The organism is Dorea sp. AF36-15AT (assembly GCF_003477705.1).
In the GTDB taxonomy this organism is placed as follows: Bacteria; Bacillota; Clostridia; order Lachnospirales; family Lachnospiraceae; genus Claveliimonas; species Claveliimonas ammoniilytica.
In genome coordinates, this window is sequence record NZ_QUDV01000008.1 from 87,978 (window position 1) to 141,952 (window position 53,975).

71 protein-coding genes, 1 tRNA gene and 1 pseudogene (1 of these 73 only partly in view) are annotated in these 53,975 nt (G+C 47.9%); 21 read left to right on the forward strand and 52 right to left on the reverse strand.

The window, feature by feature from the left end:
- From DWZ93_RS11720 to DWZ93_RS11745, 6 genes are all read left to right on the forward strand, one after another.
- A partial coding sequence (locus tag DWZ93_RS11720; protein ID WP_158574316.1) for a VaFE repeat-containing surface-anchored protein occupies positions 1-2,783 on the forward strand: 2,783 nt, incomplete at its 5' end.
- Positions 2,784-2,863: 80 nt separating this feature from the next.
- Complete coding sequence (locus tag DWZ93_RS11725; RefSeq protein WP_118384400.1) at positions 2,864-3,505, forward strand: hypothetical protein; 642 nt, start codon at positions 2,864-2,866, stop codon at positions 3,503-3,505.
- Between the two features lie 14 nt (positions 3,506-3,519).
- The gene (locus DWZ93_RS11730; RefSeq protein ID WP_158567153.1) at positions 3,520-4,338 is read left to right on the forward strand and encodes a class B sortase; all 819 of its coding nucleotides are present in this window, start codon (positions 3,520-3,522) and stop codon (positions 4,336-4,338) included.
- Between the two features lie 176 nt (positions 4,339-4,514).
- On the forward strand, positions 4,515-5,540 hold the full coding sequence (locus DWZ93_RS11735) for an ArdC family protein (protein WP_158574317.1): 1,026 nt from the start codon (positions 4,515-4,517) through the stop codon (positions 5,538-5,540).
- A gap of 111 nt (positions 5,541-5,651) precedes the next feature.
- Entirely contained in the window at positions 5,652-5,987 is a 336-nt protein-coding gene (locus DWZ93_RS11740) for a hypothetical protein (protein WP_055168077.1), read from the forward strand.
- 24 nt (positions 5,988-6,011) lie between these two features.
- Positions 6,012-6,794 carry a hypothetical protein gene (locus tag DWZ93_RS11745; protein WP_118453041.1) on the forward strand — a complete coding sequence of 261 codons (783 nt, stop codon included), beginning with the start codon at positions 6,012-6,014 and terminating at the stop codon, positions 6,792-6,794.
- Positions 6,795-6,857: 63 nt separating this feature from the next.
- On the opposite strand, the gene DWZ93_RS14745 is transcribed toward DWZ93_RS11745, so the two are convergent.
- The 6 genes from DWZ93_RS14745 to DWZ93_RS11775 all read right to left on the reverse strand — a co-directional run bounded on the left by DWZ93_RS14745 (position 6,858) and on the right by DWZ93_RS11775 (position 10,049).
- Positions 6,858-7,061 (reverse strand): hypothetical protein, encoded by a 204-nt coding sequence (locus DWZ93_RS14745; RefSeq protein ID WP_118199882.1) that lies wholly within the window; start codon positions 7,059-7,061, stop codon positions 6,858-6,860.
- Between the two features lie 155 nt (positions 7,062-7,216).
- A complete protein-coding gene (locus DWZ93_RS11755) occupies positions 7,217-8,623 on the reverse strand; it encodes a hypothetical protein (protein ID WP_118453043.1) in 1,407 nt (468 codons plus the stop codon).
- A gap of 45 nt (positions 8,624-8,668) precedes the next feature.
- On the reverse strand, positions 8,669-9,250 hold the full coding sequence (locus DWZ93_RS11760; RefSeq protein ID WP_118453044.1) for a hypothetical protein: 582 nt from the start codon (positions 9,248-9,250) through the stop codon (positions 8,669-8,671).
- 3 nt (positions 9,251-9,253) lie between these two features.
- Positions 9,254-9,442 (reverse strand): hypothetical protein, encoded by a 189-nt coding sequence (locus DWZ93_RS11765; RefSeq protein WP_117786573.1) that lies wholly within the window; start codon positions 9,440-9,442, stop codon positions 9,254-9,256.
- Between the two features lie 78 nt (positions 9,443-9,520).
- The gene (locus tag DWZ93_RS11770; RefSeq protein WP_118453045.1) at positions 9,521-9,736 is read right to left on the reverse strand and encodes a hypothetical protein; all 216 of its coding nucleotides are present in this window, start codon (positions 9,734-9,736) and stop codon (positions 9,521-9,523) included.
- Complete coding sequence (locus tag DWZ93_RS11775; RefSeq protein WP_055158146.1) at positions 9,729-10,049, reverse strand: helix-turn-helix domain-containing protein; 321 nt, start codon at positions 10,047-10,049, stop codon at positions 9,729-9,731. Before DWZ93_RS11775 ends, DWZ93_RS11770 begins: the two co-directional genes overlap by 8 nt.
- 190 nt (positions 10,050-10,239) lie before the next feature.
- On the opposite strand from DWZ93_RS11775, the gene DWZ93_RS11780 reads away from it, so the two are divergent.
- A complete protein-coding gene (locus DWZ93_RS11780) occupies positions 10,240-11,571 on the forward strand; it encodes a hypothetical protein (RefSeq protein WP_118453046.1) in 1,332 nt (443 codons plus the stop codon).
- Between the two features lie 15 nt (positions 11,572-11,586).
- On the forward strand, positions 11,587-12,033 hold the full coding sequence (locus DWZ93_RS11785) for a hypothetical protein (RefSeq protein WP_055158144.1): 447 nt from the start codon (positions 11,587-11,589) through the stop codon (positions 12,031-12,033).
- A 164-nt stretch (positions 12,034-12,197) separates the two neighbouring features.
- Here DWZ93_RS11785 and DWZ93_RS11790 read toward each other — a convergent pair whose 3' ends face one another.
- The 26 genes from DWZ93_RS11790 to DWZ93_RS11930 all read right to left on the reverse strand — a co-directional run bounded on the left by DWZ93_RS11790 (position 12,198) and on the right by DWZ93_RS11930 (position 25,016).
- Entirely contained in the window at positions 12,198-13,463 is a 1,266-nt protein-coding gene (locus DWZ93_RS11790; RefSeq protein ID WP_118453047.1) for a relaxase/mobilization nuclease domain-containing protein, read from the reverse strand.
- 159 nt (positions 13,464-13,622) lie between these two features.
- Positions 13,623-13,895, reverse strand: a complete 273-nt coding sequence (locus tag DWZ93_RS11795) for a hypothetical protein (RefSeq protein WP_118199869.1) — start codon at positions 13,893-13,895, stop codon at positions 13,623-13,625.
- 14 nt (positions 13,896-13,909) lie between these two features.
- Positions 13,910-14,200, reverse strand: a complete 291-nt coding sequence (locus DWZ93_RS11800) for a hypothetical protein (RefSeq protein ID WP_118453048.1) — start codon at positions 14,198-14,200, stop codon at positions 13,910-13,912.
- Positions 14,193-14,945 (reverse strand): NUMOD1 domain-containing DNA-binding protein, encoded by a 753-nt coding sequence (locus tag DWZ93_RS11805; RefSeq protein WP_118453049.1) that lies wholly within the window; start codon positions 14,943-14,945, stop codon positions 14,193-14,195. Before DWZ93_RS11805 ends, DWZ93_RS11800 begins: the two co-directional genes overlap by 8 nt.
- 13 nt (positions 14,946-14,958) lie before the next feature.
- Positions 14,959-15,402 (reverse strand): helix-turn-helix domain-containing protein, encoded by a 444-nt coding sequence (locus DWZ93_RS11810; protein ID WP_118453050.1) that lies wholly within the window; start codon positions 15,400-15,402, stop codon positions 14,959-14,961.
- Positions 15,399-15,797 (reverse strand): plasmid mobilization protein, encoded by a 399-nt coding sequence (locus DWZ93_RS11815; protein WP_147364671.1) that lies wholly within the window; start codon positions 15,795-15,797, stop codon positions 15,399-15,401. Before DWZ93_RS11815 ends, DWZ93_RS11810 begins: the two co-directional genes overlap by 4 nt.
- A 562-nt stretch (positions 15,798-16,359) precedes the next feature.
- Positions 16,360-16,689: an integration host factor, actinobacterial type gene (mihF, locus tag DWZ93_RS11820; RefSeq protein WP_055158130.1), complete on the reverse strand. Its 330-nt coding sequence runs from the start codon at positions 16,687-16,689 to the stop codon at positions 16,360-16,362.
- 9 nt (positions 16,690-16,698) lie between these two features.
- Positions 16,699-16,971, reverse strand: a complete 273-nt coding sequence (locus DWZ93_RS11825; RefSeq protein WP_055158128.1) for a hypothetical protein — start codon at positions 16,969-16,971, stop codon at positions 16,699-16,701.
- 51 nt (positions 16,972-17,022) lie between these two features.
- Positions 17,023-17,223, reverse strand: coding sequence for a hypothetical protein (locus DWZ93_RS11830; RefSeq protein WP_055158126.1), 201 nt, complete (start codon positions 17,221-17,223; stop codon positions 17,023-17,025).
- 18 nt (positions 17,224-17,241) lie between these two features.
- Positions 17,242-17,478, reverse strand: coding sequence for a hypothetical protein (locus DWZ93_RS11835; RefSeq protein WP_055158124.1), 237 nt, complete (start codon positions 17,476-17,478; stop codon positions 17,242-17,244).
- Positions 17,471-18,043 carry a ParA family protein gene (locus DWZ93_RS11840; protein ID WP_055168044.1) on the reverse strand — a complete coding sequence of 191 codons (573 nt, stop codon included), beginning with the start codon at positions 18,041-18,043 and terminating at the stop codon, positions 17,471-17,473. The genes DWZ93_RS11835 and DWZ93_RS11840 overlap by 8 nt, the downstream gene beginning before the upstream one ends.
- A gap of 33 nt (positions 18,044-18,076) precedes the next feature.
- A complete protein-coding gene (locus tag DWZ93_RS11845; RefSeq protein ID WP_055168042.1) occupies positions 18,077-18,286 on the reverse strand; it encodes a hypothetical protein in 210 nt (69 codons plus the stop codon).
- A 10-nt stretch (positions 18,287-18,296) separates the two neighbouring features.
- Positions 18,297-18,701, reverse strand: a complete 405-nt coding sequence (locus DWZ93_RS11850; protein WP_118453052.1) for a single-stranded DNA-binding protein — start codon at positions 18,699-18,701, stop codon at positions 18,297-18,299.
- Positions 18,702-18,904: 203 nt separating this feature from the next.
- A complete protein-coding gene (locus tag DWZ93_RS11855; RefSeq protein WP_118453053.1) occupies positions 18,905-19,384 on the reverse strand; it encodes a 3'-5' exonuclease in 480 nt (159 codons plus the stop codon).
- Positions 19,385-19,464: 80 nt separating this feature from the next.
- Positions 19,465-19,686, reverse strand: a complete 222-nt coding sequence (locus tag DWZ93_RS11860) for a hypothetical protein (protein WP_055168026.1) — start codon at positions 19,684-19,686, stop codon at positions 19,465-19,467.
- 395 nt (positions 19,687-20,081) lie between these two features.
- Positions 20,082-20,561, reverse strand: coding sequence for a hypothetical protein (locus tag DWZ93_RS11870; protein ID WP_118453054.1), 480 nt, complete (start codon positions 20,559-20,561; stop codon positions 20,082-20,084).
- Between the two features lie 13 nt (positions 20,562-20,574).
- Positions 20,575-20,859, reverse strand: a complete 285-nt coding sequence (locus tag DWZ93_RS11875) for a hypothetical protein (RefSeq protein ID WP_055262384.1) — start codon at positions 20,857-20,859, stop codon at positions 20,575-20,577.
- A gap of 2 nt (positions 20,860-20,861) precedes the next feature.
- A complete protein-coding gene (locus DWZ93_RS11880; protein WP_118199937.1) occupies positions 20,862-21,098 on the reverse strand; it encodes a hypothetical protein in 237 nt (78 codons plus the stop codon).
- Positions 21,099-21,103: 5 nt separating this feature from the next.
- The gene (locus tag DWZ93_RS11885; RefSeq protein WP_118453055.1) at positions 21,104-21,322 is read right to left on the reverse strand and encodes a hypothetical protein; all 219 of its coding nucleotides are present in this window, start codon (positions 21,320-21,322) and stop codon (positions 21,104-21,106) included.
- A gap of 191 nt (positions 21,323-21,513) precedes the next feature.
- On the reverse strand, positions 21,514-21,687 hold the full coding sequence (locus DWZ93_RS14750; RefSeq protein ID WP_158567091.1) for a hypothetical protein: 174 nt from the start codon (positions 21,685-21,687) through the stop codon (positions 21,514-21,516).
- A gap of 179 nt (positions 21,688-21,866) precedes the next feature.
- Positions 21,867-22,148, reverse strand: a complete 282-nt coding sequence (locus DWZ93_RS11900; protein WP_117774015.1) for a hypothetical protein — start codon at positions 22,146-22,148, stop codon at positions 21,867-21,869.
- A 174-nt stretch (positions 22,149-22,322) separates the two neighbouring features.
- Positions 22,323-22,670 (reverse strand): hypothetical protein, encoded by a 348-nt coding sequence (locus DWZ93_RS11905; protein ID WP_147364672.1) that lies wholly within the window; start codon positions 22,668-22,670, stop codon positions 22,323-22,325.
- A gap of 516 nt (positions 22,671-23,186) precedes the next feature.
- The gene (locus DWZ93_RS11915; protein ID WP_147364673.1) at positions 23,187-23,618 is read right to left on the reverse strand and encodes a hypothetical protein; all 432 of its coding nucleotides are present in this window, start codon (positions 23,616-23,618) and stop codon (positions 23,187-23,189) included.
- A gap of 226 nt (positions 23,619-23,844) precedes the next feature.
- On the reverse strand, positions 23,845-24,081 hold the full coding sequence (locus tag DWZ93_RS11920) for a hypothetical protein (RefSeq protein WP_118199919.1): 237 nt from the start codon (positions 24,079-24,081) through the stop codon (positions 23,845-23,847).
- Between the two features lie 146 nt (positions 24,082-24,227).
- A complete protein-coding gene (locus tag DWZ93_RS11925; protein ID WP_118199920.1) occupies positions 24,228-24,569 on the reverse strand; it encodes a hypothetical protein in 342 nt (113 codons plus the stop codon).
- A 171-nt stretch (positions 24,570-24,740) separates the two neighbouring features.
- Complete coding sequence (locus DWZ93_RS11930; RefSeq protein WP_147364674.1) at positions 24,741-25,016, reverse strand: hypothetical protein; 276 nt, start codon at positions 25,014-25,016, stop codon at positions 24,741-24,743.
- A gap of 138 nt (positions 25,017-25,154) precedes the next feature.
- Between DWZ93_RS11930 and DWZ93_RS11935 the strand changes: the two genes are divergently transcribed.
- From DWZ93_RS11935 to DWZ93_RS11970, 8 genes are all read left to right on the forward strand, one after another.
- Positions 25,155-25,535, forward strand: a complete 381-nt coding sequence (locus DWZ93_RS11935) for a hypothetical protein (RefSeq protein ID WP_118453060.1) — start codon at positions 25,155-25,157, stop codon at positions 25,533-25,535.
- A gap of 253 nt (positions 25,536-25,788) precedes the next feature.
- Positions 25,789-26,142, forward strand: coding sequence for a hypothetical protein (locus DWZ93_RS11940; protein WP_117786590.1), 354 nt, complete (start codon positions 25,789-25,791; stop codon positions 26,140-26,142).
- Complete coding sequence (locus DWZ93_RS11945; protein ID WP_118453062.1) at positions 26,139-27,290, forward strand: phage replisome organizer N-terminal domain-containing protein; 1,152 nt, start codon at positions 26,139-26,141, stop codon at positions 27,288-27,290. The genes DWZ93_RS11940 and DWZ93_RS11945 overlap by 4 nt, the downstream gene beginning before the upstream one ends.
- A gap of 131 nt (positions 27,291-27,421) precedes the next feature.
- Positions 27,422-28,276, forward strand: coding sequence for an ATP-binding protein (locus DWZ93_RS11950; RefSeq protein WP_118453063.1), 855 nt, complete (start codon positions 27,422-27,424; stop codon positions 28,274-28,276).
- Positions 28,277-28,441: 165 nt separating this feature from the next.
- Complete coding sequence (locus DWZ93_RS11955; RefSeq protein ID WP_117527800.1) at positions 28,442-28,888, forward strand: sigma-70 family RNA polymerase sigma factor; 447 nt, start codon at positions 28,442-28,444, stop codon at positions 28,886-28,888.
- Positions 28,869-29,090: a helix-turn-helix domain-containing protein gene (locus DWZ93_RS11960; protein WP_055158116.1), complete on the forward strand. Its 222-nt coding sequence runs from the start codon at positions 28,869-28,871 to the stop codon at positions 29,088-29,090. Before DWZ93_RS11955 ends, DWZ93_RS11960 begins: the two co-directional genes overlap by 20 nt.
- Positions 29,091-29,219: 129 nt before the next feature.
- The gene (locus DWZ93_RS11965) at positions 29,220-29,408 is read left to right on the forward strand and encodes a helix-turn-helix domain-containing protein (protein ID WP_055158115.1); all 189 of its coding nucleotides are present in this window, start codon (positions 29,220-29,222) and stop codon (positions 29,406-29,408) included.
- A 21-nt stretch (positions 29,409-29,429) separates the two neighbouring features.
- Positions 29,430-30,938 carry a site-specific integrase gene (locus DWZ93_RS11970; RefSeq protein WP_118453064.1) on the forward strand — a complete coding sequence of 503 codons (1,509 nt, stop codon included), beginning with the start codon at positions 29,430-29,432 and terminating at the stop codon, positions 30,936-30,938.
- 210 nt (positions 30,939-31,148) lie between these two features.
- On the opposite strand, the gene DWZ93_RS11975 is transcribed toward DWZ93_RS11970, so the two are convergent.
- From DWZ93_RS11975 to cysK, 7 genes are all read right to left on the reverse strand, one after another.
- Positions 31,149-31,222, reverse strand: a tRNA-Arg gene (locus tag DWZ93_RS11975).
- A gap of 191 nt (positions 31,223-31,413) precedes the next feature.
- Positions 31,414-32,388, reverse strand: coding sequence for a DUF3878 family protein (locus DWZ93_RS11980; protein WP_118453065.1), 975 nt, complete (start codon positions 32,386-32,388; stop codon positions 31,414-31,416).
- Between the two features lie 92 nt (positions 32,389-32,480).
- Positions 32,481-33,785 (reverse strand): O-acetylhomoserine aminocarboxypropyltransferase/cysteine synthase family protein, encoded by a 1,305-nt coding sequence (locus DWZ93_RS11985; protein ID WP_118453066.1) that lies wholly within the window; start codon positions 33,783-33,785, stop codon positions 32,481-32,483.
- A 153-nt stretch (positions 33,786-33,938) separates the two neighbouring features.
- Entirely contained in the window at positions 33,939-34,862 is a 924-nt protein-coding gene (locus DWZ93_RS11990; RefSeq protein WP_118453067.1) for a LysR family transcriptional regulator, read from the reverse strand.
- Positions 34,863-34,884: 22 nt separating this feature from the next.
- Positions 34,885-36,069: an ATP-binding protein gene (locus tag DWZ93_RS11995; RefSeq protein ID WP_118453068.1), complete on the reverse strand. Its 1,185-nt coding sequence runs from the start codon at positions 36,067-36,069 to the stop codon at positions 34,885-34,887.
- A 57-nt stretch (positions 36,070-36,126) separates the two neighbouring features.
- Complete coding sequence (locus DWZ93_RS12000) at positions 36,127-36,570, reverse strand: RrF2 family transcriptional regulator (RefSeq protein ID WP_118453069.1); 444 nt, start codon at positions 36,568-36,570, stop codon at positions 36,127-36,129.
- A 16-nt stretch (positions 36,571-36,586) separates the two neighbouring features.
- A complete protein-coding gene (gene cysK, locus DWZ93_RS12005) occupies positions 36,587-37,519 on the reverse strand; it encodes a cysteine synthase A (RefSeq protein ID WP_118453070.1) in 933 nt (310 codons plus the stop codon).
- A gap of 156 nt (positions 37,520-37,675) precedes the next feature.
- Here cysK and DWZ93_RS12010 point away from each other — a divergent pair, with 156 nt between their 5' ends.
- A complete protein-coding gene (locus DWZ93_RS12010; protein ID WP_118453071.1) occupies positions 37,676-38,083 on the forward strand; it encodes an RrF2 family transcriptional regulator in 408 nt (135 codons plus the stop codon).
- 53 nt (positions 38,084-38,136) lie between these two features.
- Here DWZ93_RS12010 and DWZ93_RS12015 read toward each other — a convergent pair whose 3' ends face one another.
- The 13 genes and pseudogenes from DWZ93_RS12015 to rpmH all read right to left on the reverse strand — a co-directional run bounded on the left by DWZ93_RS12015 (position 38,137) and on the right by rpmH (position 49,946).
- Positions 38,137-39,012, reverse strand: a complete 876-nt coding sequence (locus DWZ93_RS12015; protein ID WP_118453072.1) for a DUF3881 family protein — start codon at positions 39,010-39,012, stop codon at positions 38,137-38,139.
- 17 nt (positions 39,013-39,029) lie between these two features.
- Positions 39,030-40,316: a serine--tRNA ligase gene (gene serS, locus DWZ93_RS12020; RefSeq protein WP_118384465.1), complete on the reverse strand. Its 1,287-nt coding sequence runs from the start codon at positions 40,314-40,316 to the stop codon at positions 39,030-39,032.
- A gap of 150 nt (positions 40,317-40,466) precedes the next feature.
- A pseudogene (locus DWZ93_RS12025) lies at positions 40,467-40,973 on the reverse strand (DUF4446 family protein); the annotation flags it as partial.
- A 3-nt stretch (positions 40,974-40,976) separates the two neighbouring features.
- Entirely contained in the window at positions 40,977-41,882 is a 906-nt protein-coding gene (locus DWZ93_RS12030) for a ParB/RepB/Spo0J family partition protein (protein WP_118453074.1), read from the reverse strand.
- Between the two features lie 19 nt (positions 41,883-41,901).
- The gene (locus tag DWZ93_RS12035) at positions 41,902-42,660 is read right to left on the reverse strand and encodes a ParA family protein (protein WP_118384462.1); all 759 of its coding nucleotides are present in this window, start codon (positions 42,658-42,660) and stop codon (positions 41,902-41,904) included.
- 403 nt (positions 42,661-43,063) lie between these two features.
- Positions 43,064-43,783: a 16S rRNA (guanine(527)-N(7))-methyltransferase RsmG gene (gene rsmG, locus DWZ93_RS12040; protein ID WP_118453075.1), complete on the reverse strand. Its 720-nt coding sequence runs from the start codon at positions 43,781-43,783 to the stop codon at positions 43,064-43,066.
- Between the two features lie 3 nt (positions 43,784-43,786).
- The gene (gene mnmG / locus DWZ93_RS12045) at positions 43,787-45,694 is read right to left on the reverse strand and encodes a tRNA uridine-5-carboxymethylaminomethyl(34) synthesis enzyme MnmG (RefSeq protein ID WP_118453076.1); all 1,908 of its coding nucleotides are present in this window, start codon (positions 45,692-45,694) and stop codon (positions 43,787-43,789) included.
- Positions 45,660-47,072 (reverse strand): tRNA uridine-5-carboxymethylaminomethyl(34) synthesis GTPase MnmE, encoded by a 1,413-nt coding sequence (gene mnmE / locus DWZ93_RS12050; protein ID WP_330421780.1) that lies wholly within the window; start codon positions 47,070-47,072, stop codon positions 45,660-45,662. Before mnmE ends, mnmG begins: the two co-directional genes overlap by 35 nt.
- Before the next feature lie 72 nt (positions 47,073-47,144).
- A complete protein-coding gene (jag, locus tag DWZ93_RS12055; RefSeq protein ID WP_118453078.1) occupies positions 47,145-48,059 on the reverse strand; it encodes an RNA-binding cell elongation regulator Jag/EloR in 915 nt (304 codons plus the stop codon).
- Positions 48,060-48,083: 24 nt separating this feature from the next.
- On the reverse strand, positions 48,084-49,151 hold the full coding sequence (yidC, locus tag DWZ93_RS12060) for a YidC/Oxa1 family membrane protein insertase (RefSeq protein ID WP_118384458.1): 1,068 nt from the start codon (positions 49,149-49,151) through the stop codon (positions 48,084-48,086).
- Positions 49,152-49,153: 2 nt separating this feature from the next.
- Entirely contained in the window at positions 49,154-49,408 is a 255-nt protein-coding gene (gene yidD / locus DWZ93_RS12065) for a membrane protein insertion efficiency factor YidD (RefSeq protein WP_118384457.1), read from the reverse strand.
- Between the two features lie 15 nt (positions 49,409-49,423).
- Positions 49,424-49,762: a ribonuclease P protein component gene (rnpA, locus tag DWZ93_RS12070; protein ID WP_118384456.1), complete on the reverse strand. Its 339-nt coding sequence runs from the start codon at positions 49,760-49,762 to the stop codon at positions 49,424-49,426.
- A gap of 49 nt (positions 49,763-49,811) precedes the next feature.
- On the reverse strand, positions 49,812-49,946 hold the full coding sequence (gene rpmH / locus DWZ93_RS12075) for a 50S ribosomal protein L34 (RefSeq protein ID WP_118384455.1): 135 nt from the start codon (positions 49,944-49,946) through the stop codon (positions 49,812-49,814).
- Positions 49,947-50,171: 225 nt separating this feature from the next.
- On the opposite strand from rpmH, the gene dnaA reads away from it, so the two are divergent.
- The 4 genes from dnaA to recF all read left to right on the forward strand — a co-directional run.
- Entirely contained in the window at positions 50,172-51,548 is a 1,377-nt protein-coding gene (gene dnaA, locus DWZ93_RS12080; RefSeq protein WP_118384454.1) for a chromosomal replication initiator protein DnaA, read from the forward strand.
- 267 nt (positions 51,549-51,815) lie between these two features.
- Positions 51,816-52,922, forward strand: a complete 1,107-nt coding sequence (gene dnaN, locus DWZ93_RS12085) for a DNA polymerase III subunit beta (protein ID WP_118384453.1) — start codon at positions 51,816-51,818, stop codon at positions 52,920-52,922.
- 13 nt (positions 52,923-52,935) lie between these two features.
- A complete protein-coding gene (locus DWZ93_RS12090) occupies positions 52,936-53,145 on the forward strand; it encodes an RNA-binding S4 domain-containing protein (protein ID WP_118384452.1) in 210 nt (69 codons plus the stop codon).
- A protein-coding gene (gene recF, locus DWZ93_RS12095; RefSeq protein ID WP_118453088.1) for a DNA replication/repair protein RecF crosses the window boundary here: on the forward strand, positions 53,135-53,975 show its 5' portion. Its footprint extends 245 nt past the window's final position; 841 of the gene's 1,086 nt are visible here — the first part of the coding sequence; the start codon lies at positions 53,135-53,137; the stop codon falls past the right edge of the window. Before DWZ93_RS12090 ends, recF begins: the two co-directional genes overlap by 11 nt.

A 53,975-nucleotide genomic window follows, 5' to 3' on the forward strand; every position in this document is an offset into this window, starting at 1 on the left:
CCGAGTTCATTCCCGATGATACCTACGGCACCGTCGATGTAACTTTCGCCTTCGACGCGTCTGACCTCAGGGCCAAGGACAAGGTGGTCGCTTTCGAGTCCCTGTCCCTGAACGGCAAGGAACTCGCGAGCCATGCCGATATCGAGGACAAGTCCCAGACCGTCACCATCACGAAGCCCGCGCTTTCCACCACTGCCGTGGACGGCTTGGATGCGGACAAGAACCTTATCGGTGAGGGCGATGTTACTATCGTCGATACCGTGAAGTACAAGAACGTGACCCCCGGCAAGACCTACAAGGTTTCCGGCACCCTCTACGAGAAGGTCACCGACAAGGACGGCAAGGTCGCGAAGAAGCAGCTCCTCGATGCCGACGGCAACCCTGTCACAGCCGAGACCGAGTTCATTCCCGATGATACCTACGGCACCGTCGATGTAACTTTCGCCTTCGACGCGTCTGACCTCAGGGCCAAGGACAAGGTGGTCGCTTTCGAGTCCCTGTCCCTGAACGGCAAGGAACTCGCGAGCCATGCCGATATCGAGGACAAGTCCCAGACCGTCACCATCACGAAGCCCACGCTTTCCACCACTGCCGTGGACGGCTTGGATGCGGACAAGAACCTTATCGGTGAGGGCGATGTTACTATCGTCGATACCGTGAAGTACAAGAACGTCACTCCCGGCAAGACCTACAAGGTTTCCGGCACCCTCTACGAGAAGGTCACCGACAAGGACGGCAAGGTCGCCAAGAAGCAGCTCCTCGATGCCGACGGCAACCCTGTCACAGCCGAGACCGAGTTCATTCCCGAAACCGCTTTCGGTGATGTGGACGTTACCTTCACCTTCGACGCGTCTGACCTCAAGGCCAAGGACAAGGTGGTCGCTTTCGAGTCCCTGTCCCTGAACGGCAAGGAACTCGCGAGCCATGCCGATATCGAGGACAAGTCCCAGACCGTCACCATCACGAAGCCCGAAGTCGGCACCACCGCCAAGGACGGTTTCGACGGCAATCAGACCGTCGTTTCCGATACCGAGGTTTCAGTGGTCGATACCGTGAAGTACAAGAACGTGACCCCCGGCAAGACCTACAAGGTTTCCGGCACCCTCTACGAGAAGGTCACCGACAAGGACGGCAAGGTCGCGAAGAAGCAGCTCCTCGATGCCGACGGCAAACCCGTCACCGCCGAGACCGAGTTCGTTCCCGAGGACACCTACGGCACCGTCGATGTGACCTTCACCTTCGATGGGTCGCTCCTGAAAGACAACACGCCGGTGGTCGCTTTCGAGTCCCTGTCCTACAAGGGCAAGGAGATTGCTTCCCATAGTGATATCGAGGATGAAGGCCAGACGGTCACCATGCACACCTCCGAGATTGGCACCACAGCCACGGACAAGCTCGATGGTGACAAGACCGTAATCGCCGATGCGGAGTCCACCGTCACCGACGAGGTTTCCTACGACCATGTGCTTACCGGCAAGGCTTACACCATGGCCGGTATCCTGATGGATGCAAAGACCGGCCTTCCCGTGCTGACCGGCGAAGGCGCGAAGAAGTATACTGAGGATGACCTCACCAAGTTCACCTCCGGCCTGATGAACGTGCTTGGCTTCCAGTCGAACGCCTACTCCATCAAGGTCAATGGCAAGGACTGGGGCAACGGTGCCACCATCGTGAAGAACGCGGACGGTTCCTACACCTATGATGCTTCCGAGCGCACCGAGAACGCGGACGGCACTTGTACTGTCAAGACCGACACCCAGACTCTCACCGAGCAGGAGGACGGCACTTGGAAGCTCACCGGTCAGGAGGGTAACGGCACAGGCTCCGTCCGTAATATCGAGGAGACCTACAAGGCCGATGAGGTCGAGGTTACCGATAATGGTATCGACTGGTCGAACGCAAAGAAGCTCCCGACCGCTTCCATCGACCTTGCCAAGGTCAAGGCATATGCCGAGGAAAACAAAGACCTCCTCTCCTGCCTTGTCTACAAGACAGCGGAGTTCACCCCTGAGAAGGAGTCCGGTTCCATCGACATGGACTTCACCTTCAACTCCAACGACGTTATCGACCGCCTGTCCGGCGAGACCAAGAACCTCGTGGTCTTCGAGGTCATGTTCAAGGGCAGCATCGAGAACGCTTCCGATGAGACTCCCGTTTCCATCGTCGCGAGCGAATGCGATAAGGACAACGAGGGACAGACGGTGAAACTCGCTCCGAGTGCCATCGGTACCACCGCGACCGACAAGTCCGACGGTGACCATGAACTGATGGCTGGCAAGGATGCCGTCATCACTGACGAGGTGAAGTACGAGGGTCTTATCCCCGGCAAGGAGTACACGCTCCATGCAACGCTCATGGATAAGAAGACCGGCGAGCCTTTGAAGGTTGCCGACAAGGGCGTGACCGCCGAACTCAAGTTCACGCCGAACAGTGAGAGCGGCACGGTCTCCATCAACCTCGGCGAGTTCGATGCAACCTCCCTCGACGGTCATACACTGGTTGTCTTCGAGGAGCTGACCAAACAGAGCGATATCGACGGCAAGGCCACGGACGTTACCGTGGCGGAGCACAAGGATATCAACGACGAGGGACAGTCCGTGACCGTCACCTCGACCCCGGCAGGCTCCACCTACGGAAAGACCGGCGTTGACATGACGAACATCGCCATCGCCATCGGCATCCTCCTGATTGCCGCAGGCTGCGCGACCGCTTACGGCATCAAGAGCCGCAAGACCACCAAGGACGATGCAGACGAGAGTGCAGAGGATAACACCGAAGCCTAGTGCCCGTAACGCCTGAAACCGGCAGGGTGCCAGCTCTTCGGCACCCTGCCTTCCTTTTAATTTGAAAGGGGGATACACCCATGAAGGACGATAAAGAGAACGATATCGAGATGAACGACGGAGATTCCACCGAATCACCTGCGGATGGGAACAACATGCACGCGAACCCGGAAAGCGAGAAGAAGCCGCATAACCGGAAGGTCATTGCCGCCATCTGCGGCCTTGCTCTCGTCGCGCTCATCGGCGGCGGTGCCTATTATGGCATCGGCCACCAAACCGATGCAGATTCCAAGGCCGAATCCGTGCAGGCGAATGATTCCAAGGAAAGCGGTTCCGACGCGTCTGCGAAGGACGGCTCTAAGAGCAAAGAGAAGTCTCACACCCACGACTGGTCTATCACCTACAAGACCGTCCACCATGACGCTGTGACGCACACGGAGCACGTGGCACCCGTCTACCAGAACCTGACCACCTACCATACCGTTTGCAATGAGTGCAAGCAGGTCATCGACGGCAAGGCCGATGACCACATCAAGCAGACCGGTCACTCCGGCTACTCCACCAACGTCCCCATCACCGATGAGGTCATGGTGAGCGAGGGCTATGATAAACAGGTCACCGACACCCCGGCTTACGATGAGACGGTCATCGACAAGCTGGTCTGCACCACCTGCGGAGCGACGAAGGATGCCCCGCAGGCCACATCGGATGCCGCCAAGTAATTCAGATGGCCAGATTGGGAAATCATAACCGGAAATCCCGTGCGGCTTTTGCGGCAGCGGCGGTCTTCTTGGCCGTCGCTGCCATCCTTTTCGGCGTGCTGCTTCATTTCTATCGGGATGCAAGTCCCTCACCGTCACCAAACGGCACGCCGCAGGAAACCGCCACGGAAAGCGCAGGTGGTCGGGAATCCGAGTTCCCTACTGTTGATTGGGATTACTGGAAGAGCGTGAACGGGGATGTTATCGGATGGATAACCGTGCCGGGGACGGATATCAACCATCCCATCCTGCAAGCTCACGCATCCGACCCGGATTACTACCTGCATCACGATATCTACCGGAACTACAATCCCTTGGGTGCGCTCTATCTCGACGCAGAATGCGAGAAGGAGGGCTTTCAAAGTCCGAATGCCGTCATCCTCGGACACAGCCTGACCCTCGGGAACGCGGTCACCTGTTTCGGCAACGTCCAACGGTATAGCGATAAATCCTTCGCTTCTGAGCATCAGACGGTACTCATCCAAACCCCAAACACCAAGATGCGCTACACCGTGCGCTTCGCGAATATCGTGAAGGGATGGGAGCCGACCAAACGGACGGTCTTTGCCGGTGATTCGGATTTTCGGAACTGGTACGATTCTTCGCGAGAATCTGCCGCCATGGTACTCGATACCAATTCCGAACCGAATCAGGTCATCTCCCTCGTCTCCTGCTCCTATAACTTCTGGAAGCAGAATGAGCGGACGGTCGTGACCACCAGTATCGACCAAAAACAGGCGCAAACGGAAACTGTTTCGACCGAATCCCGTCAGACTGGCTCTGGTGCCGAATAAGGACAGGTTTCAATCTGTTCGCACTCACGCTACAAACCTACCGCCAAGACCCCGCAGATTCGATTCTGTGGGGTCGTTTTCTTAGAGCATGTCGGAAAAGCGGCGGCTATCGTATAATTTTAATGAGCTTTCCCGGAAAGGAGACCATGATGAAATCTAAGCAGAAGCAGACTCCTATGGAGATTATTGATAACCAGCGTCAGGCGGTCGTTGAGAAAATCATCGAGGACATGAAGCGCGACGGGCTTCGTTGGGCAGAACCGTACCTGCCCTCCCTAACACCGCACAACCCCGTCTCCGGCACCGTGTATCAGGGCGGAAACCGCGTGCATCTTGGCTTCATCGGGTTCATGCGCGGCTACACGGACAACCGGTGGGCTACCTTCAACCAGATAAAGGATGCCGGTTGGCATGTGAAAAAAGGTGCCAAGTCCGCGCTCATCGAGAAATGGAAGCAGTTCGCCTTCTACAAGGAAAACGAGGATACCGGCGAGAAGGAGCTTGCCGGACGCTACCCGAAGCTCGTGGGCTACTGGAACGTCTTCAATGCGGAGGATATCGAGGGCATCCCGCCGGAGAACGCTCCCGTCCATCTGAACGACCGAACGGCAACCATCGCACAGAACCTTGAGGAGTCTTCCAGATGCCCCGTCATCGAGAGCAGCGGCTACCTCGGAAGTGCCGCCTACTCTCCGGCTACCGACCGCATCCTCATCGCCCCGCGAGAGACCTTTCGCTCAGATGAAGCGTTCACCCGCGTCCTGCTGCATGAGATGACCCACTCCACCGGACACCCATCCGCCCTCGCCCGTGAACTCGACACCCGGTTCGGAAGCCCCTCCTATGCTGAGGAAGAGCTGGTCGCGGAGCTTGGAAGCCTGTTCCTTTCCGCAGACCTCGGTATCCAGAGCACCGATTTGGAGGGCGAGTTCTACGAGAACCACGTCTCCTATCTGCAATCTTGGATGAACGCCTTGGAAAACGACCCATCCTACCTCTTCAAAGCCGCATCGAAGGCAGACCATGCAGACACCTTCATCATGGAGCGCTACGAGGAGGAGCTTGGAAAGAACATCGAGATTGACGCACCGGAACTGGAAGAGGAGGTATCGCTCGCCGGGGAGAGTCATGACATGGCAAGCACATCCGAACACCAGTCGGAAAGCGAGATGCCAGAAAATGTTCTCTCCACCGTTCTGTAACATGCGTTTGCCAAAAAGAACGTGTGTTCAATTCCTATATTGCCGTAATACCGGCATTATAGTATAATGGTAACATATGATAACAGCCATCTGGCAGAAAGGACGATAGGTATGGCAGAAATGGAAAAGAGACCTTGGCGCTTCACCATCGAGTTCGATGATGAGAAGGCAAAAAGGAATGGTTACAACGTAGATGACCTCTACGATTGCGTGGGAAAGTATGCGGAGCAGATGGGCAACGTGCGCATCGGTCTTGGTACTTGGCAGGCAAAGAACCGCAAGGTGCAGTTCGGGGCGCAGTGCCCTGTTTGCGCGACTCTATCCAAACAGCCTTGGGTGATGCAGAACATTAAGTCATGGCGCACCTATGAGGATATGAATGAACCGGAGGGTGAAGACTACCTACAGGTAATCCGGGATATCAGTCCGGAACGTATTTACGACTAACCGCATTTACACTTAGGATTCCAAATGGAACTTGATAGGAAAGCATTTCACTTCGACCTAGACAACGAGTCTGTTGAACGATTCTATACTGGTAAAAAGAATCCATGGTCAGACATTCAAGACTTTCTGGAATCCCATTGCTTTGAAAAGCCACAATATTCTGGATATGAATCGGCTGAAAATATCGTCATGTCCTATCAACGTGCTTATGGCACCATAGATGAGATGATGAATGAGTTTCCTTGGTTCCAAAAATGCTTGAAAGCGGCCACCTTCACGGAAATCGGTGAAAGCTACGATGTGAAGGAGTTTCTTGAAAGCGGAATGCAGTTATCCCCTTCCTCTCGCCCCGACACCCGTAAGGAGCTTCACTTTGATTTGGGAACGGCTGCGCTCAGCGAAAATTACAGCTCCATTAGGCCGAACGCTTGGCGCGGCGCTTGGACGCTTATCCAAATCTTCATGGAACGCAACGGATTCATCCATACCCAGTATTCCGGATACGAGTCTCTAGCGATGATGCCGATTGACAAGGCGATGGCCGTCATGGAGAAATTGCAACAGCGATACCCTTGGTTCAAGGATTCCCTTCTCGCCGCGTCGCTCACCGAGGTCGGCGAGCGCCACGATGCTCTCTCCTATATCAAGGGTTCCAGTGGTATCATCGTTCCGGTTCCCGCCCATTCGTTTGAGCGTGAGGAGCCGGATTTCTTCGGTTCCGAAATCGGTGATATGAAAGGTGCAACCACAGAACTATCGAAACAGAACGGGTTGGAACCACCGAAAAACCTGAATAACGAGCATTAGAAAAAAGCCCCGGCCATTGGTCGGGGCTTTTCATCTATATGGACTCTCTAACTGTTAGTCTTGTCATCCTGCACGATACGGTCTAGGCTCTTTCCAGCCGATAGCCGCTAGACCTCCATGGCCGGTACATTCTTCAAGCGCGACGGTCTTTTTGCTCACATGAGTCTGATACCTTACATCATCCGCCGGTTCCGTTCCAGCATAAGAGCATACTTCGCTCTCATGGAAATAGACATAGCTGCGATAGGCAAGCGAACTCGGATGCATCCGATGACCCTGCTCTCCGGGTTTTGGTTCATATCCCCACTCGCGCCATTGCTTACGCGTCTTGAATCGTGCGCCAAGCTCAGGGTGATTCTTTACTGGTAGCCCGGTCTCTTCATTGCAGTAATCGTGAGGTATATCCGTAAACATGAAATCCCCTATTTCCGAGCACCGCAGGAACAAGTGTAGTATGCCGCAGAATCTGTAATCGTAACCGTTTCCTCCCATGCCGCAGAATCTGTAATCGTAACCGTTTCCTCCCATGCCGCAGAATCTGTTACGGTATTGTATACCGTATGATATGCGCCACATGCTTTATTGCCTGCCATAAGTGCATTATACGCATGAGCTTGTTCATTGCCCGTGATATCTGCTCCGCAGCCGTTGCAAATTGAGCGCTCTTCCGTATGGGTCACTGCGGGATGGTACACTTTCTCCGTATGGGTCACTGCGGGATGGTACACCTTCTCCGTATGAGTCACCGCAGGATGGTAGATATCATACTTATGAACATGCGCCGGGGTGTCATCCTTTTTCGATGAACTGCCTGAATTGGTGTTTGAGCCGGAGTTGCTGCTGTTGCCGCCACTCGGCTTGCTATCGGATTTTCCTTCGTCTTTCTTGGAAGATGAATTGCTCTTGTTTCCAGAATTATCGGAGCTGCCTGTGGTCTTCCCATTATCCTTCTTGGAGCCGTTGGATGAGCCTGAATCGCTCTTCTTGCTGTCGGAAGTTTCCGGGGTCTTCGCGTCGGACTTCTCTTCCTTGGCCGTCTCCTGCGCCTTTTCGCTCTCCTTCTCGACGGCATCGGCATCGGCGTTCGGGTTCTTCTTGATGTTGTCCTCGAACTTCTTCACGACCTCAGCGCCCTTGTCTCCGGTCAGGGTGGAATCGCCCTTCTTCACGGCTTCCGCAACGTCCTTGGCAATGGCGGTCAGGTCATCTTTCGTTACCTTGTCCGCATCCACCTTATCGAAAGTCACGCCTGTGGCAACTGTCTTGTCGGCTTTTCCGGCGGTAACCTTCTTCGATGGCACCTTATAGATGGAGCCGTCGGCGTTCACCGGTGAGATGAATGTGACGGTATAGGTACCGGACTCACCGACCTTCACGGTCACCTGCTTGTTCGCGGCGATAGCGGTGTAGAAGTCTACTTTCCCGTCCGCATCCTCGATATGGGCGATGACGGGCGTGGAGGTGTCCGCATCCCAGCCGTCGGCCTTCACCTCAAGGGTAAGTACCATGTCCTGCTTCTCATCGTCCTTTGACTGGGACACCGCAGGGGCATTGGAATCTCCCGTCCAACTGGCATGTGAGATGGCGTAAGCCCCGCCGCCGATGAGAAGCGCCGCACAGAGGATTCCCGCACCAGCCGCGCAGACCTGCTTACGGGAGAACTCGCGCCCGAAGAGCACGAGCGGCTTCTTAGCGTTCTCCTCCTCCGTCGAATCCACGACCTTCGGGATTTCGGCGGTCTTGTCCGCCGGGACACCCTCAGTCTCGATGCTGTTGTTGTTAAACATATTGCTGTCATTCTTCATTTCTGTCAGTCCTTTCTGTCTCATAAGAAGTTTTCTTGCTCTCTATCTATCCATATTACCGGTAGGTCTCTACACCAACATGCCCCATAGGACATGCACGAGGATGATGAGAACAAGGATAACCGCCATCCACTTGCTGTAGTAGAACAGTCTGTCTGGAAGCGTCACCATCGAAAGCCGCTCAATGCGTCTCTTGGATTCCTCTACCATCGAGTCGATGACCTTCCTGCTCCTTGCGGTCACCTCTTCGACGTTCTTTATGGTCATCTCCCCAGCTTTCTGCTGGGCATTGGCAACTCCCATGAGTGCCATCTGATTCGCCTGATGCTGCGCGTCCGCCGCGCCGTTTCTCAGCTCCTCGACCTTTTCGAGCACATCCTTCATCTCCGAAACCATGCCGCGCATCTCCCTTGCGATGCGTTCGTTACTCTGGCGCTGCTCGGCGATAAGGTCTTCCAGCTTCTTCATGGTTCCGATGAGGTCGGTCTCGTCGTTCTCATCCTCAAGCCTTCGTCCGGCGTTTCTGGCATCCCTCGCTTCCTCGGAGAGCTTAAGCTGCTGGCCGATACCGGCTATATGCCCGTCCGGCTGCTCAAGTTCCCTCTTCACTTCGCTAAAATGCTTTGCCATGTAATCTTCGCTCCTTTCCATCCGTCAGTCCTCCAAACCCTTGCCCCTCTTCTCCCGCACGCGGATAGCGATGGGCGTGTCGAGCAGATAGGAGAGGTTGTGTACCGCGTCCGCGACCGGCACGGCATCCGCCATGCTCCCGCACATGTGTATCGCCTTCCAATCCTTCTCGCCCTTCACCGTCACCTCGACAAGAAAACGTTCCTTTTCCATTTCTCTCCTCGACCTTGCCGGTCTTTTCTACGGACAGGGACAGCCTATCGCATCAGGTGTCCCTTTGTCTGGACACCTCTAGGGTTCACGCAGGTTCACCCCGCAGTTCGGACAGAACTTCGGGATATATTCGGAAAACTCCTCGAATAGCGGCTCTTCGCTCTCCTCAGAATCCGTCATATCCTCCTCGACGCGCCCAGCCCATCCGCAGTCGGAGCACCAGATGCCGTCCACGGGGTTTACATTTGTGGCTTTCGAGTAAGCGCTCCCCATGGTAATGAAAACCCTACTCATCGTTCTCAGCCCTCTCCCCATTGCTCTTCTCACGCACTCCGGCTTCCTTCCGCATCGCGGCAATTAGCTCCTCGGGTGTGATTCCGAGACCGTCCGCGATAGCAAAAAAGGACGCAAGGCTCGGCAGACGCGTCGGCTTTCCCCCGCTTCCGGCCATCCCGGCGAACCAAGCGGATTTGCTGATTCCGCTTTTCTTGATGGCGTTGTCGAGCGTCATCCCCTTCTCGTACACAATGCGGCGCACCGCAACCGCGAAACACCCGAGTTCCGGGAAACGCTCAACGGCTTTTTCCGCCTGTGGCTTACCCGCCATGGTATCTCCCTTCTTCCGTCTAGCTTGATTACTAGTAATATATCATACCACCAAACCAGATAAATCTTCAAGACGATACTCCATATATCCCGCACAAATAAGACAACAAACCAGCTTGAAAGCAACCCAGCAATATAGTAAAATAGACTCACTATCCATATATGGATATAAGGAAGGATGTGACGCATCAATGGACGATAAGCGCTATACGCTGATGAACAAGAACCGACCGGTTCTCGATTTCCTTTACAACCTCGACACGCACCATGTCGTGAAGATACTAAAGCGGCGCGAGCTTGACTTCGCTCCTCCCGCGATTCTCGATATGAAAGGAAACCCGACAAGGGCTGCACTCGACGTCTGGTGGCTCAGACGGGCAATTCCAGCGTCCCGTGCCCAGATACAGCGGCTCATTGCCGAGCTGCATGTCGATAGCACGCTCGCTCTGGCGGAAAAAAACTTCGGGCTTTCCCTCTCCGACCGCTACTGGATTAACGACCCAGAGAATCCGCAGAACTGGGATGATATCAACTTCTTCGACAACGACTTCACGGAAGACCTCGGGCTTCTGACTCTGGGGCAGGACTCTTCGAGTGACAATCCGAACCTCATGTCACCGAACTCCACGGTCGGCGGAGACCTGAACAAGAAGTGGACTATCTTAAACGGCGTGCGTATGCTCGTGAAGAGCGGAACCGGATTCGTGAACCAAGAGGTCTACAACGAGGTCATCGCCACGCATCTGCACAAGCGTCTTCTGACGGACACGGATTATGTTCCCTATTCCCTTCATCAAGAAGGAAAGCGCACCTACTGCGCGTGTCCGAATATGCTGGGCGAAGATGAGGAGCTGATTCCAGCCTTGCATATCATCCAGAACCACAAGAAACCCAACTCGCAGAACGATTACCGATTCCTCGTCTCGTGCTTTGAAAGCCTTGGACTTGAGGATGTGGAAACCTATCTGTCGAAAATGCTGACCTGCGATTACATCGTCGGCAACTTCGACCGTCATTATCAAAACTTCGGTGTCATCCGTAATGTGGAGACGCTTGCATACACCCGGTTTGCTCCGATATTCGACACTGGTAATTGCCTTTGGTGTGATTCTGAATCATTGGACTTACCCGGCGACTATGCATATATTGCAAAACCTTTTGGACGAGGACTCAGTCCGGACAGGCAACTGCAACTTCTGTCCGGCTTCGAGTGGTTCGAGCCTGACAGGCTTGACGGATTCGCCGATGAAGCCCGTGCAATTCTCTCGCAAAACCCGAACATGCCGCCCGCCCGTATCGAAAGCATCGTCAAGGGTGTCATGATGCAAATGGATTCGGCAATCGACTTCATCGAGAATCAACCGAGTTTTCATCGCCTAACCCCGGCAGCGGCAAAGACCAAAGAACCAAATACTCCCGATTTCCTCGATTCCGAAGTCGCGGACATGAAAGATGCTTCCGCCAAGCTACTATGTGATAGCAACAGCGAGCAACCGTCTAAGAACTTGCATACAGAACATTAGAAAGAAGGTCATACAATGCGAACTTATCAACACCCGATATACCAAGACAACACCATGGCAATTCGCGCCGAATATGATGAGGAAAAACGAGTCTTCGATTTGATGAAGAAGTTCCTCTATATCGTCGGGACGATAACGGCGATAGTTGTTTTCCTTTTGCTTCTCGTTAATTCCCCTGCCCTGATAACTCAGACAGGTGCAATTGGAATCATTGCACTCGTTCCCGTCCTGCTGGCTGCAACAGCCTTTACCGGGTTTTACGTCGGCACGGTACCGGCTGGCTACATCGCTGCATGGCGTGCAATCAAGCGCTCAAAGCTGTTCGTGTGGGGCAACGCTCTCGGACTGCTCCTCATAGCGACACTTCTTCTTTCCATCCCGGCTGCATTCGCGCCCATTGCCTTCCTTCTCCAGTGGTTGAAGGTGTCAAATCTCAAGCGTCAGCTTGACGCGAACGCATAGTGAGGTAAACTGAACGCGTTTTCTTCCTTCGTGGAGAAACTTTCTTGCTTTAGCCCGCTGCTCCCTGATGTGCGACATTAAGGGAACGGCGGGCGCTTTTATGCCGATTCTCGCACACCCGTAAAGCGGCGCAGGCGGAATATCCCGCCCGCGCCGCTTTTTAATTAACGCTCGCCGTTCTCCTTGTTCGGTTCCGGGCGTTCCTGCGTAGGTGCCTGTTGCGCCCGCTGGGAACCGCCGCTCCCGGCGTTTCCGCCGCTCTTCTTCCCTTTCGGTATGACCGTCGAGGATACTTCCGCCCTGAGTTCGTCGGCTCCGCGCCAGCAGGCGAGAATCAGGCGCTTGACCTCCGAATCGTCCGCGATATCCGAATCGGGGCGCGGGAGTTTCAGCTTGGGGATATCCGCGATTTCCATGCCCTCCATGCCACGTATCTCCTTGCGGTACTTCTGGTAGACGCTTCGGATTTGTGCAAGGTACCTCTTCTTCGTTTCCGTTACCATCGCCTTTTGCTGCTCGATATTCCTCTTCTCCGCAACGGCTGCGCTTCCTTCCGCATGGATGGATTTCGCCACATTCGCCTTAAACGCAGCTTCCAACCCCTTCGTTCCGAGGTCTGCATCGAGCTTCGCCACGGAGAAGGCATAGCGGTTGTTGTCCGTGTCGGTAACGTACATGCGCCCCCTCTTGAACTCCGTGTCAACGCCCCATGATTCCAAAAGCTCGCGGTAATCATAGATGTTCTCCGCTTCCCCGGCGGCGATACGGCACAGCTCTCGCAAGTTCGTCTTATAGGAGTCGATGCCGCGTGCCGCAAGTTCCTTCTCGATACGGGACGGCTGCTTCTTATGGACGGAGGAATTGCGTTCGCCCTCCACGACCTGTTTCAACCCCCACTCATGGTCGAGGTCGCGAATGCGGCTGGCGCGTTTCACCTTGGCGCTTTTCCCGCGCCCCTCATCGAGCCGCTTGCCCGTGGAGAGGTCGGTACGGTTGATGACGATATGTACGGCATAGCGATGGGTCTTGTCCGCCTTGCAGTATTCGTTGTGAAGCGCCATCACTATCTGCTGGTTCGGGTAATGCTTTCCCACGTACTCCTTGGCATACCTCATGCACGCTTCCGGTGAGAGCCACCCACCATTTAAATCGCACTCGTCGGGATTGAAGCCGAGAATCTGATGAAACAGAATCGTGTTCTTCGCTTCCTTAAGCTCCCCAGTCTTCTTGTCCCGGACTCTCCTTGCCGCTTTGTTGTGCCCGTAGGCTTCTCTGGTCATCCACATGTGATGCGCCCAGCGCTTCGGGTTCGTGCAACCGTCCATGTTCAGACTGTCGCGTAGAATCACCTTTCGGTCATCGTTGATATAACCGCGCAGGTTCTTCATGTGACCGGAACTCTGCACACCGGTCTGCTTGATGATGGTCAATGCAATTCCTCCTCTCTTTCCCTTTTGGAATGAAACCCGCGCACCGGATACTCATGTGCCATACCGTTTCAGATATACCCGGACTTACATCGGTATGCCCGCGTCGCATCTTCGATATCCCAGTAGCACCCCCGGTCTCAACGCAGATGACAGGTCTTGTCATTGCGGTTTTTCTTCCATTGCTCTTCTCACGCCATCCCAAAACGGCGATTCCATCCAGACGGATTTCAAGCGTTGCAGATACGTCTTCGCCCCATCTTGCGTGAACTCGGCATCGGCATCGTCCGAATGAAGATACCACCCGTTTGGAAACTCAACCCAAGATGCAACGGTCTCACCGAGTTCCATGCTCACGTATCTCGTGAGCGTTACGCTCCAACCGTCCTCCTCATAGTGAATCGTCTTCTCGCTTTCACAATCGGCCATTGCCATTGCTCCCCCTGCTTTCATGAATCTATTTTCGCGGACACTGCACCCATGCCGGAAAGAATATCGCTTTCCAACAGTTTCCGATTTCCTGTGACCTTCGGCTCCGTCCCATGTTCGCGACGGTAACCGTTCGCGAAAAATCGGAATACCTCTTCCGTCGTTTTCACCGGAGCGTGCCTGACAAACGGGTTGTATTCGTCATCAACGAAATAGAAAGTTCCATCTCTCTTCGCGATATGCGCCGGACGCTTGCAGGTCGGGCACCGTGATTTCAGGTCGCGGTAATGGAGCCATCCAGAATCAGTCATCGACGTACTCCCAGCGATAGCCACCTGCCATACCGGACGCGGCACCGCGGATACCTGCCTGCGACGCTCCGGTTTCTTTTGCCGCTTGGGTAATCGTTTTGTAAACAACACCGGTTTCCACGCAGCGAACCCTTATCCCTCTTTTACTGGGAAGTAAATCATCCGGCTCTGGTTCGTCGGCATAGTAAAAATCATCCGGCTCTGGTTCGTCGGCATAGTAAAAATGAAGGCCTTTTGCCGTTCCATGCCTTTTTGCTGCCGCTTGGATATTACTTTTCGAAACTCCCGTTTCCCGTGCCGCCTGAGCTATCGACTCGTAAACGACACCGGTCTCCTTGCAACGAACTCTTGTCCAGCTTCTATTCCGAAAGAACTCCTCATCCGGCTTCGGTTCATCGGCATAGTAAAAGTGTAAGCCCTTGGTTGCTATATGCCCTCTCAATGCCGCATAAATAGCCTCTCGCGGTACGCCAACCGCTTTTGCTGCCCTTGCTTGACTTTCAAAACGTTCGTTCGTCTCAAGGCAGATGATTGGTCTTGAGTTCTTATAAACCTTTCTATCGAAAACCGAATCGTCCGGTTTCACTTCGTCAGCGTAATAGAAGTGAAATCCTCGACATGCCCCGTGGCGTTTCAGTGCACTGCTAACTAACGACCATGCGGCACCAATAGCATTCGCAGCATCCGTGACGCTTTCAAACCGTTCTTCCGTCTCAAAGCAGATTATCGCTCTCTTTCTTCCCATCCTGTTCGCCCGCCTATCTAAGGAAACTGTCTTTTCGGTTCTCGTATTCCTCTCTTGTGATTTTTCCTTCCTTCAAAAACTCCTTCCAAGACCACCATGTGCAAACGCACGACTGGATTGTTTTGTCGGTAAACCGGATGCTTCCATCCGCGCATGGCTTAATGCCGAACGCTTCCTCTGAAAGGAAAAGTGCGTGCATGAGTTCGTCATAGTGCTCAATGCCGTAAGTGTCGAAACATGCGGGTGCTACATCGAGTGCTTTCGCTATCCGTTCGAGCGTATTCTGCTTCGGACTACGCTCACCGAGTTCATAGCTTCTAAAAGCCGATTCCCCTAGACCTGCGGCATTCGCCAGTTCTCGTTGCGTCATGTTCCGACGCATCCGTATTCTTCTAATGCTCTTTCCCAAAAGCCGTTGCTTACGATTGCATTTAGCCATTTCCATATATCCTGTCATTCGTTATCGAGGTTGTCGAAGTCCTCTATTTGCAGATGGATGTTGTTCCGGTTTGCTTCTCTTCGGAGCGCCGCGAGCGCTTCCATGATTTCGGAAAACGACGAGACCTCTTTCTCCAAAACGCGTTTCGCTTCCTCCGGGTCGAACACCTTCGCGCCGTAGGTGTTCAGGAACTTCATGAACTGGTTTAGGTTTGTTCCCTGCTTCGCGAGTTCGTGTGCTGCCTTTTTCAAAGGCTCGGTGTCGATGACCTTGATTGTCGCATCGTCAGAATTGATGAGTAGCGTCCGGGCGTAATCGGAAACCGTCATACCGTAATTCGCGGCTTTCCGCTTAAGCGTTCTCTTCTCACGTTCAGACAATCTGATGAGAACTGCGGTTTCTCTTTTTGCCACCTTCATCACTCCCCTTCTGTATTTTCTCAAAATCTCATAGTCGTATCGGTGCCGCCACCGTTTGACTATGACACGAAAGCGACGGTTCGCTTTGCTGAGTTACGGGAACCGGCAATCCTAAATTGTCGATTCGTTAAGCGTAAGCGTCCTCCCGTCAAGGCTCCGAAAGCCGCTCGGGAGCAAGATGGAAGTGTATGGAAAAGTCTCGTTTACGTGACTTTGTATATACGCTTCCCAAATCTTGCAACTCGAAGAGCGGCCTTGGCCGGTGAGCACTGATATTCTATCAGTGCGAGAGCAGAAAAGGCATGGAAAAGGGGGTGCCGCCGCACCCTTTCCCATGCCTTTTCTGCGGGGTTTCCGGCTTGCCCGGAAACCAAGAACCCGAGGTGCCGCCACCTCGGGTTCCCATCATCTGCGAAGACGAAATCAATTTCTTTGAAGACTTGACAAAGATTCCTTCCAATCGCGTCTTGATAAGCGAACGGACACCATAAAAGGTGCCCGTTTTCTACGTTGCTGTTGATTCGTGCTCGCCATCCTCAATTTGAATTGCAGACCGCTACAGCTTCCATCCATTTCTTTCCAGAGCAACCAGCGCTTCACGTTGCCGAATGCCGAGTCCGCCGACACGCCTGCCTTTCGGTATCCGGTACAGTCGCATGATGACTACCGCCTTGCTCGCACCGATACCCGGAACACTTTGCAGAAGCGATGTGACCAAAATGCGCTTCGCATCCTCCTCGTCCATCGCATCCGTGAACGTAAGCTCGCCGGACTTCACGCGAGCTTTGAGTGCTGCATAGCGCCTGCGAGCCTGTATGGCAAGCTCTAGCGCATGGGCACGCTCCTCGCTGCTAAGGTTCGGCAGATGGTTCTCTTTCTCGGTCATCGTTACTTCCTACTTCAACTCGTTGTCCCAGATGTTATCGTCAGGCTGCGCCGCATGTTTCCAACGGTTCGCATCCGCCCGACCGTTCCAGTCGGCGATGAACTTCTCGATAGCAATGGCGCATCCGCTGTCAAGAGCTTCCGCCCACCTCTCGTTGTTCTCATCGCACCAATTCTGAAATACCGCAAACTCGGTGACATTGTTCGCGACGATGTGCCTTCGCATCCCCCGCATCTGCGCGATAAACCTCGCGGTGGCGGGAACCATGGTGATTAGGTTCATGTTCCAATCCCTTTTTCCGAAGTGAATCCATCTATCGGCTCCACTTCCTCTCTAATAAAAACGCCCGTCGATGTATTTCTCGATAACCGACGAAAGTCCGCTATCGAGTGCCTGAGACCAGCAGTCGTTGTTCTCATCGCACCAGTCCTGAAAATCGGTGAAGTCTGTGATGCCATTCTCGCGTATGTGTTTCCGCATCGCACGCAGCATGTCGTGCTTCGATTTTTCCGATTCCGTTACCATCAAGCCCATCCCTTCATCACCATCCCCTTAACCAAGCTCCTCGGCAAGCAGTCGGACGATGAGCTTGGTCATGCTCTCCCCCGTCTCGACGCGGTGGAGTTGCGCTTCTTTGTGGAGCCAAGCCGGGATGAGGAGACTGATTTTCTTGAGTTCCACCTCGTCCGTCTCATGCTTGCCGGAACCTTCCTTCTGGATATCCGCCATCTCGCGCTTGGACTTCTGCGCGCTCGCCATGAACGCGTTCGCTGTGGTCTTGTTAGCCATTGTTCTTCTCCTCTTCGTTCAGAACCGAATCTGCAAGCAGCTCAATCGGGGCGACCACATGGCTCTTCGGGTCGTAATCCGCCACGGACACACCGGCTGCTGCGGCACGTGAGAGGGCAACGGCGCGGGGAATCTTCGCGATGATTGGAACCTCCTCGCCCTCAAGGTACTCCACGAGCTGACGGTCGAGTGTGCCGTAGGCATAAAAGTTGTTGACGATGACATACGCTTTTGCGCCAGTGCCGGACTCACGCACGATATCGAGCGTTCTCAGCGTCGGCTCCATGTCGCGCGTGCTCGGAAGCATGGGTACGAGGATGAGATTCGCCGCGCGGCACCAATCGTTCACACCGCCCACGAGCACGCCCGCCGTATCGACAACCTGAAAATCGCACTCCTCCGCGAAATCAGGGTCATCGCAGACCTCATGGACGGAACCGCCCTGCGGGTCGGTAGTGACGAACGCCACGGTCTTGCCGCGACGCTCAAGCGCAAAGGAAAGCTCGTCCGCGATGGTGGTCTTGCCGACTCCGCCCTTCTGGTTGAGCATCAAAATCGTGTACATGTTAGAAGTCCTTTCTGTCCTGTTTGAAAAACGCTACTCACGGGAATCGGATGCGCGCACAAGCCCGTAACCGACGGTGACGGAAAGTGCCGAGCACACGGCGAATACCGCAGCAGCCACGTTTCCGAAAACGACCGAAACCGTAAGTGTGAGAAACACCCACCATCCGACGGTCACCGCGAATAGCAGGCCGAGGAAGAGCATGAAGGGGATTTCCCGCACTGAATCGCCACGAAGGTGCATTCCGTCCTCCCTAGAACGGAATATCCGCATCATACGTTTCCGGTTCCGCAGACTGCCCCTTGGCAGAAACCGTATCCTTCCCGGCACCCTTCGAGTCCGCAAACTCGATATCGGTCACGAGAACGGAAAGGGCATGGCGCTTCTCCTCGTTCTTCATCCAAGAGTGGTAGCGGAGCCGTCCGTCCACCGAAACCTTCTTCCCCTTGGTGAGATAGGGAGCAAGTGCTTCGGCTCGCGCACCGAACAGGGCGCAATCGACAAACACCGGCGCATCGACATATTCGCCGGTCTCGCTGTCCTTCTTCTTCTCGTTGATGGCGAGTCCGAAGGTGAGGACACTCGTGGCATCCCCCTTTTTGCGAAGCTCCGCATCGCGCGTGAGGTTGCCCATGATAGTCACTCGGTTGATAGCCATTGTCTTTCCAATCTCTCGATGGTGTTTGCGGAGGATTCTGGAATCCTCCTGCCGGGAAAACTTTCGTCCCTTGCTGTCTATAAATATAGCAGACCAGAATACCAGCAACCCAGAGAGCAAGATAACCACATAGATTGCACACACTTACGCTGCAAAGATAAGGGCGTGTGAAAAGCAACGCTTCACACGCCCTAAGCACGTATCTACTCTGCTACGAGCCATTGTTCGAGCCATCGCTGCACGGCAAGCGTCGCGCGCGCGTCGGCAAGCGACCCGTGCGCCCTGCCCGTCCACTCGTATCCGATGTGGTCGGCGGCATCCACCAGCTTGTAGCGCCTTCCCATGAACCACGTGAACTCGTTCATGGTGTCCGTGATGCGTGCATCCTCTCTCGGGCGCACCCCGACGGCGGAAAGGAATCCGAGGTCGAATCCGACGTTGTAGCCGATAATCTCGTCCGCCCCTGCAAAGATTTCCCTCAGTCGCGGTATGGCTGTCTCGATAGTCGGCAGGTCTGTCCCCCGTTTCCGCCAAGTAGAAGGCTTTTCCGCGCTTTCAATGGCCGGAGGGTTCCTAGCCCGACCCGCAGGCTGTTGGAAGGGTGGGAAAGCCGCCCCGAGTCCCCGTTCCCGCAACGACCCCGCGCCTTCACGCCGCCCGCAGGGCGGCTCCCAAAAAGCCAAAGAAAAAGGGCACCCTCCCGGATGCCCTAGCTCCTTTACCGACCGAACTCCTCCCGATAGCGGTTATGGTCTGCTGGTGCTTACCTCTTGTTACGGTAGCGGCGCTTTTCCATCTGGTAGTCGTACTCCATACCCGCAAGGTAGACGCACCACACGCCGACCACCATGAAGAGCGTACCCATAACAAACTCGATTGTCGCCCAGACCGGCGCATCCACGCTCGCAAGCATGAGCGTGTACGCCATAATCCCGCAGCCGATAAGGATTGCACCATAGGTCTCAAGCTCCCTGACGTTCTTCATCTTGAAGTCCCTTCTGCCATGGGGCGGCTCGGTTGCCGTCCCCCTTGCTGTCTACAAATATAGCAGACCGGCATACCAGCAAGCAGGTGAACCGTACACTCCATACATCCTGCATATCCTGCACGAAAAAAGGGCACCCTCCCGGATGCCCGTCCTTTCCCTATCCGAGGTCGATATACCTGCCGACCGCATCGGTATACCCTCCATGCGCAATCCTCCGCCCGCTCGGGTTCTTCCTGACGAATCCCGCTTCCTTGCGGTCGAGATAATAGCGGTGGTTGCACACACGGCACCACCCGGCAAGCTCCCTTCCGCCGCGAACCAAGTTGAACGCTTCCGCTGGCAGCACACGCCCGCACCTAGGACAGCGCTTCTTTGTTGGCAGCATCCTTTTCCTAAACCTCCTCCCCGGCATCCGTCAGCTCATGGACAAGCCATTCCGCTCGAAGCGGTTTCTTCTCTTTTTTCCCGTCGTGCGCGACGTGCAGCCCGTACACGTCATACGACCACGCTCCGGCAATCCCGACAATCAACCAATCGCGTCCGTCCCCTCCGTAAAGGGTCTCACCGAACATGACCGGCTTGCCGTCTGCGCAAAGCATCTGCCCCTTCGCCATTCGCTTCTCTCGCCTGCATTTGCGCTTGTAGACAGCATCAAGGCGTTTGAATGCCCCTCTCTTCGAGTTCTCCATGCTCCTCTGATACTCCCCCTTGAGGTTCAGAAGCTCTTCCTCAAGATTTGCCGCTTCCGAAGCCGAATCGACCAGACGGTTCAACAGTGCCAATGCCCCGTCCCTCATCGCCCCGTCAAACGCCTGCTCGACGGCATACCTCAGAAGCCGCACGTCCTTCTCCTCGATTTTCTCCTTGCCCATATTCATCCCTTCTCTAGCGCCGTCCGAACGGCTTCCCCATGTCATACCAGCTTCGTCCCTCGTAGCCGCGTCCGCACCCGTAATGGCCGATGACCCTCCACCCGGAAAGGTCGAGGTCGTAGAGCCTTGTAAGCTCCTCTCCATACGTTCGCTTTCCCTGCCGCACAAGCTCCTCGTCGCTTGCGTTTATGTACAGTTCCCCGTACCGCTCGAACACGTACTCGACCCGCTTGCCACTACCGATAACATCCCCTGCGCAGACCTGCCACGGGCGCAGGGGCTTACTCCCCGCGCCCATCCTTACGGCTCCAAGTAAATCTCGACCATGATGCAACGCTGCGTCTCGTCCTCGCAGGAAAGCCAAGACGGGTTCAGTGTGAAAGAACTCACGTCATCCTCCCCATGCTGCAAGACCAGCTCACGTTTGCCAAAGAAAGTCGCTCCCGTTATGAGTCCAAACTCCCATTCCTCTGGATAATGGACGCGAAAGCGGTAACAATCCCCTTTCAGGCTATCCATCAACTCCTTGACCTTCATTCCTCTCATCCCTCATCTTTCAGCTCGATACAGATGGTCGGCTCTACTTCCATGAGCGGGAAGATATAGCCGACCTCCCTTTCAAGGATTTGCGGGTGTTCGTCAGGGTAGAACTCCTCCGCGTTGCCTAGATAGTGCTCAATCGTAGTACCCGTCGAATCATAGCTTCGAATCGCGATTTCGCCCTGAATGTAAGTCTCCTCGAACAGCTCCCCGAGCGTCATACTTCCTCCTCTAGCCGATTCCATGACCAAACAAGCGGGCATCCGTGCAGGCATCCTCAAAAAGACCGTAATCGCCGTCAAACCCGAACCTATGACAATAGCGCTCGATGAGCCTTTCGTACCTATCGTAGTCCTCATCGGCATATGCCCGGTTCACTCGGTCGATTGCCCTACGGCGCTCCTCCGTGTCTTTAGGCTGCATAGCGACTCCCCGCAAGCTCCACGCCGTAACGCGGTGCGATACGGTCGCAGACGGCATCGAGAGCGTCCTCGTCCATCCGTTCCATCAGCTCTTCGCAAAAACTCTCCCAGCCAATCGCGTCCACGAGGACGTTGACCTTCTCCGTAACATCCAAAGTAGCCATCTTGAAGTCCCTTCTGCCTTTGGGAAGCTCTGCTTGCCGCCCCTCTTGCTGTCTATAAATATAGCAGACTGGCATACCAGCAAGCAGAAAAACACGATATGAGCGGGAAACTCCATACCTCCTGCATATTATGCATAGCAAAAAGGGCACCCTCCCGGATGCCCCGTGCTGCCGCCGTCTCAATCTTCCACGTAATCAATCAAGTCTTCCACGCCATCAATAGCAGTGGGCTTTTCCAATGTGCCCATCGAATAATCGTAACCGTAGTAATCGGCAACATCTAGGCACGCCTTGAGAACATGCTCGGCAAGATACAGCTCATCGCTTTCAATCTTTTCGATGGCGAAACGCTTCAAGTCATCGTAGGACGTGATATCGGCACCGTCATCCATGAGCGCAGGAACGATATCGTCCAGCGTTTCCCCGTTTGCAATCCGCCTGTCAAGCTCCGCACGCTTCATCCTAACCCCTTCCTGCCATGGGCGGCTCCGGTGCCGTCCCTCTTGCTGTCTACAAATATAGCAGGCTGGCATACCAGCAAGCAGGAAAACACGATATGAGCGGGAAACTCCATACATCCTGCATATTATGCATAGCAAAAAGGGCACCCTCCCGGATGCCCTGAATGTCCATGGCTAACGCCCCACCCTCCAAATCTTTTCCTCGCCCGTGAACGTATCTGTGATTACGCATCTGCCGCCCGCCGCATACTTGACACCATTCGGCAGCGCTTCCGCCGCCCTGCGGCACCTCGTCCAAAACCTCAGATACCCGTTTCCGCTGAACCCAACGGCAATCTCATCGTCGAACTCATCCATCGCATCTTCCGCCGGTTCCGATTCCAGATAGAGTACCACGCCGTTTTCGTTCTCTCGTGTGTAGTTGTATCTCGCCATACTCATGATTCCTTTCCGTCTACTCGGCAAGCCCGCTAACTTGCCTACCCGATAACCAGTATTATAGCATACCAGCACACACCACAACGCGAGACTCCACGCCTTCTCCATGGAACTCGGGTCATTAGGGGCGAGCAGCCCCTAATCTGAGGGAGCGCAGGCGACCGCGACACGGAGAGACCCTGCGAAACCGTGGGGTGTCAAGAAAAGCCAACCTCCCGTCACGGAGCCACCGACCCTCCTTTCCCCGCCCTCTACCGAGCCGCTGCGGCGTGCCCCGCTTTGCCGCGCCTGCGGCCTATGGTTTCCCGAGAAGAAGGGGTTTTCAACATTCCGATGGGCGGAGGGTTCCTAGACTGACCCGGAGCCTGTCGGAATGTTGGAAACCCCGGCAGGTCTGTCCCCCGTTTCCGCCAAGTAGAAGGCTTTTCCGCGCTTTCAATGGCCGGAGGGTTCCTAGCCCGACCCGCAGGCTGTTGGAAGGGTGGGAAAGCCGCCCCGAGTCCCCGTTCCCGCAACGACCCCGCGCCTTCACGCCGCCCGCAGGGCGGCTCCCAAAAAGCCAAAGAAAAAGGGCACCCTCCCGGATGCCCTTCACTCGACTTAGCAATCCCCGCAATATCCGTCAGCCCATGCCAGACATTCAGCAGCTCCGCCCTCAAACACGAGATTCCCGTTTTCATCTCCTTCGTAGACCTTGATGTTGATTCTGCTCAGATACTCTTCTGCGCCGATGCTGACCTTGCCGCCGAAGTTATCGTAAGCGCCCGTGACAACATAGGTGTAGCTCGCAAAGGGCACATTGTCCTCCCCGATGAACTCGATATCGGCATCCGCCATGCACATCGCCTTGAGGAAATGCTGGCACCAGTTTCGGTTATTGAGAATGCCCCTCTCCACGCTCCCTCCCGAAAAGTCGATATGTTCAGGCTTGGTTCGCGATGCCACAACGAGCGAGTTGGCGATATCAATGGCATGGCAGCTGGGATAACCGTCCAAGTGGCGATAGAACGTGGCGATGGTCTCCTCTTCCATCTGATTGCTCTCCCAGTTGAGGACGAGGTTCTTAAGGATGGTGACGGACGGCGTGCTCATGGTTTTTCCTTCCTGCCATGGGGCGGCTCGGTTGCCGCTCCTTTTGCTGTCTATAAATATAGCAGACCGGCATACTAGCAAGCAGGTGAACCGTACACTCCATATATCCTGCATATAAAAGCGAAGAAAAAGGGCACCCTCTCGGATGCCCCGTGGTTCCTCTGCCCTAATAGTTCACAATCGCCTGATACTCCGGCATACCTTCTGAGAACCCATGCTCGTCTAGCGCATTGTAAAAGTCTGTCATCTTGCGAACCATGCACCGGTCGCAATACTTGGTAGCAGAGTCGCGCCAGCCCGCAAATGCCGGATTCGACTTGTCCCATTCAGCGCTGTCACTAAAGATATAGGGACAACAGGAGCAAACATAGTCAATGGCTTCCTCTAACTTCTTGTCCTTCATGTTCGTCCTTCCTGCCATGGGGCAGCTCGGTTGCCGCCCCTCTTGCTGTCTATAAATATAGCAGACTGGCATACCAGCAAACAGGCGAACCGTACACTCCTTATATCCTGCATATAAAAGCATGAATGAACTTGCCGATATCTTGCCTAAATCTTGAACTCGCAACTGCCGTATTCCAAGCGGAAAACATCATCCATGATGCCCTCCTCGCTGTCGGCCACAAGCCTGACGAGTCGGATGGTCTCATCCTCCGCATCGGAGCACAGGTCGATGATGAAGCCGTCAAATCCCTCCCGCTCACATCTTGAGACCATCCCAATTCCCTTGCAGTACGCTTCTGCAACGGCAAAGGCATCAAGCGCAGCTTCTCGACGCTTTATCTTCGCCTTGAAGCTCTCTTCCACCCCGTCACCGCCACTGCAACGACTGATGGAAAGCGTGTATCCGTCCATGTCTGTTCCTTTCCCTTCACAAACCACTGCCTGCATTTTCGCTCCCTTCTGACTAGCTAATAATAAATATAGCAGACCACCAAACCACAAATACGGCAAACCATAAAACCATCATAACAATGCGGAGAAAAAAAGGGCTCCCGCACAGGATGCCCCTTCTCGTTTCCGCTAACGCTGATTGAGGAAGACCTTCGATTCCTTGCACCTCTATCTGGCACCAAGGAGCGTGATGGAGCCTACACAGCCAACAAGCGCAATAAGAATGCCGAGAACGAAGCCCGTCGCAAATCCGAATGCCGCCATCTTCGTTCCCTCCGGTCGGTACGGCGCGTTGATGTTCATCAGGGATGCGGCGAGAATCCCGGCGATGCCGCCGAGGAATCCGAGGAAGAAGAAACCTGCCTTCTGCCCGCTTGTAAGCTCACGCTCCATCGTCATCAGCATCTGGTCTTTCCCTGACTCCTTGGAATACATCTGCCCCATTCCTTTCTTTTTCTTCGTAAAATCAGGACGCGATGCCTTCGCCCCTGTTCCGGCACCGCGCCCTGTCGGAATCTTACCATCCTCCGCGCGTTATGGCACAATCTGTTCAGGGATGCCGTCAAGTAGGAAGGAAGAACCATGGCTACCATTCAAGATTTCGAGGAGCGCATCGAGAAACAGAAGGCGGAACTCGCCAAACTCGAAGCGAAGAAAAAGGAACTTGAAAAGAAGATTCGCGAGCGGAACCGAAAGTGGCGCTCTCTGGTCACCCATTCCGCTGGTGAAAGTGTGCTCTCCGCCGTCGGTTGCGCTTGGCAGGAACTCGACCTCGACGCACTCGACCGATTCCTTGCGAGCCATGCAGACGAGGTGAGCGACATGCTCACCGCCCGTGGAAGCACCCCGGAGGATGCCAAGGCGCGTCTCGATGCACGCAAAAAGAAAACGGCTAAGACGGAGCCTGTCGCTGATGGTGGGTTGCAGGCAGCGGAACCGGATAGCGAAAACTCCGACTGGTAACAGAAAAGGGAGCCGTGTGACCGAAATCACAGGCTCCCTTTTCTCCTGCCCGCACTCCGAGATAAAAGCAACAGGCAGAAAGGACTTTCGCTACTGTAGCACAGCGCACCGCCGCACGGGACGCGAATCTGGCAGAACCATCTGAAAACGCGTGTCTAATTGTGAAAGAAGCATGAAATCTGGCTGGAAAAGTCCACAAAACAGGACAGATATAGTAAAACATAATCACAGATTGCAAGCAGAAAGGAACACCATGGATTTCAGCAGCTACTACTACTACATCCCCTTGAACTTCTACGAGACACCTGAGATGACGCTCATCGACCATGAGCCGAATGGGGATTCCGCAACCGTACTCGTCCTCGCCCTGGCTAAAATCCACACGCGCACAGTCACGAAAAACGATGACGGCACGTTCACCATCGTGACCGATGACGGCACGTTCACGGATACCGAAGTCATGGATATGCTCTCCTCCTTCGGCTACCGGGCGAATCACGCCAAGTACACTCATGCCCTCGCGGTTGTCGCGAGGTTCCCACCCTTCGACCACCTCGCCTACTCCGAAGCCGAACGCGATAAGAAGACCCCGGAGGTGTACCAATGAAGCTCCGAGGAGCGTGGCGCAGGGACTACAGCGAGTTCTTCGACACGCAGGAAGCCCTACTCATCGACGCGATGGACAATGCGGACTCCATCTATACCGTCTTCGCCCGTCTACAATCGCTTGCGGTGAAATGCGGCTGCGCCGGGAAGCTCCTTCTCCACGAAAGCGTCCCCTACACCGACGAGATGCTTGCTGCGGTCACTAAGAAGACCGTTCCCGCCTTTCGGCAATGCGTGCAGCCGCTCGTGCAGCTCGGCCTTGTCATCTGCGAGGATGGCATCTACGCCATCGCGGACTGGGAGTTCAACCAGAACGTCCCGGCAATCGACGCAATGCGCGAGGGAAACCGGAGCCGCAAAGCCAAGGAGCGTGCAAGAAAGAGCGGTGGGAAGTCAGCTTCCGAGAAGAAGCGTGAGAAACTTGTCGCTTTCCTTGCCGCCCACCCAAGCGCCACGAAAACCGAGATGAGCAAGGCCACCGGTCTTAGCCGTGTGACTATCAACAAATACCTTTCGGAACTCCCAGCCATGCTTCCCGCTCCTGCCATCCCGGAAGAAAGCGGTGTACAGAAGGCGGAAGGCAATGTACAAGGTGTACAAAGTGTACAGAATGTACAAATGTACACTGTACAAAATGGTGTACAAATGGACGTACAGCTGTACACGGAAATGTACAACAATCTGTACACGCCACATACCAATGAAACCGCAGGTAGCACGGCTGAACAAGCCGAAAATGGCGATGTACAAAATCTGTCACGCCCTAAGAATATAGATGATAGATATAAGAATACATCTACATCTACAGCTATAGCTGATGGGGAGGGAGCAACAGATTCTGGAATCCCGACAAGGGAGGAAGTACGCTCGCACTTCGCAAAGATGGGATTCGCAGTTGATCCCGACCGTTTCTTCGACGTGAACGAGGGGCGCGGCTGGCGCACGAACTCCGGCAAGCCCGTCGATGACTGGAAGAAGCTCGCCGCAGTCTGGGACAGGAACGAGCACCCGAAAACCGTTACCCCTCCCGCACGCACGGAACCGAAGGCCGATGCGGTCGTGAAAATTCCCTCCGTCGAGGAGGTTATGGCGAAATGGGGTTGTGACCGGGAGACGGCTCAGGGATATATCGACGAGAATATGTACTAGAAATGCCCCTGAGAATGTCTGAGAGCCTGCCTATGACACGGTAAATGTCATGTGGCAGTAACCGACCGAACAAGACTACAAAGTCCCGTAGACAGGCTCTCAGACAGGGTGACGCAGAAAGGACGAGGTAAATGAACGAGAACGGAACGAAAACCAAGGAGCAGGACGGACGAAAGCCGGTTGAGGACTATCGCGACGCAGACGGCATCCTCATATGCGGAAAATGCGGGGAGCCACGCGAGCGGATGTTCCCGGCGGGCGGAATCTTCAAGGAGCCGCACCTTGTCCCGACCATGTGCCGTTGCCAGAGGGAGGAAGCGGATAGGCAGCGCGAGGAAGCCGAGCGGGCGGAGAAAAGGCGCAGGACGGAACGGCTAAGGAAGCAGTGCTTCCCCTCATCCGGCAGGTACGCCTTCTGCACCTTCGATGCCGATGACGGCAGGAACGCGGCTCAGAGCACCGTCTGCAAGGCGTTTGCCGCGACCTTCGACCCGAAAGACCCGGAGGGGCTTGTCCTGTGCGGGAAGCGCGGCACGGGCAAGAGCTTCCATGCGTCCTGCATCGCGAACGCCGTCATCGAGCGCGGGTTCTCCTGTCTCGTGACCGATATCAAGCAGGTCGTGAACCTGATGGAATCCTCCTTCGAGAAGCGTTCCGGGAACCTTGAGAGAATCCTCGCCCCAGACCTCCTCATCCTTGAAGACCTCGGTGCCCAGCGCTCCACCGAGTACGTCATGGAGCACGTCTACGACGTTATCGACGGGCGCTACAAGGCGGGGAAACCGATGGTGATAACGACGAACTTCGACTTTCGCGAGAGAATCCTGAACGCCACGGCAGATGACCCGTGGGGACGTGTCTTCGACCGCATTGTTGAGGTCGGGTTCCCGGTGAAGTACGACGGCAATTCGCGCCGTCGGGAAATCGGAATGAAGAACCGCAAAGATTTCAAGCGGAAGTTGGGAATCGAGGGGATAGAATCGTAGCGGAGCGGTTTTTAAGCATCAGCCGCTTCTTCCTGATTCTGGTGCCGATTTCCTTCCCGGCACCGTCCCCGCGCCCCGTAGCGTATCGACGCTGCGGGGCTTTCTTTTTCCTCTTGGCAGGAAAGGGCACGGAAATCGTGCCTATAGCGAAAGGAGGAAAAAAAGATGACGAAAGAGAAAACGAACCGTAACGAAGTGGTCGGCATGTTCCTGACCTATTGCCGGAAGACCCTCGTGAACGCGCGGACGGATGTTTTAAGGGAGCGCAAAAGGAGACGCAACCGCGAGGTGCTGTTCTGCGACCTCAGAAGGAGCGAACTTGAAAGCCTTGCGGACTGGCAGGACGTGCCGGAGCGGGAAACCGTATTCGATGCCGCCGGAAAGCCTATCGGCGTGACGGATAAAGACCTCGCGGATGCGCTGGAAAAACTCTGCCCAGAGGAGCAGGCAATAATCCTGCTCTCCTATTTTGCCGGATGGTCGGATAGGCGTATCGGTGAGGACATGGGGTTCCCGCGCTCCACGGTGCAAAACCGTCGCGCCCGTGCGCTCGCCCGTCTTGCGGACATTCTGACGGAAGGGGGTGACCCGCATGGCAAAGGGAAAGATTGACTACGATACCGTCGTTGCCGCAACAGGCGGAGATGCCCTTGCTGCCGGGGCGGTGCTCGATTACTTCAACGACTTCATGGACGGACTCTGCACCGGGTTCTACACCGACGCGGATGGCTTCTGGGATTACGGCATCGACCTCTCGATGAAATCGTTTATGCAGGCGAAGCTCTTGCGTGCGATGTTGAGGTTTCAGCCGTAAAAGACGCTACTTGTAACAAGCAAAACCAGAAATAGGGAAAACCAGCATACCAGAAAACTACTTGACCAGCCATGGTATAATAAAAATGTCAAGCGGTTGTCTGGTGCCCTTTTCCCGGAAAGGAAAATTATGGCATCGGAACGCAATCGAACCGAAGAGAAGAAAACCTATACGGTAGGCGAAATCGCCGAAATGCTGGGCATCAGCGACAAGGTGGCCTATACACTCGTGAAGAGCGGGCAGTTCAAGTACGTCCGCGTCGGCAGAGCCATTCGGGTATCCAAAAGCTCCTTCGACAGTTGGTTGGAACCAAATTAACCGACAAGGAGAAGATTCGATATGGCAGCAATCAAGCAGAGAAAAACAAAATATTCCGTTATCTACTGGTATGTAAATGAACAGGGAGAGCGGAAACAAAAATGGGACACTGTGGATACAGTTAGCGAAGCAAAGAGCCGCAAGGTCTTTGTAGAGTTCTATCAGGAGAGATACGGGCAGGTCATCGTTCCTAACGAGGAGACGTATTTCCAAAGAGTAGCTGATGAAAAGGCAAAAACGGGGAAAGAAGACGGAACCGATGAGCACGATAGCGGCTCGGAGCCGATTCGCAGAAGACCACCGACCCCGAAAAGCGCGGTAACGCCGCAAAAGGATGATATCACTTTCAGCGAGTTCCTAAAGCACTATGTGAAAGTGTACGGAACGTCGAAATGGTCTATGAGCACATACAGCGGAAAAACCGGACTGATAAGGAACTACATTGACCCATATATCGGGGATAAGAAGCTGTCTGAAATCACCACGGAGTGCCTTTCAGAGTATTACAACGACCTGCTCTCCGTCGAGCGCGTTCCACCGGCCAACCGAAAGAAGACTGGCGAATGTGTCGCACCTTCCGGCGTGAAGAAGATTCATGACGTTATCCGCTCTGCGCTTAATCAGGCAATGAAGTGGAACTATCTCGACCCGATGATGCAGAATCCGGCAAAACTTGCCACCCTGCCGACGATGAAGAAAACGAAACGAAAGGTATGGAGTGTGAGCACGTTTCGCGAAGCGCTCCCAAGAGTCGAGGACGATATTCTGGCTCTCGCCATGAACCTCGCCTTTTCCTGCTCGCTCAGGGTGGGGGAGATAACCGGTCTCACGTGGGACTGCGTTTTCATAGACGAGGAATCTATTGAAAACGGCAACGCCCGCGTCATCATCAACAAGGAGGTTGCTCGCGTTTCCATCGAAGCCTTGCAGAGACTCAACGAGCGGGACGTGCTCGCCACGTTTCCCGCTCAGAAACCACACTGCACCACTAGGCTCGTGCTCAAGACCCCGAAGACCGAAACCAGCACCCGTGTGGTATGGCTTCCGAAAACCGTGGCGCACATGCTCGTGGAGCATAGGAAAAATCAGGAGGAACTAAAGGAGTTCCTTGGAGCGGATTACCATGACTACAATCTTGTGGTTGCCCTTGAAAACGGCAACCCGGTGGAGAGCCGCATCATCCGAAAGCGCCTGCAAGTCTTTTGTGACACGACAGGATACGAACGTGTGGACTTCCATTCGCTCCGCCATCTCTCCACGAAGTACAAACTCAAACTGACACAGGGCGATATTAAGTCCGTCCAAGGAGATACTGGTCACGCCGAAGCCCAGATGGTGACAGACGTTTACTCGGAAATTGAAGACGAGAACCGGCGTGAGAACGCGGCTCGCATGGAAGCCGACTTCTACAGCCCTACCGCCAAAAATGGGAAATCATCAGCAACAGAGGGTGTCGGCGAAGCTCTGGCGGCTATCCTTAAGAACCTGTCACCTGAGCAACTTGCAGCGCTTGTCTCCGCTGCCCGTTAGCAGTGGTTGTTAGCAAGTTGTTAGCAAATCGTCCCAAATGTCGTGCCAGACACACAGGTAGATGTTTTTTGTTAGCAAACAATAGAAACGGAAAAACGGAAAGACGGCTATACCGAAAACTGGAATGCCAGTCGAAAACGGTGTAGCCGTCTGAAAAGGAAAAATGCCGGAAACCCTTGAAAAATCAGGCTTCCGGCGATTTTTACCACACGTCCCAGACAGGAATCGAACCTGCGGCGTTTCGCTTAGGAGGCGAACCCTCTATCCTACTGAGGTACTGAGACACATCATATTCAGTTAGCAAAAAGTCTTCGTTCCAACAACCGCTTAGGAGGCGAGTGCTCTATCCAGCTGAGCTATGACGACACATGCCGCAACCCTTTAATTTTACTGAGTTTCTGAGATTTTTCCCAACGGCTATATTATTGTAACATTCCTATATCTGAAAATCAAGTGACGATGATCCTATTGTTACCTATTCGAAAGTCTCTACTTCCACCCACTCATTCCTCGTATCTCCATCCCAGATCATCAGATGGATTTTGGATTCGATACCGTCTTTTGCATATACAAATGGTTCTTCTTTCAGCATCTCGACATGCTTTCCATTCTGTAATAATTCTGTTTTTCTCTTCTGTGCTTTCTTTTTCAGGTCATTTATGTGCCGTTCTTCATCTTTATCGAACACCCTATTCCCAAATTCTGCGGTAGCCAGTTTCAGCTTATGATCGATCAATTCTACCACTGCAGAATGCGCAGATGTATGTAAAATTCTGGCTATTTTCTTCGCTACCGCTCTTTTTGGGTAAAACTCATATATTTTCAGCCAGCGAAGCAGACTTTTATCATCTGCTTCTTTCCCGAGATATTTCATTTCTTCCACAGCTTCATCCGATACTTGCCACCAGTCATACGACGGAACCAGATATTTATCAGGCACAGCTGGGTATGAACAGTAATTTAACGGTGGAAATTCAGCAAGATATGATAACTTTACTTCCTGTTCTGTGCAATACTCTTCGCCCAGATATTCTCGTTTATCGCGCAGGATAGCAATTCTATACTCTAATTGTCTCAGATATTCATATCCCTTTACCCAAAAATGTCCGGTTCCACTATAATCATATAAGTGTACCTCTAGCGTCAAATTCTGAAAAAACAGCGTACACACGGTCTCTCCCTGGTATACTGCAAGCACATATCTGCCTTCACTTTCATCCAGCCTTGCCTCCAGCTCTCCCTCATATTCTTTCAGATAAGTCCCAGTAAGTACGGCTTCCTTAAATACCAGAAAACTCTCAACTGCGTCATTCATCAGGTACACAAGACGGATATCTGAGGTTTGTTGTGACGATACCGCAGTATTTGGGACTAATAATTCAAACTGATTCTGAGATAACAACACATTTAATTTATCCAATGCATCCTGAAATGGAAATTCGTATTGCATGATCTAATTCCTACCTGTATAAAATCTTCTTCATTTATACAACAAAACTCACCGTCCCGCAAGACGATGAGTCTGTTTTTTTCACATATCTCTTATTTGATTGCTTCAAATGCTGCATCCAGTGCTGCGATCAGATCTTCTGCTTTCTCGATACCGATTGACAGACGGATTGTATTTGGCTTAATGCCCTGCTCCAGCAGTTCTTCTTCTGTGCACTGGCTGTGTGTAGTAGTTGCCGGATGGATAACCAAGGATTTCACGTCAGCTACATTTGCAAGCAGTGAGAAGATTGCCAGGTTGTCAATAAATTTCTGTGCTGTAGCCGCATCTCCCTTAATTTCAAATGTGAAGATTGATCCACCACCATTTGGCAGATACTTCTTATACAGATCATGAGTCGGCTCTGTAGGAAGTGACGGATGATGTACCGCCTCTACCTGTGGATGTTTTGACAGGTAGTCTACAATCTTCAATGTGTTGCTTACATGTCTCTCTACACGAAGTGAGAGGGTTTCCAGGCCCTGCAAGAATATAAACGCGTGGAACGGAGAGAGGGTCGCACCAGTATCACGTAATATGATTGCTCGAATGTAAGTTACAAACGCTGCAGGGCCCGCAGCTTCTGCAAATGATACGCCATGGTAGCTAGGGTTAGCTTCGGAGATCCATGGATATCTTCCAGATGCTTTCCAGTCGAATTTTCCTCCGTCTACGATTACGCCGCCGATTGCTGTACCATGTCCACCGATAAATTTCGTTGCTGAATGTACGACAATGTCTGCGCCGTATTCAATCGGACGGATCAGGTAAGGTGTTGCGAAAGTAGAATCTACTACTAGCGGAAGACCATGCTTATGAGCAATTTCTGCAATCTTTGCAATGTCAATTACATTGGAATTAGGATTGCCAAGTGTCTCTACGAAAATAGCTTTTGTATTTTCCTGAATGGCTGCCTCAAATGATCCCTCTACATATGGATCAACGAAAGTAGTAGTTACATTATTATTTAACGGTAATGTATGTGCCAGATAATTATATGTACCACCATAGATTGTCTTAGAAGCTACGATGTGTTCGCCAGATTTCGTCAGTGCCTGGAATGTATAGCTCAGTGCTGCTGCTCCGGATGCAACTGCCAGTGCTGCAACTCCGCCTTCCAGAGATGCGATTCTCTGTTCAAAAATATCCTCTGTAGGATTAGTAAGTCTTCCGTAAATATTTCCTGCATCACGAAGTCCAAATCTGTCTGCTGCATGCTGTGAATCATGGAATACGTAAGATGTTGTAGCGTAGATTGGAACTGCTCTTGCATCTGTTACCGGATCTGCTTTCTCCTGTCCGATGTGAAGCTGTCTTGTTTCAAATCCCCAGTTTTTAGAATCGTTTATATTTGCCATAATGATTACCTCCTGAATATCTAAAATATTTTGTATTATCTTTTATGTGTTTCTCTCTTTGTTGTATTCATAGTAACATAGTAGGATTATACTGTCTAATATACAAAAAAAATACCGAGTTATAGTTTTATTTTATAACTCAGTATTTTATATTCACTCACTAATATTCAAATACTTTTTCAAATCTTCCACATACAGCACTCCCATTTTGCTGAGCAGAGTATTCTTTCTCGTGATATATCCAATCTCCATCACGCTGTTTGGATTCTGTTCATCATCCTGAAATGGTACAGCCACATAATCATTGCCGTTCAGCTCCTCACATATAATACCGGAACATAATGTGTATCCATTCAGTCCAATCATCAGATTCAGCATCGTAGCTCGGTCATTTGCCCGAATCACCTGTGAATATTCATTCGTAGACAGAATTTCTTCTGCAAGATAGAATGAGCTGTTATCGCCCTGCTCAAATGACAGACAAGGATATCCGTCTAACTGTTCAAAACTGATCGACTTTTCCTTTGCCAGTGGATGATGTTTCCAAATATACACATATGCCTGACAGTCAATCAGATGATGGAACTCCAGTCCTGACGATTTCAGCATTTTACCAAGCGATTTGCGGTTAAAATCACTGAGATACAGAATACCTATCTCACTCTTCATGGTACTTACATCCTGAATCACTTCTGCCGTCCTTGTCTCACGGATTGCAAATTCGTATTTCGACATATCGAATTCTTTCGCCATATCCACAAATGCTTTCACTGCAAATGAATAATGTTGTGTTGATACACCGAATTTCTTCTTATAAGATCCACCTTCACCATATTTTTCAAGGACAGTTTCATATTGTCCGTATATCTGCTTGGCATACAATAAAAACTCCGCCCCATCATTGGTCAATGTAACACCTCGCCCACTTCGATAAAATATCGTAATACCAAGTTCTTTTTCCAGTTCCTTAATCGCATTCGTCAGCGACGGCTGCGATACATACAGCTTCTCGGCTGCTTTATTCATAGACTTCGTTTCTGCAATTGTAATAATGTAATTCAGCTGTGTAAGTGTCATAAGTCAGTCCTCTTTTGAATCTTTATCCTTCCGTCTCAGTCTTTTTTCCTTTTGTATCATAGTCATCCAGAAAATTATATTTCATATCATCTTTGTGATATCCGATTACAGTATTCAGATTGATATTATGGATACTGTTGAATATATTCGTATCGATTACACTGCTGATATTTCTAAACTGCTCTACCAGCTCTTTCATCTCATCACGTTTTGACTTTCTGCCGCCTCCGCAGGTAGAACAATTCTCCGTAAAACGGCATGCACATTGGATAAACTGTAATTTGTTATAATCCCGCCACGCCTTGATCCCTTCTTCTTTTATCATATACATCGGTCGGATCAGTTCCATTCCTTCAAAATTCTGGCTATGAAGTTTCGGCATCATCGTCTCTATTTTCGCACTATACAACATTCCCATCAAGATAGTCTCAATCACATCATCAAAATGATGTCCCAGCGCAATCTTATTACATCCCAGCTCTTTTGCCTTAGAATACAGATATCCCCGTCTCATTCTGGCACACAGATAACATGGATTCTTATCAATTGTTGCAACTGTATCGAATATATCTGACTCAAATACGGTCAGTGGAATTCCAAGTAACTTGGCATTATTCAAAATAATATTCCAGTTATCTTCATTGTATCCCGGATTCATTACCAGAAATACCACTTCAAAATTCACCTTTCCATGACGCTTCAGTTCCTGGAAAAGCTTTGCCATCAGCATGGAATCTTTTCCGCCGGAGATACAGACTGCGATCTTATCCCCTTCCTGTACTAACTGATACTCATTCAACGCCTTGGTAAAGGGTCTCCAGACAGATCTGCGGAACTTCTTAATAATGCTTCGTTCAATCTCTCTGGTACGCTCCGCAAGCTGTTCTTCCGAATCTTTCTGAACAAATCTGGTCAGCGTTAATTTCAGATATGACCGATATCCACCGGTGACATTACCGGCATCGTAACCATCTGCAATCAGATCCTGTACATACTCCAGGCTCCGCTCTCCGGTATGACACATCAGATAGATTTCCTTATCTTTATATAGTTCCAGTTCCGTCTTACGGTCTTCAAATTCTGCCATCGGAAGGTTGACTGCCCCCGGAAATGTACCTCTCTGGTACTGATCCTCAGGTCGGATATCTACGACAAGTACTTTGTCCTTATCCGTTCTCTCCAACGATTCAATGGTAATAGACTTCATAAAATGTATCCTCCTCTTAAGCGTCAAAATACGACGGAGCACGAAGCTCCGCCGTTTTCAGATGTAATACATACTCTGTGCAGCCTGATTAGTCTGCTCTGCATGCTCTGTCAATTTCTTCAATGTCAGCTGATCCAGTATCCTGTGTACTTCTTCATTGATCGGATCGATGACCGTTTCCTGCACTGCAAGTGCTTCCGCCTCGCCCTTCTGACCGGGAGCAAGTCGCTCATCATCCAGAAAATATGATCCGTCAAGTGTAACTATGATGTCTGAAATTCGAATATATTCCGGATTACCAGCCAGAAAATAACCACCCTGTGGTCCCTTGATGCTCTTTATAATACCAGCTTTTTTTAAAACTGAAAATATCTGTTCGAGATATTTGATAGAAATATTATTTCGTTCTGCTATTTCACACAAAGCACAGGGACTATCTGTATGTTCAGCCAGATCAATCAATGCTCTGATACCGTATCTGCTTCTTTTTGAGAAATTCATATATAACGCCTTTCGATTATTCTGTAAAGAGTGGAGTAGAGTAATATCTGTCTCCTGTATCCGGAAGAAGTGCTACAATTACTTTTCCCTTATTCTCCGGACGCTTTGCAAGTTCGATTGCTCCATGAAGTGCTGCACCGGAAGAGATACCTACCAGTACTCCTTCCTTCTTAGCGAGAAGTTTTGCTGCTGCAAATGCATCTTCATTTTCAGCTTTGAAAATTTCATCATAGATCTCTGTATTCAGTACATCCGGTACGAATCCCGCACCAATTCCCTGAATCTTGTGTGCTCCTGCTTTACCCTCAGAAAGTACTGGTGAAGTAGCAGGCTCAAGTGCTACAACCTTCACATCCGGATTCTGTTCTTTGAGGTACTCGCCTGTACCTGTCAGTGTTCCACCTGTACCCACGCCAGCAATAAAGATATCTACCTTACCATCTGTATCTTTCCAGATTTCAGGACCTGTAGTAGCTTTGTGTACTGCCGGGTTAGCCGGATTCACAAACTGTCCGGGAATGAAACTTCCAGGAATCTCTTTCGCAAGTTCTTCTGCCTTAGCGATTGCCCCCTTCATACCCTTAGCACCTTCTGTCAGCACCAGCTCAGCACCATATGCTTTCAGGATGTTTCTTCTCTCAACACTCATTGTCTCCGGCATTGTCAGGATGATTCTGTATCCCTTTGCCGCTGCGATAGATGCAAGACCGATTCCTGTATTACCTGATGTAGGCTCGATGATAACGGAACCTTCTTTCAACTGTCCCTTTGCTTCTGCATCTTCGATCATTGCCTTCGCAATTCTGTCCTTTACACTTCCGGCCGGGTTAAAGTACTCAAGCTTAACAAGTACCGTTGCTTCCAACCCAAGTTCCTTCTCGATATTAGTTACCTCCACAAGTGGTGTATTTCCAATTAATCCCAATGTTCCCTGATAAATATTTGCCATGATATATCTCCTTCCAAGTCTTTATATTTTCTTGTCTTGTTTGCTATGGCTGTATATTATCACTAAATACCTACTGAGTCAATAGGTTTTATAGGTTTTTATTGAAATTTTTTTTTACGAGCTATATAATAGACATATTAACGGAGGTAATATCCTATGATTTCAACAAAAGCACGTTATGCATTAAGAGTAATGATCGACCTGGCTGAGCATCAGGATGCTGGATATATTCCATTAAAGGACATTGCAGCACGCCAGGAGATTTCTGAAAAATATCTTGAGATTATTATCAAGATACTGGTAAAAGGAAAAATGTTAAAAGGACTTCGTGGTAAGGGAGGCGGATATATTCTTACCAGAGAACCATCTGAATATATCGTTGGTGACATCATCGAATTAACCGAAGGTCCACTTGCTCCCGTTGCCTGCTTACAGCCGGATGCTGAAGTCTGCAATCGCAAAGACATCTGCGTAACCCTTCCTCTCTGGGAGAAATACTACACGCTGGTGCATGACTTCTTCTTTCACATTACACTGGAAGATGTGATAAATAATAATTTCTAAGCAGACTCAAAAAGAGTGTACAGCCTTAGTGTTTCAAGCTGTACACTCTTCTCTTACATTCTTATCATTCCCTGCAGCCAGATGTTTCCTTTGAACCTTCTGCCGATTGCAGGTTCTCCAATCAGATTTGCCTTAGGTATGCAGGCATCAAATTTCATTTCATTTACATTCAGACTCAGGATATAAATTTCTTCTCCCGTTTCTTCATTTTCATCCATTCTTATATTCAGAATTTCACCAAGAATCGAATAACGATCACACTCAATTCCACATGGCATAAAATATGTATCTACAATTGTAAATACATCTTCTTTTACCAATCTTCTTGATACTTTAGTATAAGTATCAAGATCATCTAATGTAAGGCTCTCGATTGCCGATGGATCACCATTTCGCGCAGCAGTTAAAAGTGTCATCCTGTTTTTTGATTCTTCTCTGCTTCTCTTTTCCTGATCCGGATTCTTAAATACAGGCAGTAAAATCATCCCATCATTACAAAGTCCGGACAAAGTAATAGATACATGATCCAGCACATGATTCCTGTGCACATCTGCAAGCATACACTCTATCGCATTCTGTACATGAAAAATCAGGCTGACTCCCACTTTAGCATCTTCATAAATTCCTACAAATGAATGCCGGTCCATTCGTCTCTCCAATGTCACATCTGCGACAGATGTAATGCCACTTCCTTCAAAATATGGATAATAGAAATATCTTTCAAATTGTTCTTCTTCATCCATGGTACCACAGACACAGATTCCCATATCCTTCGAACTTTTCATTCGATATTCGCAGTAATCTGTTTCCTGATCCAATGCCATCAGCTCATGATGTGTATATACCTTTTCAGCATACTGCAGCAATCTGTTGAGCTGTTTTTCTGAAGCAAGTCCTCCATACCCAATAGCATTAAGATATTTGTGCATATTATTTACCCGTCTAATTATTTACGTTCAATTTTTTCTTTTCCACCCATATATGGACGAAGTACTTCAGGGATACGTACAGAACCATCTTCCTGAAGGTTATTTTCCAAAAATGCAATCAGCATTCTCGGTGGTGCAACTACTGTGTTATTCAATGTATGAGCAAAGTATTTATTACCATCAGTTCCCTTTACACGAATGCCAAGTCTTCTTGCCTGTGCATCACCAAGGTTAGAGCAGCTTCCTACTTCAAAGTACTTCTTCTGTCTTGGAGACCATGCCTCTACGTCGCAAGATTTTACTTTCAGGTCAGCAAGATCACCAGAGCAGCATTCCAGCGTACGTACCGGAATATCCAGTGAGCGGAAGAGATCTACTGTATTTTTCCAGAGTACATCATACCATTTCTTGCTTTCTTCCGGTTTACATACAACGATCATCTCCTGTTTTTCAAACTGATGGATTCTGTATACACCTCGTTCTTCGATACCGTGAGCACCTTTTTCTTTACGGAAGCATGGTGAATAGCTGGTCAGTGTCTTTGGAAGTTCTCCCTCATCCAACATGGTATCGATAAATTTACCGATCATAGAATGCTCACTTGTTCCGATCAGATACAGGTCTTCTCCCTCAATCTTATACATCATAGCATCCATCTCAGCGAAGCTCATAACACCTGTTACCACATTACTTCTGATCATAAACGGAGGTACACAATAAGTAAATCCTCTGTCGATCATAAAGTCACGTGCATAACTGATTACTGCTGAATGCAGTCTCGCAATATCTCCCATCAGGTAATAGAATCCATTACCTGCAACTTTTCCAGCGGCTTCCAGATCAATACCATCAAAACTTTCCATGATCTCTGTATGATATGGAATCTCAAAGTCCGGAACTACCGGCTCACCAAATTTTTCAATCTCTACATTTTCGCTGTCATCTTTACCGATTGGTACAGACGGATCGATGATATTTGGAATGATCATCATGTTCTTCTTAAGTTTTTCTTCTACTTCTTTTTCTTCTGCGGATAATTCTTCAATTCTTGCTGCACTCTTCTGAACTTCCTGTTTCAGTACCTCTGCTTCTTCTCTCTTACCCTGAGCCATGCATGCACCGATCTGCTTGGAAATCTTATTCTTATTAGCACGAAGAGCTTCTACTTCTCCTTTAATATCTCTATTCCTCTGGTCTAACTCTAATACCTCGTCAACCAGTGGTAATTTTTCATCCTGGAATTTCTTTTTAATGTTTTCCTTTACTACATCAGGATTTGATCTTACAAATTTAATATCAAGCATTTTCTTTCTCCCTTTCCTTTATCTTCTTGCTTTTTTTATTTCTTTATTTGTATCTTTTCTTACTTCTTTTTTAGCTGCTTTTCTCGGCTGCTCTTTTCGGATTGTTTTTGCTTCATTTTCTTCCGAAGTTGATTCAGTCTCACTGCTCATATAATCTTCACTGTAAATTGCTCGATCCAGCGCTTCCGCTTCCTCTTCTGAAAGTTCTACATAGCTTTCACCCTTCAGAATTTCCTTCACGTAAGTGTAGCATCCCTCACGGCTGTGCATCGCATTCATGATCCATCCGGTATTATCACTGTCCAGAAGTGCCAGGGCAAAGCTGAGTTTTCCGCCCATTTCATTAAAAGCATCATACTTGACAATTCCACATTTTTGAATACAATGTTCAGTCCTGCGGTACATTTCTTTCACATCAGCACGATTCTGTTTAATAATCTTAGCTATTCCATCCAGTTCCGAGAACTTTGTAAGAATACTTTCTTCCAGATTCTTACCATCTTTTCCCCGCATAAACGATGCATAACTGTTTTTCAGTCTGTCATATTTCAGACTGACATTCACATACAGTACGAACAGCACTACGATCAATATCAGCATAAATAAGAATATAAATGCAGGATCGATTCCAAGCTTCGCTAAAATCTTGCTTTCCATATATTATTCTCCTTTTTGTACAGATGTAATCATCTCAAACATGCGCTCGAGTTCATCATCTGAGTAATATTCGATTTCTATCTTTCCTTTTCCATTCCCCTTTGGTGAAATACTAACTTTAGTTCCAAGTACCCGTTTCATTTTTTCTGCTAGGTCATCATAGACGAATGCATTTTCTACGGTTTTGACTACTTTAACCTGTTTCTTAGGATTTTTCAATGATTTTATAAGTTTTTCTGTTTCACGTACACTTAATTTTTCATCAAAAATCTTTGTAGCAAGCAGATACTGCTGTTCTTCATCATCAATTGCAAGTAATGCTCTTGCGTGTCCGGTAGTGATCATATCGTCAATAATCATCTGCTGAACCTTTTCTCCCAGCTTCAGAAGTCTCATAGAGTTTGTAACAGCTGTACGACTCTTTGACACGCGCTCTGCCACTTCATCTTGTTTCAGATTAAATTCTGTCAGCAATTTTTTGAATGCCATTGCTTCTTCAATTGGGTTCAGATTTTCTCTCTGAATATTCTCAATCAAAGCAATTTCCACTGCCTGCTGTTCCGTATACTCTTTAATAATAACCGGAACTTCTTTGACACCGGCAAGCTTTGCTGCACGCCACCGTCTTTCACCTGCAATAATTTCATAATAATCTTTTCTTTTTCTTACCAACAGTGGCTGTAATACACCATACTGTTTGATAGAATCAGCCAATTCCAACAATGCGTCTTCTTCAAAATGTTTTCTCGGCTGTTCTCTATTTGGTTCAACCTGGTTTATTTTCAACATTTGTTCTCCGGTTTTGACAGATTCTTCTGCTTTTTCCGGTTTTACAGCAGGTTTTACCGATTTATTTTCAGGAATCAGGCTGTCCAGTCCTTTTCCAAGTCCTTTTCTCTTTACTGCCATATTATTCCCCTCCCAATCCTTATTTATCAATCACTTCGTCTGCTAACATTCTATAACTTTCAGCGCCTGTAGACTTCGTATCATACATGTTAATAGGCATTCCATAACTAGGTGCTTCTGCAAGACGTATATTTCTGGGAATAATTGTTTTATAGATACTCTGATTCAGGTTATCTTTTACATTTTCAACAACCTGGAGTGATAAATTTGTACGTGCATCATACATTGTAAATACGACGCCTTCCATCTCCAGATCAGGATTCAGTCTTTCTTTAACCAGTTCAATCGTGTGCATAAGCTGACTTAATCCTTCCAATGCGTAATATTCACACTGGATTGGCACAATCACACTGTCAGCTGTTGTCATTGCATTAATTGTCAGCGTATTTAATGAAGGTGGACAGTCAATAATCACAAAATCATAATTATCTCTTACCTTATGCACTTCATTTCTAATGATAAATTCCTTATCATCCACGCCAATTAATTCTATTTCAGCTGCCGATAAATCAATTCCAGTCGGAATAACATCCAGATTTTCCAAAGCATCTTTACAGATAACTTCTTCAATAGATGCCTGTCCTATAATCATATCATATACTGTTTTTTCGACAGAATCTTTATCAATTCCAAGTCCGCTCGTCATATTGCCCTGCGGATCCATATCAATTGATAGCACTTTCTTGCCTTTTTCAGCCAAGCACGCTGACAAGTTGATAGCCGTGGTAGTTTTACCTACGCCACCCTTTTGATTTGCTATCGCGATTATCCTTCCCATATTATTTCCCCTTTCTATGCTTGACTATTATACCACGTTTCACTACTGGATTCCATAGATGTTTCACGTGAAACATTACATTTAGCAAGTTTCCTTTATTAACATAATGCTTTATTTCGATTATATGCATTGTTAATGAATAATTTGTTGTTTTTCAAATGTTTCACGTGAAACATTTGAAAAATCGAATTCATTATCCACCTAGATACTTTTGGCCTTCTTTAATAGTTGTATTATCATTACTGCAAAATACATATCACAAAAACAGGCAGAATGTTTCACGTGAAACATTCTGCCTATTATTTTTTACATTTAATTTCTTTTAAAAACTTTTTTTACAAATATTATATGATGTAAAAAATCAAAATGTGGACTTCCCCATAAGTAAGCAAAAGCCTTTGCACTAATGCAAAGGCTTTCTTGAAGGTATACCAGATTTTCTGGGATATTTCATACCTGTACTTTTTTCTTTTTTTATTATAACTAATGATCTTGCTATATTTGTATCAGGAAGTTCAAACTGAACTACTTTTTGTGTCTTACCACCTAAAATTTTAATAGCCTTCTTGCTCTCATTGAGTTCATCCTCAATCTCACCTGATTTATATGGTATAAAGTATCCATCCATTTTTACATACGGAATACAATACTCAGATAAGACAGCCAGATTAGCTACTGCCCTCGATACAACCATATCATACTGTTCTCTATATTCCTCATTTCTGGCAAAATCTTCTGCTCTTCCATGAATCGTTGTAATATCTTCCAGCTCTAATTCATTAATAACAGTGTTCAAAAATTTTATTCTCTTATTCAATGAATCTAACAATGTAACTTTTAAATGAGGAAAAGCAATCTTAAGTGGTAATCCAGGAAAACCAGCTCCTGTACCAATATCAATCACCGATTCAATTCTTTTCATATCATTAGCTTTTGTAATGGATAAACTGTCTGCAAAATGCTTACAAAACACCTCATCATACTCTGTAATACCTGTAAGATTCATAACCTTATTCCATTCAACCAAAAGCTGATAATACTTATCGAATTGTTCTAATTGTTTTTCACTCAATGATATATTAAGCTGAGTCATCATATTTAAAAATCTTGGACTAATCACCATGTACTATTTTCCTCCCAAATATATAAGTAATACAGATATATCAGCAGGAGATACTCCTGATATTCTGGAAGCCTGTCCAATTGATACCGGTCTGTATTCCTTCAACTTTTGAATTGCTTCTATACGAAGACTCTGAATTGCATCATAATCAATATCTTCTGGAATTTTCCTCTTTTCCATCTTCTTAAACTGTTCTACCTGTCTAAGCTGTCTTTTGATATAACCATCATACTTAATGTTGATATCTATCTGGTTTTCAATCTCTTCTTTCAAATCTGCTGGAAATTCCGGTCTACCTTTATCTATCGGTGCTAATGCCTGATATGATAATTCCGGACGTCGAATCAGCTCTGTTAACGATATACCTGAATTCAGCGGTGTACTTTCATACTTCTTCAGTAAATCCTGTACATTATCACTTGTTCCCACATGTACATGTGAAACACGTTCGATTTCTTCGTTGATGCATTCTATTTTCATAAGTAATCGATTATATCGTTCATCAGAAATAAGACCAATTTCATGACCTATTTTCGTCAAACGTTGATCTGCATTGTCCTGACGAAGAAGAAGACGATATTCTGCCCTGGACGTCATCATACGATAAGGTTCATGACTTTCTTTAGTAACAAGATCATCAATCAAAACACCGATATAAGCTTCTGAACGATCCAGAATAATCCCATCTTTTCTCTGCAGTTTTCTCGCAGTATTAATACCTGCAATCAATCCCTGTGCAGCAGCCTCTTCGTATCCCGAACTTCCATTAAACTGTCCTCCACTGAACAATCCGCTGATATTACGAAATTCCAGCGTTGGCTTCAGCTGTCTGGCATCAATACAATCATACTCAATTGCATACGCATTTCTTACAATTTTAACATGCTCTAGTCCAGGCACACTGCGATACATCTCATACTGAACATCTTCCGGCAGTGAACTTGACATACCGCCGATATACATTTCATTTGTTTCAAGTCCCTCAGGCTCAATAAATACCTGATGTCTCTTTTTATCCGCGAATTTTACTACTTTGTCCTCAATCGATGGACAATATCTCGGTCCTGTTCCTTCGATCATTCCCGAATAAAGCGGTGATCTATCAAGATTATCTCTGATGATTTTATGTGTTTCTTCGTTAGTATATGTCAACCAACAGGATGCCTGGTCAATCTGCACATCATCCGGATTTGTTGTAAATGAAAATGGCACAACTCTCTCATCACCAAACTGTTCTTCCATCTTACTGAAATCTATCGAATTCTTATCCACTCTCGCAGGTGTTCCGGTTTTAAAACGATACATTTTAATACCAAGTTCATCTTTCAGACAGTCTGTAAGATAATTCGCTGCCTGAAGTCCATTCGGACCCGTATGAGAACTTACATCGCCATAGATACACCTTGCATTCAGATATGTTCCGGTACACAAAATGACCGCCTTGCATCTATAAACCGCGCCAGAATAAGTCTGAACACCTGTTACCTGATTATCTTCAGTCAGTATGCGGACAACCTCCTGCTGTCTGATATCCAGACGCTCCTGATTCTCCAATACACGGCGCATGGTTCTGCTATAATTGGCTTTATCCGCCTGTGCACGAAGCGAATGAACAGCAGGACCTTTTGACTTATTAAGCATCTTGGATTGTATAAATGTACGGTCAATCACCTTACCCATTTCACCTCCAAGTGCATCCAATTCTCTTACCAGATGTCCCTTCGAACTTCCGCCGATATTTGGATTACATGGCATCAATGCAATGCTGTCTACACTGACCGTAAATACAACTGTCTGAAACCCAAGTCTGGCACAGGCAAGAGCAGCTTCACATCCTGCGTGTCCTGCACCTATTACTACTACATCATATTTATCTTTATTTTCCCATACAGAATTTGCTGAAAATTTCATTGACCAAATCTTCTCCTATCGTTTCTCCAGTAATACTTCCAAGTGTCTCGTATGCATCCATCAGATCGATTGAATAGAAATCCTCTGGCATCTGCATATCAATACTTTGAATTACATTATTCAGACTCTGCAATGCATTCTGCAATGCCGTCTTATGGCGCACATTGGTAATATAAACTTCCGAATTAAAAGATATATCCCCATGATAAAACATATCTTTAAGCGTATTTTCTAATATATCAATCCCAATATTTTCTTTAGCAGATATTTCAATCATCGGGATATCAAATTTATTTTCTTCCTTATTCTCTCCCAGATATGCATCCATAATTTCCTTTTTCTTAACCTGCATCTCCAGATCTGATTTATTTAGTAATATAATTGACTTTTTATCCTTCAAAAGTTTCAAAATATCATAATCATTCTGATCCAGCGGCGCCGAAGAATCAATTACATAGATGATCAGATCTGCTTCTTTTGCATGGCTAATTGCTTTTTGAACTCCAATTTCTTCTATGATATCTGCCGTATCACGGATGCCGGCTGTATCCATAATATTCAACGATATACCCTGCAGACTAATATTTTCCTGCAAAATATCTCTGGTTGTTCCGGCAATATCAGTTACAATTGCGCGATCCTCTCCAAGCAATGCATTGAGCAAAGAAGATTTACCTGCATTGGGCTTACCTACAATTACCGTATTAATACCCTCTTTAATAATACGCCCATCGTCCGAAGAATCTATCAACTTTTGAATCTCCTTTATCAAAGGTTCTATTACACCACGAAGTGTCTCGCCATACCCGTCTACACAGATGTGCTCCGGATCATCAAGAGCTGTCTCTATAAATGCAGTATGATACAATATCTTTTCTCTGATATTTACAATCTTCTGCTTAACATTCCCCTTTAACTGACCAACCGAACTCTTCAAAGCATATTCATTTTTCGACTGAATAATATCAATGACTGCCTCTGCCTGAGACAGATCAATCCGACCATTCAAAAATGCTCTCTTAGTAAATTCACCAGGTTCTGCTGGTCTTGCTCCATGCTTAATTACCGTTTCAAGGATCTTTCGCACTACAAATACGCCACCATGACAGTCAATTTCTACCGTATTTTCTCCGGTATAGCTATGTGGTCCTTTCATAATAAGAACCAGCACTTCATCAATCATATCTTCACCATCTGCGATATAGCCATAATGGATCGTATGCGTCTTCTGGTCCGCTAGTTTTTTTCCATTTTTTCCTATATATATACGATCTGCTATCTCAATTGCCTGTTCACCACTGATTCTTACAATTCCAATTCCTGATTCAGTAACAGCTGTAGATATTGCTGCTATCGTCTGCGTGTCATTATAAAGCACGATATACCTCCTGATAATAAAAAAGAGTAAGTAGGAGTTTTGACGCCCCTACTTACTATCTTATACGAAATACTATTTTCTTACAAGTGTAACCACTACTCTACGGTATGGCTCTTCACCTTCACTGTGAGTTGTAACACTTCTGTCTCCCTGCAATGCAGAGTGAATGATTCTTCTCTCATATGGATTCATTGGCTCCAGAGATACCGATCTTCTGGTTCTCTTTACCTTGTGAGCAATGTTCTTGGCAAGGTTCTCCAATGTCTCTTTTCTTCTTCTTCTGTAATCCTCTGTATCGAGTTTTACTCGTACATAACCATCCTGTGCCTTGTTAGCCACTCGGTTAGTCAAATACTGAAGTGAATCAAGAGTCTGTCCTCTCTTACCAATCAGAATACCCATATTGTCTCCGTTCATTTCAATACACAGAGCACCTTCCTCGTCGATAGAAGTCTTTATCTCAACTTCCATATCCATAGCTTTCAGTACATTTGTCAGAAACTCTTCACAGGTCTTAACCGTAATATCTTCAACCTTAGCAAGTTCGATTTCCTTTCTCTCCTGTACCGGCTTATGAGGCTTATCATTCTTTTCTTTCTTTTCAGTTTTAACAGTTTCTTCTTTTACTTTCTCAGTTTTTTCAGAAGCTGTCACGTTCTTGTTATTCTTATGATAATTCTCTTTTTTGCGGTTATCTTTCTTTTTCTTGTTATCTCTGTTGTTGTGCTTGTGGTAGTTATCAGATTTAGAATCTTTCATAACTTCCTTAACAGCATCAGAAAAGTCGATGACTGGTTCATCATTCACTTTCTTTTCAACTTTTCGTCTTGCTTTGATAACTGCCTGCTTTCTTCCAATACCAAGGAATCCGGCATTTCCTTTTTCTATTACATCATATTCAAGCTGATCACTTGTAACACCTAACTGAATCAATGCTTCTGTAATGGCGTCATCCAGTGTTTTCGCAGATACTGTGATTTCTTCCATTGCGTTCAACCTCCCATAGCCAAACTATTTCTTTTTATTATCGTTAAAGTCTTTTACCATATTTGCCTTAGCAGAAAGGCTTCCTGCTTTTGCATGGCTTCTTTTTTCCTCTGCTTCTTTAAGCTTTGCATTCTTCTCAGAAGAAGACACATCCTTCTGAGCAGAAGATGAAAGACTCTTAGTATTGGCCTGAGCCATGGCATTGATCTTTTCAGCCTTTTCTCCACGTTTTTCACGCTTCTTCTCAGCCTTCTCACGGTTTTTTTCTACCATTTCTTCCGGTGAGATTTTCTGCAGATGCTTATTGATAAAGAACTGCTGTGTACATCTTACAACCGCACTGATAATCCAGTAAATACCGATACCAGATGACAATGTAAATACCATGAACAGTGAGAATAACGGCATTGTCATGTTCATAGTCTTCATAGTAGAATTCATCGGATCATTCTTATCTGAATTATTTTTAACTCCTGAAATAGCCTGTGACAGTTTGATACTTCCATACTGAGTTGCAGCAGATATAATAGGAAGTAAAATACATGTAATAACTACAAGTGCCGGTGCTACATCAAATGTATCTCTTGCCTTGATCATTGCTATTGGTGACATAGACAAATTCGGCAGTGTAAAGAATCTCTGCACATTATCTGATGCTTTTGCAATAGCTGGCACGTAATTAGACATATCATATATAACAGGATATAACGCAAACAAAAGAGGCATCTGGATCAATAATGGAAGACATCCTCCCATCATGGAAGTGCCATATTTGTCATATACCTGCTGAATCTCTTCCTGCTGCTTCATCATAGAAGCCTGATCCTTCTTGTTCTGATATTTCTTCTGAATTGCCTTGATCTCAGGATTCATCAGAGCTGTCATTCTTGATGTCTTCTGCTGATTGACTGTCAGCGGCAGCATCAATGTATATACCAGAATCGTGTAAATAATGATTGACCATCCAACCAGACCATGATCGGTTGGTAATACATTGTCCAGGGTATTATAAATGACATTCATTACTTTACCCAGTAATATCGCAATCTGTCCAACAATAGGCCAGTTTGCTGCTGATAACAAAGTACCCATATTCAATTCCTCCGTTTGTAGTAGCGGATATGCTTGTCTTTTTCCGGTGGAACCGGATCATATCCTCCCTGCGAGAATGGATTGCACCTCAAAACTCTCCAAATAGCCAGTCCTGTTCCCTTCAAAGCACCAAACCTTTCAATTGCTTCCACTGCATAACGCGAACAGGTAGGATAATACTTACAGCTTGAATATCCCTTGGCCGAAGATAAATATTTCTGATAAAACCGAACCATTTTTATCAAAATCTTTTTCAAATGTATGCCACTCCATTACGACTCGATTATTCCATGAAGACTTCCAAGATGAAGAAATGCTGATTCAATATCATGATAATTCTTTCCCTTTGCTGCACTTCTTGCTATAACGACCATATCATAACCACGTGCGACTTTTTCTTCATTTAATCGATAACTTTCTCTAATTAATCTTGTTAAGCGATGTCTTACGATACTGTTTCCTACTTTTTTGCTGACAGATATCCCAACACGATTCTTATCTGTGCCATTCTTTCTTATATATATAACCAGATATTTGTTCGCTTTGGAATGTCCGCCATGATATACTTTTCTAAAGTCTGTATTTTTTTTCAGCGATTCAGAAAAATTCATTGTATTTCTCCTGTTTTATTATAGAAGAAAAGGTCACAATAGATGCGACCTAAGCTGATAATTTCTTTCTTCCTTTTGCTCTTCTGCTTGCAAGTACTTTTCTTCCACCTGCGCTGCTCATTCTTGCTCTGAAGCCATGAACTTTTGATCTCTGTCTTTTCTTTGGCTGGAATGTCATTTTCATTGATATCCACCTCCCTTATTCTATCTATAAAGTTGTTCTCAATATTTGTTCGTTTGTTTCAAAAGACATCGTGTTTAATTATATTAGATAATACGAATTAAGTCAAGTAGATGGACTATATTTCTTTTCCCTATTCCATCTTTTTCATTGCCATCATAAGCATTTTGATGTAGAATAATGGAAAGTGGTTTTTTATGCGATAAAATAGATTAGGAGATTAAATTGATGAATGTTGTGGAAGAAAAATGGAATGAAATTATCGAGCATCTGCGTGTTGAACACGAATTATCCCACATTTCTTTCTCAACCTGGATTCAGCCTCTTAAGGTATACAACGTTGTAGACAATACCGTTTATCTGCTCGTGGACAAGGCTGCCAGCGTGGATTACATCGAGAAGAAGTATTCTCTTCCGCTGAAGGTCTGTATCGCTGAGATTACAGGTATTGAATATGAGGTTGTTTTTCTTTCTGAGGATGATGAGCGGATAGAAGAACTTAAGAAGATGTCCTCTGCCAGCACAGATAAGAGAAAGACGAAGACTGCTGCAGAGAAAGCGGGTCTTAACCCAAGATATACATTCGACACATTTATTGTAGGTAATAATAATAACTTTGCACATGCTGCATCTCTGGCTGTAGCCGAATCACCTGGTGAAGTATACAACCCTCTCTTCTTATATGGAGGAGTAGGACTTGGCAAGACGCATCTGATGCATTCGATCGCACACTTTATTCTGGATTTCAGTCCTAAGAAAAAAGTCGTGTACGTAACCAGTGAGACATTTACAAATGAACTGATCCATGCTCTGAAGAATGGACGTGAGTCCTCAATGTCGGATTTTCGAGAAAAATATCGTAATACCGATGTACTTCTGATCGATGATATTCAGTTTCTTATAGGAAAGGAAAGTACTCAGGAAGAATTTTTCCATACTTTCAATCACCTGCACACTGCTGGTAAGCAGATCATTATCTCCAGTGACCGCCCTCCTAAGGACATTGAGACACTGGAAGCGAGACTGCGTACTCGTTTTGAGTGGGGACTGATAGCCGATATGTCTGCACCTGATTATGAGACACGTATGGCTATTCTGCAGAAGAAGATTGAATTAGAACATCTGGAAATCTATCATATTCCTGATGATGTACTTCAGTATATTGCTCAGAACGTTAAGAATAATATCCGTGAGCTGGAAGGTTCACTGAATAAATTAATTGCACTCTACCGTCTGGAAGGCAATGGCAGACCGATCGATATTAACCTTGCTGCAGAAGCCATGAAGGATATCCTTTCACCAGACGATAATAAAACAGTTACACCGGAACTGATCATGGATATCGTTTCCGATCATTTTGGTGTATCCATTGCCGATCTGAAAAGTAATAAAAGACCTGCTGAGATTGCAGTACCTCGTCAGATCGTCATGTATCTCTGCCGTAAGATGACCGATGTACCACTTAAGTCCATTGGTATCCTGCTTGGAGGTAAGAATCATTCTACCATTAAGCACGGCGTAGAAAAGATAGAACACGATGTCGAAGAAAATGAACAGCTTGCTAATACGATTGATATTATAAAGAAAAAAATCAATCCTGTTTAAGATGTGCACAATTCGATGATAACTATGTGGATAATGGTGGATAACTTTATCATAACTTTTACAAATTATTTCTAAAAAAGTTTTCATCATTTCATCCACAGATTATAATTTTGTTTTCATCAAGTTTATCAGCATCGATTTTCTTTGATTTTTCAAGGGATTGCAGTGGTTTTCCACATATCCACATCCCCTACTACTAAGACTACGGAAATTATATATTTATATATAGCATTTTTGCCCACCATTTTTTCGAAAGGAGTTATACACATGAAAATAGTCTGCAGTAAAGCTAATCTTGCGAAGGGAGTAAGTACCGTATCCAAGGCCGTTCCTTCCAAAACTACAATGCCTATTCTGGAATGTGTCCTGATAGACGCAACACTTGATGTAATTAAGCTGACAGCTAATGATATGGAACTTGGCATTCAGACGGAGGTAGAAGGAGAGATCATTGAACACGGTATGATCGCGATTGATGCGAGAATCTTTTCCGAGATCGTAAGAAAGCTTCCGGATAACGATGTAGTAATAGAAACAGATGAGAATCTTCAGGCTACTATTACATGTGAGAAAGCGAACTTTAATATTTCCTGCAAACCAGGGGATGAGTTCAGTTATCTTCCTATTATCGAAAAGGACACTACAATTAGTATTTCGCAGTACACATTAAAAGAGGTCATCAGACAGACCATTTTCTCTATTGCAGATAATGAAAGTAATAAAGTAATGACTGGGGAGCTGTTCGAGATTAACCAGAATACGCTTCGTGTCGTATCTCTCGATGGTCACAGAATTTCCATTCGCAAGCTTGAATTGAAAGAAGAATATGACCATAAAAAGATTATAGTTCCTGGTAAGACATTGATTGAAATCAGTAAGATCCTTTCCGGAGAAGCAGACAAAGAAGTATGTATTTACTTTACTGAGAATCATATAGTATTTGAATTTGACCGGACGGTAGTAGTATCACGTCTGATTGAAGGTGAATATTTCCGAATTGATCAGATGCTTTCAAGCGATTACGAGACAAAGGTAAGAATTAATAAAAAAGAATTACTGAACTGTATAGACAGAGCGACACTGCTCATCAAAGAAGGAGATAAAAAGCCAATTATCATTAATATCGGTGATGAAATCATGGAACTTAAAATTAAATCCCAGCTTGGCTCTATGAATGAAGAAATATTCATTACCAAGGAAGGTAAAGATCTTCTGATCGGATTTAATCCTAAATTCTTAATCGATGCACTGCGTGTTATCGATGATGAAGAAGTAGAGCTTTATCTTATGAATGCAAAAGCCCCTTGTTTTATCAAAGATGAAACGGAAAGCTATATTTATCTGATTCTGCCGGTTAACTTTAATTCAATTTAGGACAGGTGTAAGTATGGAAATTATCAAATTAAAAGATGAATTTATAAAGCTTGGTCAGGCACTGAAGGCTGCAGGTCTGGTAGAGACCGGAGCAGAGGCAAAAGATGTGATCCAGGATGGTCTGGTAAAAGTGAATGGCGAAGTAGATACCAGAAGAGGTAAGAAATTATACAACGGAGACGTTGTGGAATTTGATGGAGAAGAAATCAAAATTGAAGATTAATTCTTTGAAATTAAAAAATTTTCGCAACTATGATCTTTTAAATCTGGAATTAAGTGAACAGACGAATATTTTCTATGGTGATAATGCACAGGGAAAGACCAATATACTGGAATCCCTGTATCTGTGCGGCACGACCAAGTCGCACAGAGGTACCAAAGATAAAGATATGATCCAGTTTGGAAAAGATGAATCACACATAGAAGTAAAAGTAGAGAAGAGGGGCATTACCTATCAGATTGATATGCATCTGAAGAAGAATAAAGCAAAAGGTATTGCCATTAATCGGATACCTATCAAGAAAGCAAGTGAATTATTCGGTATTCTGAATGTCGTATTTTTCTCACCAGAGGATCTGAATATTATAAAAAATGGTCCGGCAGAGAGAAGAAGATTTATAGATCTTGAACTTTCGCAATTAGATAAAGTCTATCTGAATGATCTCGGCAATTATAATCGTATTATAAATCAGAGAAATAAGCTGCTGAAAGACATCAGTTTTAATAGTGGTTTAAAAGATACACTGGATATCTGGGATATACAGTTAATCGAGTACGGCGAAAAAGTGATTCAGGCAAGAAAAAAGTTTGTGTCCGATATCAACGAGATTATTTCTGAGATTCATAAAAAACTGACAGGTAATCAAGAAAAGATTGAAGTGATCTATGAGCCAAATACAGGCGGACAGTCATTGGGGGATGTGATCCAGAGAAACAGAGAACGTGATCTGAGAATGATGAGCACGACATCAGGACCGCATCGTGATGACATCTGCTTTCAGGTAGATGGAATTGATATCCGTAAATTCGGATCACAGGGACAGCAGAGAACAG

What these genes read in the sequence shown, in the direction of transcription:
- dnaN (WP_118384453.1), top strand. Translation starts at nt 51,816, where the DNA reads ATGAAAATAGTCTGCAGTAAAGCTAATCTTGCGAAGGGAGTAAGTACC.
- DWZ93_RS11725 (WP_118384400.1), top strand. Translation starts at nt 2,864, where the DNA reads ATGAAGGACGATAAAGAGAACGATATCGAGATGAACGACGGAGATTCC.
- DWZ93_RS11775 (WP_055158146.1), bottom strand. Translation starts at nt 10,049, where the DNA reads ATGGCGGGTAAGCCACAGGCGGAAAAAGCCGTTGAGCGTTTCCCGGAA.
- DWZ93_RS11755 (WP_118453043.1), bottom strand. Translation starts at nt 8,623, where the DNA reads ATGAGACAGAAAGGACTGACAGAAATGAAGAATGACAGCAATATGTTT.
- DWZ93_RS11950 (WP_118453063.1), top strand. Translation starts at nt 27,422, where the DNA reads ATGAACGAGAACGGAACGAAAACCAAGGAGCAGGACGGACGAAAGCCG.
- DWZ93_RS11925 (WP_118199920.1), bottom strand. Translation starts at nt 24,569, where the DNA reads ATGCAGGCAGTGGTTTGTGAAGGGAAAGGAACAGACATGGACGGATAC.
- DWZ93_RS11845 (WP_055168042.1), bottom strand. Translation starts at nt 18,286, where the DNA reads ATGCACCTTCGTGGCGATTCAGTGCGGGAAATCCCCTTCATGCTCTTC.
- DWZ93_RS11990 (WP_118453067.1), bottom strand. Translation starts at nt 34,862, where the DNA reads ATGACACTTACACAGCTGAATTACATTATTACAATTGCAGAAACGAAG.
- DWZ93_RS11835 (WP_055158124.1), bottom strand. Translation starts at nt 17,478, where the DNA reads ATGGCTAACAAGACCACAGCGAACGCGTTCATGGCGAGCGCGCAGAAG.
- DWZ93_RS11795 (WP_118199869.1), bottom strand. Translation starts at nt 13,895, where the DNA reads ATGGCAATGGCCGATTGTGAAAGCGAGAAGACGATTCACTATGAGGAG.
- DWZ93_RS11770 (WP_118453045.1), bottom strand. Translation starts at nt 9,736, where the DNA reads ATGAGTAGGGTTTTCATTACCATGGGGAGCGCTTACTCGAAAGCCACA.
- DWZ93_RS12090 (WP_118384452.1), top strand. Translation starts at nt 52,936, where the DNA reads ATGGAAATTATCAAATTAAAAGATGAATTTATAAAGCTTGGTCAGGCA.
- DWZ93_RS11785 (WP_055158144.1), top strand. Translation starts at nt 11,587, where the DNA reads ATGCGAACTTATCAACACCCGATATACCAAGACAACACCATGGCAATT.
- mihF (WP_055158130.1), bottom strand. Translation starts at nt 16,689, where the DNA reads ATGACCGAGAAAGAGAACCATCTGCCGAACCTTAGCAGCGAGGAGCGT.
- DWZ93_RS11940 (WP_117786590.1), top strand. Translation starts at nt 25,789, where the DNA reads ATGGATTTCAGCAGCTACTACTACTACATCCCCTTGAACTTCTACGAG.
- DWZ93_RS11885 (WP_118453055.1), bottom strand. Translation starts at nt 21,322, where the DNA reads ATGACGCTCGGGGAGCTGTTCGAGGAGACTTACATTCAGGGCGAAATC.
- DWZ93_RS11860 (WP_055168026.1), bottom strand. Translation starts at nt 19,686, where the DNA reads ATGAAGAACGTCAGGGAGCTTGAGACCTATGGTGCAATCCTTATCGGC.
- DWZ93_RS11830 (WP_055158126.1), bottom strand. Translation starts at nt 17,223, where the DNA reads ATGGGCTTGATGGTAACGGAATCGGAAAAATCGAAGCACGACATGCTG.
- DWZ93_RS11955 (WP_117527800.1), top strand. Translation starts at nt 28,442, where the DNA reads ATGACGAAAGAGAAAACGAACCGTAACGAAGTGGTCGGCATGTTCCTG.
- DWZ93_RS12030 (WP_118453074.1), bottom strand. Translation starts at nt 41,882, where the DNA reads ATGGCAGTAAAGAGAAAAGGACTTGGAAAAGGACTGGACAGCCTGATT.
- DWZ93_RS11840 (WP_055168044.1), bottom strand. Translation starts at nt 18,043, where the DNA reads ATGTACACGATTTTGATGCTCAACCAGAAGGGCGGAGTCGGCAAGACC.
- DWZ93_RS11760 (WP_118453044.1), bottom strand. Translation starts at nt 9,250, where the DNA reads ATGGAAAGGAGCGAAGATTACATGGCAAAGCATTTTAGCGAAGTGAAG.
- jag (WP_118453078.1), bottom strand. Translation starts at nt 48,059, where the DNA reads ATGGAAGAAATCACAGTATCTGCGAAAACACTGGATGACGCCATTACA.
- DWZ93_RS11900 (WP_117774015.1), bottom strand. Translation starts at nt 22,148, where the DNA reads ATGAAGCGTGCGGAGCTTGACAGGCGGATTGCAAACGGGGAAACGCTG.
- DWZ93_RS14745 (WP_118199882.1), bottom strand. Translation starts at nt 7,061, where the DNA reads ATGCATCCGAGTTCGCTTGCCTATCGCAGCTATGTCTATTTCCATGAG.
- DWZ93_RS11935 (WP_118453060.1), top strand. Translation starts at nt 25,155, where the DNA reads ATGGCTACCATTCAAGATTTCGAGGAGCGCATCGAGAAACAGAAGGCG.
- DWZ93_RS11995 (WP_118453068.1), bottom strand. Translation starts at nt 36,069, where the DNA reads ATGAAGTCTATTACCATTGAATCGTTGGAGAGAACGGATAAGGACAAA.
- rnpA (WP_118384456.1), bottom strand. Translation starts at nt 49,762, where the DNA reads ATGAATTTTTCTGAATCGCTGAAAAAAAATACAGACTTTAGAAAAGTA.
- DWZ93_RS11800 (WP_118453048.1), bottom strand. Translation starts at nt 14,200, where the DNA reads ATGACTGATTCTGGATGGCTCCATTACCGCGACCTGAAATCACGGTGC.
- DWZ93_RS11915 (WP_147364673.1), bottom strand. Translation starts at nt 23,618, where the DNA reads ATGGAAGAGGAGACCATCGCCACGTTCTATCGCCACTTGGACGGTTAT.
- yidC (WP_118384458.1), bottom strand. Translation starts at nt 49,151, where the DNA reads ATGGGTACTTTGTTATCAGCAGCAAACTGGCCTATTGTTGGACAGATT.
- DWZ93_RS12035 (WP_118384462.1), bottom strand. Translation starts at nt 42,660, where the DNA reads ATGGGAAGGATAATCGCGATAGCAAATCAAAAGGGTGGCGTAGGTAAA.
- DWZ93_RS11850 (WP_118453052.1), bottom strand. Translation starts at nt 18,701, where the DNA reads ATGGCTATCAACCGAGTGACTATCATGGGCAACCTCACGCGCGATGCG.
- DWZ93_RS14750 (WP_158567091.1), bottom strand. Translation starts at nt 21,687, where the DNA reads ATGGCTACTTTGGATGTTACGGAGAAGGTCAACGTCCTCGTGGACGCG.
- dnaA (WP_118384454.1), top strand. Translation starts at nt 50,172, where the DNA reads ATGAATGTTGTGGAAGAAAAATGGAATGAAATTATCGAGCATCTGCGT.
- DWZ93_RS11985 (WP_118453066.1), bottom strand. Translation starts at nt 33,785, where the DNA reads ATGGCAAATATAAACGATTCTAAAAACTGGGGATTTGAAACAAGACAG.
- DWZ93_RS11965 (WP_055158115.1), top strand. Translation starts at nt 29,220, where the DNA reads ATGGCATCGGAACGCAATCGAACCGAAGAGAAGAAAACCTATACGGTA.
- mnmG (WP_118453076.1), bottom strand. Translation starts at nt 45,694, where the DNA reads ATGAAATTTTCAGCAAATTCTGTATGGGAAAATAAAGATAAATATGAT.
- DWZ93_RS11920 (WP_118199919.1), bottom strand. Translation starts at nt 24,081, where the DNA reads ATGAAGGACAAGAAGTTAGAGGAAGCCATTGACTATGTTTGCTCCTGT.
- DWZ93_RS11945 (WP_118453062.1), top strand. Translation starts at nt 26,139, where the DNA reads ATGAAGCTCCGAGGAGCGTGGCGCAGGGACTACAGCGAGTTCTTCGAC.
- DWZ93_RS12010 (WP_118453071.1), top strand. Translation starts at nt 37,676, where the DNA reads ATGATTTCAACAAAAGCACGTTATGCATTAAGAGTAATGATCGACCTG.
- DWZ93_RS11825 (WP_055158128.1), bottom strand. Translation starts at nt 16,971, where the DNA reads ATGAACCTAATCACCATGGTTCCCGCCACCGCGAGGTTTATCGCGCAG.
- DWZ93_RS11960 (WP_055158116.1), top strand. Translation starts at nt 28,869, where the DNA reads ATGGCAAAGGGAAAGATTGACTACGATACCGTCGTTGCCGCAACAGGC.
- DWZ93_RS11970 (WP_118453064.1), top strand. Translation starts at nt 29,430, where the DNA reads ATGGCAGCAATCAAGCAGAGAAAAACAAAATATTCCGTTATCTACTGG.
- cysK (WP_118453070.1), bottom strand. Translation starts at nt 37,519, where the DNA reads ATGGCAAATATTTATCAGGGAACATTGGGATTAATTGGAAATACACCA.
- DWZ93_RS11780 (WP_118453046.1), top strand. Translation starts at nt 10,240, where the DNA reads ATGGACGATAAGCGCTATACGCTGATGAACAAGAACCGACCGGTTCTC.
- DWZ93_RS12000 (WP_118453069.1), bottom strand. Translation starts at nt 36,570, where the DNA reads ATGAATTTCTCAAAAAGAAGCAGATACGGTATCAGAGCATTGATTGAT.
- DWZ93_RS11740 (WP_055168077.1), top strand. Translation starts at nt 5,652, where the DNA reads ATGGCAGAAATGGAAAAGAGACCTTGGCGCTTCACCATCGAGTTCGAT.
- DWZ93_RS11810 (WP_118453050.1), bottom strand. Translation starts at nt 15,402, where the DNA reads ATGACAGGATATATGGAAATGGCTAAATGCAATCGTAAGCAACGGCTT.
- DWZ93_RS11765 (WP_117786573.1), bottom strand. Translation starts at nt 9,442, where the DNA reads ATGGAAAAGGAACGTTTTCTTGTCGAGGTGACGGTGAAGGGCGAGAAG.
- DWZ93_RS11745 (WP_118453041.1), top strand. Translation starts at nt 6,012, where the DNA reads ATGGAACTTGATAGGAAAGCATTTCACTTCGACCTAGACAACGAGTCT.
- DWZ93_RS11930 (WP_147364674.1), bottom strand. Translation starts at nt 25,016, where the DNA reads ATGGGGCAGATGTATTCCAAGGAGTCAGGGAAAGACCAGATGCTGATG.
- DWZ93_RS12015 (WP_118453072.1), bottom strand. Translation starts at nt 39,012, where the DNA reads ATGCACAAATATCTTAATGCTATTGGGTATGGAGGACTTGCTTCAGAA.
- rpmH (WP_118384455.1), bottom strand. Translation starts at nt 49,946, where the DNA reads ATGAAAATGACATTCCAGCCAAAGAAAAGACAGAGATCAAAAGTTCAT.
- DWZ93_RS11735 (WP_158574317.1), top strand. Translation starts at nt 4,515, where the DNA reads ATGGAGATTATTGATAACCAGCGTCAGGCGGTCGTTGAGAAAATCATC.
- DWZ93_RS11805 (WP_118453049.1), bottom strand. Translation starts at nt 14,945, where the DNA reads ATGGGAAGAAAGAGAGCGATAATCTGCTTTGAGACGGAAGAACGGTTT.
- serS (WP_118384465.1), bottom strand. Translation starts at nt 40,316, where the DNA reads ATGCTTGATATTAAATTTGTAAGATCAAATCCTGATGTAGTAAAGGAA.
- rsmG (WP_118453075.1), bottom strand. Translation starts at nt 43,783, where the DNA reads ATGGTGATTAGTCCAAGATTTTTAAATATGATGACTCAGCTTAATATA.
- DWZ93_RS11980 (WP_118453065.1), bottom strand. Translation starts at nt 32,388, where the DNA reads ATGCAATACGAATTTCCATTTCAGGATGCATTGGATAAATTAAATGTG.
- DWZ93_RS11870 (WP_118453054.1), bottom strand. Translation starts at nt 20,561, where the DNA reads ATGGGCAAGGAGAAAATCGAGGAGAAGGACGTGCGGCTTCTGAGGTAT.
- DWZ93_RS11880 (WP_118199937.1), bottom strand. Translation starts at nt 21,098, where the DNA reads ATGAAGGTCAAGGAGTTGATGGATAGCCTGAAAGGGGATTGTTACCGC.
- DWZ93_RS11875 (WP_055262384.1), bottom strand. Translation starts at nt 20,859, where the DNA reads ATGGGCGCGGGGAGTAAGCCCCTGCGCCCGTGGCAGGTCTGCGCAGGG.